A 54730-nucleotide genomic window follows, 5' to 3' on the forward strand; every position below is an offset into this window, starting at 1 on the left:
CTGCACGGGCGTGGAAATGTTCCGCAAGCTGCTCGATCAGGGCCAGGCTGGCGACAACATCGGCGCGCTGCTGCGCGGCGTTGATCGTGAAGGTGTCGAGCGCGGCCAGGTTCTGGCCAAGCCNGGCACGGTGAAGCCGCACAAGAAGTTCGTGGCCGAAGCCTACATCCTGACCAAGGACGAAGGNGGCCGTCACACGCCGTTCTTNACCAACTACCGTCCGCAGTTCTACTTCCGCACGACCGACGTGACCGGCATCGTGTCGCTGCCGGAAGGCACCGAGATGGTGATGCCGGGCGACAACATCACGGTCGATGTCGAGCTGATCGTGCCGATCGCCATGGAAGAGAAGCTGCGCTTCGCTATCCGTGAAGGCGGCCGCACCGTCGGTGCCGGCATCGTCGTCACCATCAAAGAGTAATTTGGACTTAAACCGATCTGTCGCGGGCGCGGGAGTTGCCCGCGCCGCGCCAGAACAAGGAAGTGACGCATGAACGGACAGAATATCCGCATCCGCCTTAAGGCGTTTGACCACCGCGTGCTCGACGCCTCGACGAAGGAAATCGTGTCGACGGCCAAGCGTACCGGTGCAAACGTCCGCGGCCCCATTCCGCTGCCGACGCGGATCGAAAAGTTCACGGTCAACCGGTCGCCTCACGTCGACAAGAAGAGCCGCGAGCAGTTCGAGATGCGCACGCACAAGCGTCTGCTCGACATCGTCGATCCGACCCCGCAGACGGTCGATGCTTTGATGAAGCTCGATCTGGCCGCCGGCGTCGACGTCGAGATCAAGCTCTAAGGGAATGAGAGCGCGGTAAGGGGCGGTGCCCCTGGCCCGGAACTCTAAAGGAATTGAACCGATGCGTTCAGGTGTGATTGCAAAGAAGGTGGGAATGACCCGCATCTATAACGATGCCGGGGAACATGTTCCCGTCACCGTTCTCCTGATGGAGAACTGCCAGGTCGTGGCCCAGCGCACGCAAGAGAAGAATGGCTACACCGCCGTTCAGCTCGGCGTTGGCCTTGCCAAGGTGAAGAACACGTCGAAGGCGATGCGCGGCCATTTCGCGACCGCTTCCGTCGAGCCGAAGGCGAAGGTCGCCGAGTTCCGCGTCTCCGCCGACAACATGATCGATGTCGGCGCCGAGATCACCGTCGAGCACTTCGTCGCCGGCCAGAAGGTCGATGTGACGGGCACGACGATCGGCAAGGGCTTTCAGGGCGTCATCAAGCGCCACCACATGGGCGGTGGCCGTGCAACGCACGGTAACTCGGTTTCGCACCGTACGCACGGTTCGACCGGCCAGCGCCAGGACCCCGGCAAAGTGTTCAAGGGCAAGCATATGGCTGGCCACATGGGCGACACCCGCGTCACCACGCAGAATGTCGAGATCGTATCGACCGACGCCGACCGCGGCCTGATCCTGATCCGCGGTGCGGTTCCCGGATCGAAGGGCGCCTGGATCCTGGTCCGCGATGCGGCCAAGGTGGCACTGCCGGCCAATGCGCCGAAGCCTGCCGCGATCCGCGCCGTTGCTGCCGAAAGTGGCGCCAAGAACGAGGCTCCGGCCACAGAGGGAGCGGAATAATGGATCTCAAGATCACAACGCTGGGCGGCAAGGACGCCGGCAAGGTGGAACTCTCCGACGAGATTTTCGGCCTTGATCCGCGCGAAGACATCCTGCAGCGCGTCGTGCGCTGGCAGCTTGCCAAGAAGCAGCAGGGCACGCACAAGACCAAGGGTCGCGCCGAGATCGCGCGCACCGGCGCCAAGATGTACAAGCAGAAGGGTACGGGCCGCGCCCGTCACCATTCGGCACGCGCTCCGCAGTTCCGCGGCGGCGGCAAGGCCCACGGCCCGGTCGTTCGCAGCCACGAGCACGAACTGCCGAAGAAGGTTCGCGCTCTCGGCCTCAAGCATGCTCTCTCGGCCAAGGCCAAGAGCGCGTCGATCATCATCATCGACGAGCTGAAGCTGACCGAGGCCAAGACGAAGGCGCTGATCGCGAATTTCGCGACGCTGGGCCTGACCAATGCTTTGCTGATCGGCGGCGCCGAGCTTGACAAGAACTTCAAGCTGGCGGCGACGAACATCCCCAACATCGACGTGCTGCCCATCCAGGGCATCAACGTCTACGACATTCTGCGCCGCGGCACGCTGGTCCTTTCGAAGGCCGCCGTCGAGGCTCTCGAGGAGCGTTTTAAATGACCGACCTTCGTCATTACGACGTGATCGTCTCGCCGGCGATCACCGAAAAGTCGACCATGGCCTCCGAGCAGAACAAGGTCGTCTTCAACGTCGCCAAGAAGGCGTCGAAGCCGGAAATCAAGGCCGCCGTCGAAGCGCTGTTCGGCGTCAAGGTGATGGCCGTGAACACGCTTGTCCGCAAGGGCAAGATCAAGCGCTTCCGTGGCACGGTTGGCCGCCAGAGCGACGTCAAGAAGGCGGTTGTGACGCTGGCCGATGGCCAGTCGATCGACGTCGCGACGGGTCTCTGAGCAAGGCCGCGAGGACAGAACAATGGCACTGAAAAAATTCAACCCGGTAACGCCCAGCACCCGTCAGCTGGTCATCGTCGACCGCTCGGGCCTCTACAAGGGCAAGCCCGTCAAGGGTCTGACCGAAGGCCTGACCAAGTCGGGCGGCCGCAACAATCACGGTCGCATCACCGCCCGCTTCATCGGCGGTGGTCACAAGCGTTCGTACCGCATCATCGACTTCAAGCGCCGCAAGTTCGACGTCGTCGGCACGGTCGAGCGCATTGAGTACGATCCGAACCGCACCGCCTTCATCGCGCTGATCAAGTATGACGATGGCGAGCTGTCCTACATCATCGCTCCGCAGCGTCTGGCTCCCGGCGACAAGATCGTGTCCGGTGAATCGGTCGACGTGAAGCCGGGCAATGCGATGCCGCTGGCTTCGATGCCGGTTGGCACCATCGTCCACAACATCGAGCTGAAGCCGGGCAAGGGCGCTCAGGTCGCCCGTTCGGCAGGTGGTTACGGTCAGCTGGTCGGTCGTGACCAGGGCATGGCGATCCTGCGCCTCAATTCGGGCGAGCAGCGTGTCGTTCACGGCTCCTGCATGGCCACTGTTGGCGCCGTGTCCAATCCGGACCACGGCAACATCAATGACGGCAAGGCCGGTCGCACGGTCTGGCGTGGCAAGCGCCCGCACAATCGCGGCGTGACCATGAACCCGGTCGACCATCCGCACGGCGGCGGCGAAGGCCGCACGTCGGGTGGCCGCCATCCGGTTTCGCCCTGGGGCAAGCCGACCAAGGGCAAGAAGACGCGGTCCAACAAGGCGACCGACAAGTTCATCCTGCGCTCGCGCCATCAGCGCAAGAGCTAAGAAGAGGTAACGCCAAGTGACTCGTTCGATTTGGAAAGGCCCCTTCATTGACGGCTACCTTCTCAAGAAGGTGGACAAGGTTCGTGAAGGTGGTCGCAATGAGGTGATCAAGATGTGGAGCCGTCGCTCCACCATCCTGCCGCAGTTCGTCGGCTTCACCTTCGGTGTCTACAACGGCCAGAAGCATGTTCCCGTCTCGGTGAACGAGGACATGGTCGGTCACAAGTTCGGTGAATTCGCTCCGACCCGGACCTATTACGGTCACGGCGCGGATAAGAAGGCGAAGAGGAAATAATCATGGGCAAGGCCAAAGCTCCGCGCAGGCTTGCTGATAACGAAGCGCGCGCCGTATTGCGCACGATCCGTATCAGCCCGCAGAAGCTGAACCTCGTTGCCGCGCTGATCCGCGGCAAAAAGGTCGCGACAGCGCTTTCCGATCTCGAATTCTCGGCCAAGCGGATTTCCGGCACGGTCAAGAAGACGCTGGAATCGGCAATCGCCAACGCGGAAAACAACCACGACCTGGATGTCGATGCACTGATCGTGGCGGAAGCCTATGTCGGCAAGTCGATCGTCATGAAGCGGTTCCATGCCCGTGGCCGCGGTCGCGCCAGCCGTATCGAGAAGCCGTTCTCGCACCTCACGATCGTCGTTCGTGAAGTCGAAGAAAAAGGGGAGGCCGCATAATGGGCCAGAAAGTCAATCCGATCGGTCTTCGCCTCGGCATCAACCGCACCTGGGATTCGCGCTGGTTCGCGAACACCGGCGAGTACGGCAAGCTGCTGCATGAGGACATCAAGATCCGCAAGTATCTCGAGAAGGAGCTCAAGCAGGCTGCCATCTCGAAGGTCGTGATCGAGCGTCCGCACAAGAAGTGCCGCGTCACCATCCATGCCGCGCGCCCGGGTCTGATCATCGGCAAGAAGGGCGCCGACATCGAGAAGCTTCGCAAGAAGCTGATGGAGATGACGAAGTCCGAGACGCACCTCAACATCGTTGAAGTGCGCAAGCCGGAGATCGACGCGACCCTGGTCGCCCAGTCGATCGCCCAGCAGCTCGAGCGTCGTATCGCGTTCCGCCGCGCCATGAAGCGTGCCGTTCAGTCGGCGATGCGCCTCGGTGCCGAAGGCATCCGTATCAACTGCGCCGGCCGCCTCGGCGGCGCCGAGATCGCGCGCATGGAATGGTATCGCGAAGGCCGCGTGCCGCTGCATACGCTGCGTGCGGACGTCGACTACGGTACGGCCGAAGCGCACACGGCTTATGGCATCTGCGGCGTCAAGGTCTGGGTGTTCAAGGGCGAGATCCTTGAGCATGACCCGATGGCTTCGGAGCGTCGGGCCAGCGAAAGCGATGCAGCGCATGGCGGTGGTGGTGATCGCGAACGCGGTCGTCGTCGCGAAAACGCCTGAGACATTTAGGAATTTGGAGTTAGAACGATGCTGCAGCCAAAGCGCACAAAGTTCCGCAAGCAGTTCAAGGGCCGTATCCATGGTACCGCAAAGGGCGGCACCAACCTGGATTTCGGTGGTTTCGGGCTGAAGGCGCTTGAGCCGAACCGCGTCACCGCACGTGAGATCGAGGCGGCCCGCCGCGCGATCACCCGTGAAATGAAGCGCGCTGGTCGCGTCTGGATCCGTATTTTCCCGGACGTGCCGGTCACTTCGAAGCCGACCGAAGTCCGCATGGGTAAGGGCAAGGGCGCGGTCGATTACTGGGCGGCGCGCGTCAAGCCAGGCCGCATCATGTTCGAGATCGACGGCGTCAATGAAGAAACCGCCCGTGAGGCACTGCGTCTCGGCGCGGCCAAGCTCTCGGTCAAGACGCGCTTCGTGCAGCGCATCGCAGAATAAGGACGGGCTGATCATGAAAGCCGAAGACATCCGGACCAAGACCCAGGACCAGCTGACCGACGACCTGGCCAGCCTGAAGAAGGAGCAGTTCAACCTGCGCTTCCAGAAGGCCACCGGCCAGCTCGAGAAGACCGCGCGCGTGAGACAGGTTCGTAAGGACATTGCGCGTATCAAGACCATCGCTGCGGAAAAGTCCGCGGCTAAGAAGGCTTAAGGACGAAAACCATGCCAAAGCGCATTCTGCAGGGCACCGTCGTCAGCGACAAGAACGAGAAGACGGTTGTCGTCAAGGTCGAACGGCGCTTCACGCATCCCGTGATGAAGAAGACCGTGCGCATGACCAAGAAGTACAAGGCGCACGACGAGAACAACGCCCACAAGGTTGGCGATCAGGTGTTCATCCAGGAATCGAAGCCGATTTCCAAGGACAAGCGCTGGATCGTCGTGTCTTCGGACCAAGCCTGACCTCGGGCGTAAACAACGAATTTTGGACAGACCGGGGAGGGGCTTTGAGCCCATCCCGTTAGAAGAGAAGAAGGCGGCCAGTCATGATTCAGATGCAAACAAACCTCGACGTCGCGGATAATTCCGGCGCCCGTCGTGTCATGTGCATCAAGGTGCTGGGCGGCTCGAAGCGGAAATACGCTTCCGTGGGCGACATCATCGTGGTGTCGATCAAGGAAGCCATTCCGCGCGGCCGCGTGAAGAAGGGCGATGTGATGAAGGCGGTCGTGGTTCGCACGGCCAAGGACATCCGCCGCCCGGACGGCAGCGTGATCCGTTTCGACAAGAACGCGGCCGTTCTCGTCGACAACAAGAAAGAGCCGATCGGCACGCGTATCTTCGGACCGGTTCCGCGCGAACTCCGCGCCAAGAACCACATGAAGATCATCTCGCTCGCGCCTGAAGTGCTGTAAGGAGCCGGACCAATGCAAAAAATTAGAAAAGGCGACAAGGTCGTCGTGCTGGCCGGCAAGGACAAGGGCCGTTCGGGCGAAGTCCTTTCGGTACAGCCGAAGGAAGACACCGCGCTGGTGCGCGGCGTCAACATGATCCGCCGTCACCAGAAGCAGTCCCAGTCCCAAGAGGGCGGGATCATCACCAAGGAAGCGCCGATCCAGCTGTCGAACATCGCGCTGGCCGACCCCAAGGATGGCAAGCCGACCCGCGTCGGCTTCATCTTCCAGAAGGACGGCAAGAAGGTGCGCGTCGCCAAGCGCTCGGGAGAAGTCATCAATGGCTAAGGCTCAAACCACGAAGCCCAAGGCTGAAAGCAAACAGTCCAAGGCTCAGAACACGCCGCGCCTCAAGCAGGTCTACAACGAGACCATCCGCAAGGCGCTGCAGGAACAGTTCGGCTACGACAACGAGATGCAGGTTCCGCGCATCGACAAGATCGTGCTGAACATGGGCGTTGGCGAAGCGACCGCCGATTCGAAGAAGCCTTCGATCGCGGCCGAAGACCTGGCGATGATTGCCGGCCAGAAGGCCGTCGTCACCCGCGCCCGCAACTCGATCGCCGGCTTCAAGGTCCGCGAGAAGATGCCGATCGGCGCCAAGGTCACGCTGCGCAAGGAACGCATGTATGAGTTCCTCGACCGCCTCGTGAACATCGCACTGCCGCGCGTCCGCGACTTTCGCGGACTGAATCCGAAGAGCTTCGATGGCCGTGGCAACTACGCCATGGGCATCAAGGAACACATCGTGTTCCCGGAGATCAACTACGACAAGGTTGATCAGATCTGGGGCATGGACGTCATCGTTTGTACGACTGCGAAGACGGACGACGAAGCCAGGGCATTGCTCAAGGCCTTCAACTTCCCCTTCCGCCAGTAACGGCAGCGAGAAAAGGAAAAATCTGAAATGGCAAAGACCAGCTCAGTCGAGAAGAACAACAGGCGCCGCAAGCTTGCCGACCAGTACGGTCCCAAGCGGGCTGCGCTCAAGGCGATCATCATGGATCAGTCCAAGCCGATGGAAGAGCGTTTCCGCGCTCAGCTCAAGCTTGCCGCCATGCCGCGCAACTCGGCCAAGATCCGCATCCGCAACCGCTGCGAAGTCACCGGCCGTCCGCGCGCCTACTATCGCAAGCTCAAAGTATCGCGCATCGCGCTTCGTGATCTCGGCAATAACGGCCAGATCCCGGGCCTGGTCAAGTCGAGCTGGTAAGGAGGACATAACATGTCATTGAGCGATCCTCTCGGCGATATGCTGACCCGCATCCGCAACGCGTATGGCCGCAAGAAGTCGAGCGTTTCGACGCCGGCTTCGCGTCTGCGCACCCGCGTCCTCGACGTGCTGAAGGCTGAAGGCTATATCCGCGATTACAGCCAGACCGACTTCGACAACGGCAAGTCCGAAATCGAGATCGAGCTGAAGTATTTCGACGGCGCGCCGGTCGTGCGCGAAATCGCCCGCGTTTCGAAGCCAGGCCGCCGCGTCTATGTTTCGGCCAAGTCGATCCCGCAGGTCGCAAACGGCCTCGGCATCGCCATCCTTTCGACACCGAAGGGCGTGATGGCCGACCATGAAGCACGTGAACAGAACGTCGGCGGTGAGATCCTCTGCCAGATCTTCTGATCTGGCAGTTGACCGCAAAGTGGAATCCGGTCTTCGGATCGTTCCCGAAGACAGAGACCTGAAACAAGAGAAGTGACGAGGACAACAAAATGTCTCGTATTGGAAAGAAACCCGTTTCGCTGCCGCAGGGCGTGACCGCGACCGTCAACGGCCAGACCGTGACGGCGAAGGGCCCCAAGGGTGAGCTGAAGTTCGTGGTGAACGACGAAGTGCTGGTCAAGATGGAAGGCAGCGAGATCGCTGTCCAGCCGCGCGACCAGACCAAGACCGCCCGCTCCAAGTGGGGCATGTCGCGCACGCAGATCGTCAACATCCTGCAGGGCGTCAAGGACGGTTTCGAGAAGAAGCTCGAGATCACCGGCGTCGGCTATCGCGCGGCACTTCAGGGCAAGAACCTGCAGCTGGCGCTTGGCTTCAGCCATGACGTCGTCTATGAGACGCCGCAGGGCATCACCATCACCGTGCCGAAGCCGACTGAAATCACCGTGGCCGGCATCGACAAGCAGCAGGTCGGCCAGGTTGCGGCCGAGATCCGCGAGTATCGTGGTCCCGAGCCTTACAAGGGCAAGGGCGTCCGCTACGCCGGCGAGAAGATCGTCCGCAAGGAAGGCAAGAAGAAGTAGTAGGCCTGGCCTCGAGAAGTTGAAGACTTTTCGGAAAGGGCCAAGCCAAGAGTGTAACGCCGCGGGGAGCGGTCGCGGGAGGCGCTTTCGCCTACCGCATATGGCGGCCCCCGTTTTTTGAAGGCAAGGAAGACCATCATGGGTACCAAGGAATCCACGCAGCGCCGTGCGCAGCGCGTCCGTCGTCAGATCAAGAAGGTCGCCGGCGAGCGTCCGCGTCTGTCGGTCCACCGCACGTCGAAGAACATCTATGTGCAGGTCATCGACGACGCCAAGGGCCACACCATCGCCGCCGCTTCGACGCTCGAGAAGGACTTCAAGGGTTCGCTCAAGACCGGCGCCGACACCGCTGCCGCCACCGCGATCGGCAAGCTGATCGCCGAGCGCGCCACCAAGGCCGGCGTCAAGGAAGTCGTCTTCGACCGCGGCGCTTACATCTATCACGGCCGCGTCAAGGCGCTCGCCGAGGCTGCCCGCGAAGGTGGCTTGAGCTTCTAAGCATGATCCCGAAAAGTTGCAGACTTTTCGGATAAAGATTATGCGAAGGAAATGATTTCGCCCCCGGTGACCGTTTCCCGATTTATTCGGGGCGAGGCACCGGATCTTATCAGCAACCGTGCTTCCGGAAAAAAACAAGGAACAGGATATGGCACAGGAACGTAGGGATGGCGGCCGCGGCCGCGATCGTGAAGAACGCGATGACGGCATGGTGGACAAGCTCGTCCACATCAACCGCGTCGCCAAGGTCGTCAAGGGCGGCCGTCGCTTCGGTTTTGCAGCACTCGTCGTCGTCGGCGACCAGAAGGGCCGCGTCGGCTTTGGTCACGGCAAGGCGCGCGAAGTGCCGGAAGCTATCCGCAAGGCAACTGAATCGGCCAAGCGCGACATGATTTTCGTGCCGCTGCGCTCGGGCCGTACGCTGCATCACGACGTCGAAGGACGCTGGGGTGCTGGACGCGTGCTGCTGCGCGCCGCCAAGCAAGGTACCGGCATCATCGCCGGTGGCCCGATGCGCGCTGTCTTCGAGACGCTCGGCATGCATGACGTGGTCGCCAAGTCGATGGGTTCGTCGAACCCCTACAACATGGTTCGCGCCACCTTCGACGCGCTGAAGAGCCAGATGCATCCCAAGGATGTGGCTGCTGCTCGCGGCATCAAGTATTCGACCCTTCAGGCCCGCCGCGGCACCGCCGTTGCGGCTGAAGAATAGTCGATCTGACCAGGGATTTTGACCATGGCCAAGAAAGCAACCAAGACCATCACCGTTGAGCAGATCGGTTCGCCGATCCGCCGTCCGAAGGAACAGCGCGCGACGCTGGTCGGCCTCGGCCTCAACAAGATGCACAAGCAGCGCACGCTGGAAGATACGCCCTCCGTGCGCGGCATGATCGCTGCCGTCCAGCATCTCGTCCGCGTCGTGGACGAGGGCTGAGCCAGAGCGCAGGAGAAGTCAGATGAAACTCAACGATCTGCGTGACAAGGACGGCGCGACGCACTCCAAGAAGCGTCTCGGCCGTGGTATCGGCTCTGGCTCCGGCAAGACCGGCGGCCGCGGCGTCAAGGGCCAGAAGGCGCGCTCCGGCGTCGCCATCAACGGCTTCGAGGGTGGCCAGATGCCGCTCTACCGACGCCTGCCGAAGCGTGGCTTCAACAACATCTTCGCCAAGAGCTTCACCGTCGTGTCGCTGGCCCGCATCCAGGTGGCCATCGACGCCAAGAAGCTCGACGTCAAGGCAACCGTGACGGCTGAATCGCTGGTTGCCGCCGGCGTCATCCGCCGCGTCAAGGACGGCGTGCGCATCCTCTCGGATGGCGAGATCAAGGCGAAGCTCGCCTTTGACGTCGCCGGCGCCTCCAAGGCCGCGATCGAGAAGATCGAAAAGGCCGGCGGTTCGGTCAAGCTGCCGCAGGAAAAGGCAGCTGCCGAGTAACGGCAATTTGAAGCGCGATCGGCAGGAGTGGGATCCGTTTTTGCTCACGATTTCGCTTTGATCTGCTCAACGAGGCGGCCGCGTCAACGCGGCCGCTTGCATGTTTAGAGCCCGGAGCTTATCTCGTGAGCTTCGGTGAAACGCGCCGCCTGACCTCAGGGCCATCAAGCGTTACCAAGCGGAGAATCAGGCATGGCTTCGGCTGCTGAACAATTAGCCTCGAATCTGAATTTCTCGGCCTTCGCCAAGGCGGAGGATTTGAAGAAGCGCATCTGGTTCACGATCGGCGCGCTGCTGGTTTATCGCCTCGGCACCTACATCCCGCTTCCCGGTATCAATCCCGACGCCTTCGCCCAGGCCTTCTCTTCGCAGAGCAAGGGCGTGCTCGGCATGTTCAACATGTTCGCCGGCGGCGCCGTGCAGCGCATGGCGATCTTTGCGCTCGGCATCATGCCTTACATCTCCGCCTCCATCATCATGCAGCTGATGACCTCGGTCATCCCGTCACTGGAAGCGCTGAAGAAGGAAGGCGAACAGGGCCGCAAGGTGATCAACCAGTACACGCGCTACGGCACCGTGCTGCTTGCGCTGGTCCAGGCCTATGGCATTTCGGTCGGTCTGGAAGGCGGCAACGGCATCGTCAGCGACCCCGGCATGTTCTTCCGCATCTCGACCGTCGTCACGCTGGTCGGCGGCACCATGTTCCTGATGTGGCTGGGCGAGCAGATCACCGCCCGCGGCATCGGCAACGGTATTTCGCTGATCATCTTCTCCGGCATCGTCGCCGGCCTGCCGCACGCCATCTCCGGCACGCTGGAGCTTGGCCGCACCGGCGCGCTGTCGACCGGCCTGATCCTGGCGATCATCGTGCTGGCTATCGTCGTCATTGCGCTCATCGTGTTCTTCGAGCGCGCCCAGCGCCGCTTGCTGATCCAGTATCCGAAGCGCCAGGTCGGCAACCGGATGTTCCAGGGCGATACCTCGCACCTGCCGCTGAAGCTCAACACGTCGGGCGTCATTCCGCCGATCTTTGCCTCGTCGCTGCTTTTGCTGCCGGCCACCGTCGCCGGCTTCTCGCAGACGACGAACCTGCCGGCGTGGGCAAGCACCGTGCTCGCCTCGCTCGGCCACGGCCAGCCGCTCTACATGCTGTTTTATGCGGCGATGATCGTGTTCTTCGCCTTCTTCTACACCGCGATTGTCTTCAACCCGAAGGACACCGCCGACCAGCTCAAGAAGCATTCGGGCTTCATCCCGGGCTATCGTCCGGGCGAGCGCACCGCCGATTATATCGATTACGTTCTCACCCGCATCACCGTCGTCGGCGCCATCTATCTGGTGCTGGTGTGCCTGCTGCCGGAGTTCCTGATCTCGGCGACTGGCGTACCATTCTACCTTGGTGGCACATCGCTTCTGATCGTGGTCAGTGTCACGCTCGATACGGTTGCGCAGATTCAGGGTCACCTGATCGCGCACCAGTATGAAGGCCTGATCAAGAAGTCGAAGCTGCGCGGGGGGAAGAAAGCCAGATGAGGTTGATATTGCTTGGGCCGCCAGGAGCGGGCAAGGGGACGCAAGCACAAAGACTGGTAGAAAAACACGGCATACCCCAGCTCTCGACGGGCGACATGCTGCGTGCTGCCGTCCAGGCAGGCACCGAGGTTGGCAAGCGCGCCAAGGCGGTGATGGATGCCGGTGAACTGGTGTCCGACGCGATCGTCAACGCGATCGTCGCTGAGCGTATCGATCAGCCCGACTGCGCCAAGGGGTTCATCCTCGACGGCTATCCGCGGACCCTGGTGCAGGCGGATGCGGTCGAGCAGATGCTGTCGGATCGCTCCCAGGGGCTCGACGCCGTCATTGAACTCGTGGTCGACGACAAGGCCCTGGTTGGCCGGATCGTCAAACGCGCCGACGAGGCGCAGGCCGCCGGCCTTCCCGTTCGCAAGGACGACAATCCGACCGTGTTCGAAGAGCGCTTGAGGGAATACTACAAGAAGACGTCGCCGCTGATTGGCTACTACTATGCCAAGGGCAAGCTCCGCAGTGTCGACGGCATGGCCGATATCGACGCCGTGACGGAACAGATCGAAGCGGTGCTCAAGGACGCGGTGCGGGGAAATTAACGATTGCACTTGACGGAGGCGGTTCGCTGCGGTATGGCGGCCCGTCTTCCTATCAGGCATGAGCTTTGCTTGTCCGCAAGGGCAAGGCAGCCGCATTGAACTGGAAACTCCCGCATGGGCCGGCCTCCACCGGACGCGGGGCAACTTAAGACAGCGCCGAGCCTACCTTGTTTTTGAGGATTGGCCGGCCCACATGGAGAAGGGAAGAACATGGCTCGTATAGCCGGCGTCAACATTCCGACCAACAAGCGCGTTGTCATTGCGCTTCAGTACATTCACGGCATTGGCAAGCGGTTCGCCCAGGAGATCGTCGACAAGGTCGGCATCCCGGCCGAGCGCCGCGTCAACCAGCTGACCGACGCGGAAGTGCTGCAGATCCGCGAGACCATCGACCGCGATTACCAGGTTGAAGGCGACCTGCGCCGCGAAGTCTCGATGAACATCAAGCGGCTCATGGACCTCGGCTGCTACCGCGGCCTGCGTCACCGCCGCTCGCTGCCGGTCCGCGGCCAGCGCACGCATACCAATGCGCGCACCCGCAAGGGCCCGGCCAAGTCGATCGCCGGCAAGAAGAAGTAATTTTTTTAGGGGAATAAGGGAGTAGGGGAGTAAGGCAGTAGGGAATGCCCGCCAGTCGGGTCGCATTTTTCCCTACTCCCTTACTGCCCTATTCCCCTACTCCCTTACGAAGGTGGAGCCGCTGGCATTACGGCGGTGTAGAGATCAACTGAAAGGACTATCATGGCCAAGGAAGCCGCTCGTGTTCGCCGTCGCGAACGCAAGAATATCTCGTCGGGCGTTGCCCACGTCAATTCGACCTTCAACAACACGATGATCACCATCACCGATGCACAGGGCAATTCGATTGCCTGGTCGTCGGCCGGTGCCCAGGGCTTCAAGGGTTCGCGCAAGTCGACCCCGTTCGCTGCCCAGATGGCTGCCGAGGATGTTGCCAAGAAGGCCCAGGAACACGGCATGCGCATGCTCGAAGTCGAGGTCTGCGGACCCGGCTCCGGTCGTGAATCGGCACTGCGCGCCCTGCAGGCGGCCGGCTTCACCATCACCTCGATCCGTGATGTGACGCCGATCCCGCACAATGGCTGCCGCCCGCGCAAGAAGCGTCGCGTCTAAGCATTTACCGAACGCCGCGCGAGCGCCCTTGGGCGCTCCTCCGTGGCATTCCAGGTCGCCCGCCACGATTGGATGGTGGCGGGTCAACGGAAGGAAAGCATCATGATCCAGAAAAATTGGCAGGAACTGATCAAGCCGAACAAGATCGAGTTCTCGTCGAAGAAGAAGACGCTGACCACACTGGTCGCCGAGCCTCTCGAGCGTGGCTTTGGCCTGACGCTGGGCAACGCGCTGCGCCGCGTGCTTCTGTCTTCGCTGCGCGGTGCGGCTGTTACCGCCGTGCAGATCGACGGCGTTCTACATGAATTCTCGTCCATCGCCGGTGTGCGCGAGGACGTGACCGACATCGTCTTGAATATCAAGGAAATCGCCATCCGCATGGAAGGCGATGGTCCCAAGCGCATGGTCGTTCGCAAGCAGGGACCGGGTGCGGTTCTTGCCGGCGACATCCAGACGGTTGGCGACGTCGAGATCCTCAACCCCGACCACGTCATCTGCACGCTGGACGAAGGCGCTGAAATCCGCATGGAATTCACCGTCGACACCGGCAAGGGTTACGTGCCGGCCGACCGCAACCGCGCCGAAGACGCGCCGATCGGCCTCATCCCGGTCGACAGCCTTTATTCGCCGGTCAAGAAGGTCTCCTACAAGGTCGAGAACACCCGCGAGGGCCAGGTTCTCGACTATGACAAGCTGACCATGACGATCGAGACCGACGGTTCGATCACCGGCGAGGACGCAGTGGCTTTCGCCGCCCGCATCCTGCAGGACCAGCTCGGCCTGTTCGTCAACTTCGACGAGCCGCAGAAGGAAGTCGCCGCCGAGGCCGTCACCGAGCTCGCCTTCAACCCGGCGCTGCTCAAGAAGGTCGACGAACTCGAGCTTTCGGTGCGTTCGGCCAACTGCCTGAAGAACGACAACATCGTCTATATCGGCGACCTGATCCAGAAGACCGAGGCCGAGATGCTGCGCACCCCGAACTTCGGCCGCAAGTCGCTGAACGAGATCAAGGAAGTCCTGGCGGCGATGGGCCTGCACCTCGGCATGGAAGTGCCGGACTGGCCGCCGGAAAACATCGAAGACCTCGCTAAGCGTTACGAAGACCAATATTGAGCATGAATTCCAAGGATCGGCGGCGTGGGCCGCTCGATCCGACGGTCATGCGGAAAACCATCAGAGGCCGCGGCCTCTTGAACAACTGAAGAAGGAAAAGAGCCATGCGCCACGGTTTCAAAGGCCGCCGCTTCGCCCGAAGCATTAGCCATCGCAAGTCGATGTTCGCCAACCTCGCCGTGTCGCTGCTCGAGCACGAGCAGATCGTCACAACCTTGCCGAAGGCGAAGGACCTGCGTCCGATCGTCGAGAAGCTGGTGACGCTCGGCAAGCGTGGCGACCTGCACGCCCGCCGCCAGGTCATTGCCCAGATCGGCAATGAAGGCGTCGTCAAGCGTCTGTTCGACACCATCGCGCCGCGCTACGCCAACCGCAATGGCGGCTATCTGCGCATCATGAAGGCGGGCTTCCGTCACGGTGACAACGCCGCGATGGCTGTCATCGAGTTCGTCGATCGCGACGTCTCGGCCAAGGGCGCCGGCGACCGCGCTCGCATCGAGGCCGAAAGCGCTGACGCGGACGCCGCAGCCGCATAAGGCTCGGTTTTCCCAAATGAGTTCAAAGGGGCCTGCGGGCCCCTTTTTGTTTTCTGAAAGCAGCAAACCGCGCCGGAATCCGATTTCCGGGCATGCCCCTGGGGTTTTGGCCCAAAATAGTCGGATTTCAGCGGCTTAGCCTTTCATTTTGCACAATCGTCGGGACAATGCCCCCGAACTTGCCTTGGAGGATTCGCGAATGCGCGCCAGAAGACTGCCCTTTGTTCTGCTTTTCGCCATCATGGCGTTTGCGGCCGCACCGGTGGTCAGGCAGGCATTGGCCGAGGAGACCAAGACCGATCCTGGCCTGTCCGATGTGCTGACCGACCTGCTGCATGGCGTCGAGGGCGAGAACGCGACGTCCGGTCCCGACAAGCGCGTGCCGTTCGGTCGCGAGGAGGTGCAGCTGTCGTTTGCGCCGCTGGTCAAGCAGACGGCGCCGGCGGTGGTCAACGTCTATGCCTCGCAGACCGCCAAGGTGACATCGCCTTTCGACGGTGATCCGTTCTTCGAAGAATTCTTCGGCCGCTCGCAGCCGCGCGCGCAGTCTTCGCTGGGCTCCGGCGTGGTGGTCGATCCGACCGGCGTCGTGGTCACCAATTACCACGTCATCAAGGATGCCGACCGGGTCAAGGTGGCGACCGCTGATGGGCGTGAGTTCGACAGCAAGGTGCTGCTCAAGGACGAGACTCTCGACCTTGCCGTGCTCAAGATCACCTCGGACAAGCCGTTTCCGGTCATTGCCATCGGCGATTCCGACGCGCTCGAGGTCGGCGATCTGCTGCTGGCCATCGGCAACCCCTTCGGCGTCGGCCAGACCACCACCAGCGGCATCGTCTCGGCACTGGCCCGCAGCCATATCGGCGTCTCCGATTCCAGCTTCTTCATCCAGACCGACGCCGCCATCAATCCCGGCAATTCCGGCGGTGCGCTGATCAACATGGGCGGCCAGCTGGTCGGCATCAATACGGCCATCTACAGCCGCAGCGGCGGTTCGATCGGCATCGGCTTCGCCATTCCCTCGAACATGGTTCGCGCCTTTGCCGACGCGGCCAAGGCCGGGCTCGACTTCTTCGAACGGCCCTATATCGGCGCCGAGTTCGAAGCGGTGACGCCGCAGATCGCAGAATCGCTCGGCATGGAGAAGCCGACCGGTGCGCTGGTTTCGTCGGTCGAGGCGACCGGACCGGCCGCCAAGGCAGGGCTCAAGCCCGGCGACGTGGTGCTGCAGCTCAACGGCAAGCCGGTCGAGAGCATCGAAGCGCTGGACTACCGGATGGCGACGCTGTCGATCGGCACCACCGCCAATTTCGCGGTCCTGACCAAGGGCCAGCAGGCGGCGATGGATATCGCGCTGGAGCGTGCTCCGGAAGGCATGAAGGCTGCCGAGGTGACGCTGCATGGCCGCAGCCCGTTCTCGGGCGCCAAGGTCGCGGAGCTTTCGCCCCGGCTCGCGCAGCGGCTTGGCCTGCGCACGGACATCAAGGGCGTCACCGTGGTCGACATCAACCGCGATTCACCGGCCGCCGATTTCGGCTTCCAGCCGGGCGACATCGTGCGCGAGGTGAACGGCACCACCATCGATACCGCAGCGACCCTGGAGCTGGCGGCCAAGACGGATACGCGCTGGTGGCGCTTTACGGTCGAGCGCGGCGGGCAGATACTGCGTCAGGTGTTGCGTTATTAGGGCTGGGTTCCGTGCATTCGGGCTCATGCTCCAACGAAAAAGAAGTGCATGGCCGATCTGTTCAGCGTCGATGAACCGGAAAAGACGCCGCCTGGGCGGCCGCTGGCCGACAGGCTGCGGCCGAGGAACCTTGGCGAGGTCGTCGGCCAGGAGCATCTGACCGGGCCTGACGGCGCGCTGACCCGGTTGATCGGTTCCGGCTCGCTCGGCTCGATGATTTTCTGGGGGCCGCCCGGCACCGGCAAGACCACCGTGGCGCGGTTGCTCGCCGGTGAAACGAGTCTCGCCTTCGAGCAGATATCGGCTGTCTTTTCCGGCGTCGCCGACCTGAAAAAGGTGTTCGAATCAGCCAAATTGCGCCGTGCCAATGGCCGCCAGACCTTGCTGTTCGTCGACGAGATCCATCGCTTCAACCGCGCGCAGCAGGACAGTTTCCTCCCGGTCATGGAGGACGGGACAGTCGTGCTGGTTGGCGCCACGACCGAAAACCCGTCCTTCGAACTGAATGCCGCTTTGTTGTCACGCGCGCGCGTTCTGGTCTTCCATTCGCTTGGCGAGGAGAGCATCTCCAAGCTGATGGCGCGGGCGGAGGAGACCGAGGGCAGGGCGCTGCCGCTCGACGACGAGGCGCGGGCCATGCTCATCCGCATGAGCGATGGCGACGGCCGCGCCTCTCTTACCCTGGCAGAGGAAGTCTGGCGAGCAGCCAAGCCCGGCGAGGTCTTCGATCCCGAGGGTCTGCAGCGCATCGTCCAGCGCCGCGCGCCAATCTACGACAAGGGCCAGGACGGCCATTACAATCTGATCTCGGCGCTGCACAAATCGGTACGCGGTTCAGATCCTGACGCGGCCCTCTACTATCTCGCACGCATGTTCGATGCCGGCGAGGATCCGCTCTATCTAGGCCGCCGGCTGGTGCGCATGGCCATGGAAGACATCGGCCTTGCCGACCCGCAGGCGCTTGTCGTCGCCAATGCGGCCAAGGATGCCTACGACTATCTCGGCTCGCCCGAAGGCGAACTCGCCTTTGCCGAGGCCACCGTCTATCTCGCCACCGCGCCCAAATCCAACGCCGTCTACAACGCTTTCAAGGCCGCCACGCGGGCCGCCAAGGAACACGGCTCGCTGCTGCCACCCAAGCACATCCTCAATGCGCCGACCAAGCTGATGAAAGAGGAGGATTACGGCGCCGGCTACCGCTACGACCATGACGAGCCGGATGCCTTTTCGGGGCAGGATTATTTTCCGGAGAAGATGGGTCGCCAGACCTTCTATGATCCGCCCGAGCGCGGCTTCGAGCGCGATATCAGGAAGCGGCTCGATTATTGGGCAAAGCTGCGCAAAGAGCGGGAATAGCCGGCTTGCGTGAGGCTATTGACCGGATCCGCCAGGCAGCCAGCCGGCCGCGGTAGCAGGGCCGTTGTGTGGTAACCCAAAAAACCTTATCAAGGCGCACGGCCGGGCGGTGGCCGTTGCCTTGATTTGGGCACCTCATTCGCAACAGGATCGCGCTTCGCGCGTGGAAAAATGACAAAAACCCTTCGCAAGTCCCTTCGCAAGTTCGCCATTGCCATCCCGCTTCTCGCCCTTGGCTTCTATTTCATTCCCATCCTGACGACGATCTTCATCATCTGCGGCCTGATCGACGTGCTGCGCAATGACCGCAAGGATCTGTCGCTGTTCTCAGGCTACTTTCTCGGCAACGGCCTGTTCACCTGGCTGCTTTCGCCGTTCAATCTGCTGGTCGACCTCTTGTGCTACAGAAATCCGGGTGTCTGGAAGCTGGAGCAGTTTCCCGCCGACTATCAGCGCGAGGTCAACGAGGTCCTGGACATCTTCAAGGCGCGCAAGGATGAGATCATCGCCGATATCGATGCCAATTTCGGCGCCGGCCGGCGCGGCATGTATGTCTACCAGTGGTACGGCAAGCACAAGATCGACAACGTCGCCGAGTTCAACAAGGATTTCAAATACATCAAGACCATCGCCGTTTCCGTGTTCAGCAAGCGCGAATCGACGTCCTGGCATTTCGGCCCGTTGCGGCTCAGCCTGCGCATTCTCTACAATCTGATCCCGGTGAAGTCGGAGATTTTCGTCGAGTGCGGCAGTGTCAAGAATTACTGGTACGACAATCCGCTGTTCATCTTCGACGACACGCTGCTGCATCGCTCGGTCAACGAGTATGACGGCCGCCGCTACTGCGTGTTCATGGACATTATCAGGCCATCCCCGGTTCCCCGCCTCATCGCGGGCATGCTCGCCGTCGTCTCGGTGAGCGTCGAGCGCATCAATTCCATGTTCTACAAGAACTGGAAGATGATCGGTTCGACCAAGCCGAAGAATGCCGGGACGACCTGAGCAGGCAATCGCTCAATGCAGCTGGCGGCATCGGCTGAATTTGAATAGCCCGGGGAAGTACCGAAGATGTTCAACCTGCTTCTCGTCGTCGTCGGTGGTGGAGTCGGCGCCGGTATTCGACACCTGACCAACATCGGCGCGCTGCGTTTTGTCGGCCCCAACTATCCCTGGGGCACGATGGCCATCAACGTCATCGGCTCCTTCGCCATGGGGCTGTTCATCGCCTCCATGATGCGCCGTGGCGGATCGAACGAGGTCAGGCTGTTCGTTGCCACCGGCATTCTTGGCGGCTTCACCACCTTCTCAGCCTTTTCGCTCGATTTCGCGACGCTGTGGGAGCGGGGAGCCACGCTGCCTGCGCTGGGTTATGCCCTTGCCAGCGTCATTGGCGCCATTATCGCCCTGTTTCTGGGACTTTGGCTCGCAAGAAGCCTGCCTTAGTGCTATTGCCGCGCCAAGAACAGGCCGAGCTTGGCTCGGGAAACGGATAAGCGACAAAAAACATGGCAGGCGTTGAACAGATCACGGTGGAAGCCGGCGAGGCGGGCATGCGGCTCGACCGCTGGTTCAAGACCCATTTCCCGGGCCTTGGTTTCGGCCATTTGCAGAAGCTTCTGCGCTCCGGCCAGATCCGTGTCGACGGCGGCCGGGTCAAGGCCGACACCCGTGTCGAGCCCGGCCAGATGGTTCGCGTCCCACCGCTCGAGGTTGACAAGAAGGGCGAGAGTGCGCTGACCGGCCACTCGATCCGCAACCAGGGCGATGCCGATGTCCTGTCGAAAATGCTGATCCATGAAGACCCTAAGGTTTTCGTCTTCAACAAGCCGGCGGGCCTTGCGGTGCAGGGCGGCTCGGGCGTCACCCGCAATGTCGACGACATGCTGGAGGCCTGGCGCAACCAGAAGGGCGAGAAGCCCAGACTGGTTCACAGGCTCGACCGCGACACTTCGGGCGTGCTGGTCGTCGCCCGCACCCGACTGGCCGCCATGAAGCTCTCGGAAGCATTTCGCGCCCGCGAGACCAAGAAGACCTATTGGGCGCTGGTCAAGGGCGTGCCGCCCAAGCGCGAGGACAAGATCTCGACCTGGCTGATCAAGGAGCCGACGCCGGACGGTGACCGCGTGCGGGTCGCCGCGCATGGCGAAAAGGGCGCCGATCACGCTGTGTCCTACTACCGCGTCATCGAGCAGGCGGCGCAGACGATGACCTGGCTTGAAATGGAGCCCTATACGGGCCGCACCCACCAGCTTCGCGTCCATGCCGCCTACATCGGCTGCCCGATCCTGGGCGATCCGAAATATTTCGAGGCCGACACCAACTGGGACTTTCCCGGGGGCATTCAAAACCGCCTGCATCTGCACGCCCGCCGCATCATCATTCCGCATCCGGACAAGGGCGTCATCGATGTCACGGCGCCAATGCCACCGCATATGCGCCAGAGCTGGAACCTGATCGGCTTCGACGACGCCAGCGCGGAGGACTGATCGTGAGCGGCGCCACCGACGCGCTCGACCGGCGCGACACGGTCGACCTGGCCGCCGCCGCGATCATGGTCGGGCTGACCTTTTCCTGGGGGCTGAATTACGTCGCCGCCAAGATCTCCTACGCTGGCTATGATCCGGTTTTCCTGTCGATCGCGCGCTCGATCATCGGCGGCATGTGTGTCTTTGCCCGGTGCCGGTGGCGCGGCATCGCGCTTTTCACGCGCGACGGGACCTTGCTCGCCGGCATCGTGGTTGGCGCGCTTTTCGGCATCGAGTTCCTTTGCCTCTATGTCGGCCTGGAGCATACGACCGTTGCCCGCAACACGCTGCTGGTCAACACCATGCCGTTCTGGATGCTGCTCGGCGGCCATTTCCTGCTCGGCGAGCAGATCACGTTGAGAAAATTCCTTGGCCTGCTGCTGGCCTTTGCCGGCCTTGCCGCGGTGTTTTCCGACAAGCTTGGCGGCGGCGGAGACATGCTGTTCGGCGATCTGCTGAGCCTTGGCTCCGGATTCTTCTGGGCTTTGACCAACATCCTCATCAAGCGCTCGAAGCTGGTCGAGGCGAGCGCCGAGAAGCTGCTGCTTTACCAGCTCGCCGGGGCAGCGATCGTAGGCGTATTGGTGCTGCCTCTCGCCGGCCCGCCCGTTCGCGACCCGACCGTGCTGCCGACCTTGGCGCTGCTTTTCCAGGCGGTCTACATCGTCGCCTTCACCTATGTGCTGTGGTTCTGGCTGCTGCGGCGCTATCCGGCGTCAGGCCTGTCCAGTTTCACCTTCCTGTCGCCGGTTTTCGGCGTGCTGTGCGGAGCCATGTTCTTGAATGAGCCGCTGACCATGCGCATTTTCCTGGCACTTGGCCTGATTGCCGCCGGCCTGATCATCGTCAACCGGCCGGCGCGCAAGCTGACGCCGGTGTAAGAGAGACCTTCATGCGTGACATCCTCAACGACCTCGAAGCGGGCAAGTATCTCTCCGACCCGGATCCTGTGCGCCGCGCCCAGATCCAGATGAAGACGCCTCTGCCCAAACGCTTCTACAAGGCCGCCTCTGTGGCACCTGTCGACAATGGCTTTGCCGTGCATCTCGACGGCAAGCCGGTGCGGACGCCGGGCAAGGCGCTGCTGGTGCTGCCGACCGAGGCAGCAGCCGCGCTCGTCGCCGACGAGTTCGCCGCCCAAAGCGAGACCATCGATCCGGTGAAGATGCCGGTGATGCGCCTCGTCAACACGGCCATCGATGGCGTCGCCAGCGACCCGCAGGCGGTGCTGGAGGATATCCTGCGCTTTGCCTCATCCGATCTCACCTGCTATCGCGCCGACGCACCGCAAGGGCTGGTGGAGCGGCAGAATCAGCATTGGGATCCGGTGATCGACTGGGCGAGGACGCTCGGAGCACGTTTCAATCTGGCCGAGGGCATCATCCATGTCGAACAGCCGCGCGAGACCATCGCCGTGCTGGGCAGCCATCTTGCCCAGCGCGCCGAGCCGCTGCGGCTCGCCGCCATTCATGTGATGACGTCGCTGACCGGTTCGGCGCTGCTGGCGCTGGCTGTCGATTTCGGCGAGATCGACGCTGAGGCTGCCTGGGCCGCTGCTCATGTCGACGAGGACTGGCAGATCGAGCATTGGGGGCAGGATGCGGAGGCCGTTGCCCGCCGCGCGGCTCGCAAGCGCGACATGATGGCTGCCGCCGGCCTGCTGCAAGCGCTCAAGGGCTAGGGGTTTCCCAACTCGCCCGGTTTCATCCCGCAGCGCACCTAATACCAAAGTCATAATCCCAAAGACGCGCTGCCTTTGGCGGGCGCTTTCTGTCATTTTTCCCCGATGGCTGTCGTTGAGTCCGTGCTCGGAGGAGAACGCGGACAGTGTCGCGCAGCATTGAGAACGGGTCTCACGGGAGGATAACGCAATGGCAATAGCATCGACCGCCGGCGGAACAAGCCGCGGCATGACGCGGGAAGAGAAGAAAGTCATCTTCGCTTCCTCGCTCGGCACCGTTTTCGAATGGTATGATTTCTATCTCTATGGCTCGCTGGCGGTGTTCATCGGTTCGACCTTTTTCAGCCCAGCCATTCCGGAAGCGACCCGCAACATTTTCGCGCTGTTGGCTTTCGCCGCAGGCTTCCTTGTGCGCCCGTTCGGCGCACTGCTGTTCGGCCGCATCGGTGACCTTGTCGGCCGTAAATATACTTTTCTTGTCACCATGACGATCATGGGCCTGTCGACCTTCCTGGTCGGCTTGCTGCCCGGCTATGCCACTTTGGGCATCGCCGCTCCCGTGATCCTGATCATCCTGCGCATGCTGCAGGGCCTGGCTCTGGGTGGCGAATATGGCGGCGCGGCCACTTACGTCGCCGAACATGCGCCGGACAACCGGCGCGGCTACTACACCTCGTGGATCCAGACCACGGCGACGCTCGGCCTGTTCCTATCGCTGGTTGTGATCCTGATCGTACAGGCTTCATTGAGCAAGGAAAACTATGCTGCCTGGGGCTGGCGTATTCCGTTCATCGTGTCTTTCCTGCTGCTCGGCATCTCGATCTGGATCCGGCTTTCGCTTTCCGAATCCCCGACCTTCCAGCGCATGAAGGATGAGGGCAAGGGCTCCAAGGCGCCGCTGACGGAAGCCTTCGGCCAATGGAAGAACGCCAAGATTGCACTGCTGGCGCTGCTCGGCCTCACAGCCGGTCAGGCCGTGGTCTGGTACAATGGCCAGTTCTACGCGCTGTTCTTCTTGACCAACGTGCTCAAGGTCGACGCGCAGTCGGTCAACATCATGATCGCGGTCGCCCTGGCGGTCGGTTCGATCTTCTTCGTCGTCTTCGGCTGGCTCTCCGACAAGATCGGCCGCAAGCCGATCATCATGGCGGGCCTTGCGCTGGCGATTGTCTGCACCTTCCCGCTGTTCAAGGCACTGACGTGGGCTGCCAATCCGGCACTCGCCACGGCGCAGCAGAACACCAGGGCGACGGTGACCGCGGCGCCGGGCGACTGCAAGTTCCAGTTCAATCCGGTTGGCACGGCGAAGTTCACGACATCCTGCGATATCGCGACTTCGTTCCTGACCAAGAACTCGGTTCCCTATGACGTGGTGTCGACGGCTGCCGCCGGCACACCCGCATCTGTCAAAATCGGCAACGAGACGGTCGAGTCCTATGACGCCATCGCCGCCGGTGATCAGGCCAAGACCAAGGAAGCGGCCTTCATCAAGGCCGTCAATATGTCGCTGCAGGACGGCGGCTATCCGCTGAAGCGCTCGGCAGCCAAGGTTGCGGACCAGAAGCTCGATGCGTTTGTTGCCGCCAACCCGGAACTGAAGCTGGACGCCGCTGCCATCCGTGCCGGTGAAAAGGCGACGGTGCCGATCGACCAGGCGGTCAAGGACAAGCTGCTGACCACCGATGAGGCAGCGGGCGCACCCGAAGTCACCGTCTACAACATTCCAGGCGGCGGCGCGTTCGCCATGTTCGCCGATCCTGCAGCAGTGAACTGGCCAATGACGATCGGCATCCTGTTCATCCTGGTGCTGTTCGTGACCATGGTCTACGGGCCGATCGCGGCGATCCTGGTCGAGATGTTCCCGACCCGCATTCGCTACACCGGCATGTCGCTGCCCTATCACATCGGCAATGGCTGGTTCGGTGGACTGCTGCCGGCAACCGTATTCGCGCTCAGCGCCTACAAAGGCGACATCTACTATGGCCTTTGGTACCCGGTGGTGATCGCGGCTATAACGCTGGTCATCGGCATGATCTTCGTCAAGGATACGCTCGGCACCGACCTGCACGCCAAGGAGTAGGCAGCCCCAGCGTTCAAAAGAAAGCCCGGCGCGAACGATCGCGCCGGGCTTTTTCTTTTCAGGCCAATTCGTTGGCGAGGGCTGCTGCCCTTTGTGTCAGCTCTTGCGGCCCCGGGCCTCTTCCTCGATGGCTGCCTCATGGTACCAGCCGTCGCCGAAATCCGCGCGGGCACCACGCAGCGAGGCAAGCTCTGCCGCAAACTTAGCCTTTCCGCTCAAATTTGAGGCAGAGAGGCGTGCTGCCGCCGAGAACATCAAAATTTTGGCCGACGGTCGTGTGGAAATGACTTCCATTGCCGGGTTCCTTTCTTCCGCCGAACCTTTTCGATTCAACTTGGCCCGAAGATAAGGTCTGCAATCAAGTTAGGCAATATGCCTATGAAAAGATCAGCCTTTGCACACTATTTGTGCAAATAAGGACCGTGATGGATCCGGGCGCATTGCTTAGGCGGCTCACCGACTTCCGGTGGATGCCGCGTCAATTTTGTCGCACCCTCCGGACCAAGAATGGCACACGAATTGCATTTTAAGTGTGCGGCAGGCCAGCTGCTGACGGCAGACGCATGTCGACGCCGTTCAGTGTTCGGTGATCAAGCAACGAGAGGCTAGAATGACGAAATACAAGCTCGAGTATATCTGGCTCGATGGATATACCCCGGTCCCCAACCTTCGCGGCAAGACGCAGATCAAGGAATTCGCCGAATTCCCTGAACTCGAGCAGCTGCCGCTGTGGGGCTTCGATGGTTCCTCGACCCAGCAGGCCGAAGGGCACAGCTCCGATTGCGTGCTGAAGCCGGTTGCGGTCTATCCGGATCCCGCCCGCACCAACGGCGTGCTGGTCATGTGCGAAGTCATGATGCCCGATGGTGTCACGCCGCATGCCTCAAACAAGCGCGCCACCATCCTCGATGACGAGGGCGCCTGGTTCGGCTTCGAGCAGGAATATTTCTTCTACAAGGACGGTCGCCCGCTCGGCTTCCCCGAGAGCGGCTATCCCGCACCCCAGGGCCCGTACTACACCGGCGTCGGCTATTCCAATGTCGGCTCCGTCGCGCGTCAGATCGTCGAGGAGCATCTCGACCTCTGCCTCGCCGCCGGCATCAACCACGAAGGCATCAACGCCGAAGTGGCCAAAGGCCAATGGGAATTCCAGATTTTCGGCAAGGGCTCCAAGAAGGCCGCCGACCAGATGTGGATGGCCCGCTACCTCCTGCAGCGCCTGACCGAGAAATACGGCATCGACATCGAATACCACTGCAAGCCGCTCGGAGACACCGACTGGAACGGCTCTGGCATGCACGCCAACTTCTCGACCGCCTATATGCGCGAAGTCGGCGGCAAAGCCTATTTCGAAGCGCTGATGGCGGCCTTCGACAAGAACCTGATGGATCACATCGCCGTCTACGGCCCGGACAACGACAAGCGTTTGACCGGCAAGCACGAGACCGCGCCGTGGAACCGGTTCAGCTATGGCATTGCCGACCGTGGCGCCTCGATCCGCGTGCCGCATTCCTTCATCAAGAGCGACTATAAGGGTTATCTGGAAGACCGCCGTCCGAACTCGCAGGGCGACCCCTACCAGATCGCCTCGCAAATCCTGAAGACGATCGCCTCGGTTCCGGCAAGCGCTCAGGTTTCAGCCGCCGCGTAAGTGTTTCGGACTGTATGACAAGAGGACCCCGGCGTTTCGCGCCGGGGTTCTTTTTTGGCCGTTACCCGGCGGACTGCATTCCCGGTAAAACATACCCAGAAAAAGTCAGGCAGTTCCGGCGATCGCTAATCGCCCGTGAGTTCCGGCCGCAGCCGTGCGAGTCTGCGGCGATCACTCGCCAGAAAGCCCGGAAAACCGCCTTTTCCAGCCCTTGTCCGGGGCGATGGATCTTCCATAAGCATCTGTTCATACAACGGAATCGGTCATTCGCCACCCGGCTGGTGGCGTTGACAGATCACGCTACGGCATGCGTATTCGCGGGCCTTGGGGTTACGTCACGCAATGCCGTTCGGACGGGCGGGGTTTTCTTGAACGGCGGCATTGGCGTGGGCGCCGGACGAGCGGTCACTGTAGCCTGAGACAGTGCTCCGCTCGCTCCTGGCTCCGACGTTGGCGGCCGAACCGCCTCCCTTGATCATTTACTGAACACCGCCGAGTTGTGATTGAAGCGACGCGCTCAAAAGCCGGCCGCTCCGATGGACCGTAGGTCCAAGAATCCGGGCATCCTATGATCGTCGAAGACGAAAGGCGGATACGGCTGTCCATGCGCGGCTGCCGTGCAGGCGAGGCATGCCGGTCGGCTGGCAATCCTATTGGAGCGCAGCAAAAAGCCCTTGAAAGAGGGACGTCTTTCAAGGGCTTGAGCATTATAGCTAATCTTGGACCGAGATTGAATCTCAGACGGAGTAGTACATGTCGTACTCGACCGGATGCGGGGTCATTTCGAAGCGCATCACTTCGGCCATCTTCAGCTCGATATAGCTGTCGATCTGGTCGTCGTCGAAGACGCCGCCGGCTTTCAGGAAGCCGCGGTCCTTGTCGAGGCTCTGCAGGGCTTCACGCAGCGAGCCGCAGACGGTCGGGATCTTCTTCAGCTCCTTCGGCGGCAGGTCGTAGAGATCCTTGTCCATCGGCTGGCCGGGATGGATCTTGTTCTTGATGCCGTCGAGGCCGGCCATCAGCAGCGCTGAGAAGGCGAGGTAGGGGTTCGCGCCCGGATCGGGGAAGCGGACCTCGACGCGCTTGGCCTTCGGCGACGAGCCGAACGGGATACGGCAGGAAGCCGAGCGGTTGCGCGCCGAATAGGCGAGCAGAACCGGCGCTTCGTAACCCGGCACCAGGCGCTTGTAGGAATTGGTCAGCGGGTTGGTGAAGGCGTTGATCGCCTTGGCATGCTTGATGACGCCGCCGATGAAGAACAGGCAGCTTTCCGACAGACCGGCGTATTCATTGCCGGCGAAGGTCGGCTTGCCGTTCTTCCAGATCGACATGTGGACGTGCATGCCCGAGCCGTTGTCGCCGAAGATCGGCTTCGGCATGAAGGTTGCCGTCTTGCCGTAGGCGTTGGCGACCTGGTGGACGACATACTTGTAGATCAGCATCTTGTCGGCGTTGCGCACCAGCGCGTCGAACTTGATGCCGAGTTCGTGCTGAGCCGCCGCCACCTCGTGGTGATGCTTTTCGACGCGCACGCCCATCTCGGCGAGCACGGTCAGCATTTCCGAGCGCATGTCCTGCGCGCTGTCGATCGGCGGCACCGGGAAGTAGCCGCCCTTGATGCGCGGACGGTGGCCGAGATTGCCGGTCTCATAATCGGTGTCGTCGTTCGACGGCAGTTCCGTGGAGTCGAGCTTGAATCCGGTGTTGTAGGGATCGGCCTTGTACTTCACGTCGTCGAACACGAAGAACTCGGCTTCCGGGCCGACAAAGATGGTGTCGCCGATGCCTTCGGCCTTCATGTAGGCCTCGGCCTTCTTGGCCGTACCGCGCGGATCGCGGTTGTAGGATTCACCCGAAACCGGATCGAGGATGTCGCACAGGATGACCATGGTCGACTGCGCGAAAAACGGGTCCATGTGGACCGTTTCCGGATCGGGCATCAGCACCATGTCGGACTCGTTGATGGCCTTCCAGCCGGCAATCGACGAGCCGTCGAACATCACGCCATCGGCGAACATGTCTTCCTCGACCTCGATGACATCCATCGTCACGTGCTGCAGCTTGCCCTTCGGGTCCGTGAAGCGCAGGTCGACGAATTTCACGTCGTTGTCCTTGATCTGCTTCATGATGTCTTTGGCTGTCGTCATGTCATGTATCCCTGTGTGATGACTTTTTTTGATGATGACGTTTTTCGGGAGGATGGCGCGGTCGGTCAGACCGCGTCCATGCCCGTTTCGCCGGTGCGTATACGCACGACTTCCTCGATATTGGAAACGAAGATCTTGCCGTCGCCGATACGACCGGTCTGGGCCGCCTTGCGGATGGCCTCGATCGCACCTTCGACCGCGTCGTCGCCAAGCACGACCTCGATCTTCACCTTGGGCAGGAAATCGACGACATATTCGGCGCCGCGGTAGAGTTCGGTGTGGCCCTTCTGACGACCGAAGCCTTTTGCTTCGGTGACGGTGATGCCTTGCAGTCCGGCCTCCTGAAGCGCTTCCTTCACTTCGTCGAGCTTGAATGGCTTGATGATCGCTTCGATCTTTTTCATGTAAAAAGTGGCCTCCACTGCCAAAAAAACGGGTTGTGACCCCCCGCTTGCGCCTCCATCAAGCACGAACTGTGCCAATTCAGCGGATTCTAAGCGGTCTCATAAGATTTCAAAGCCGCGCCGCACCGGGATGCAAATTCGCGTCATTCACTGCACCGGAAGCGGCATGGACTGCCAGAGCCTACACAGCGCCAGCACCTCCGTCCGCACAAAAATCAGGCATATTGCCTATCCCTCAGGCAACTTTCTGCCCGCGAGGCCTTCGTGCCAACGTTATGGCTGCAGATCTCGGCAACTCCCCCTTGTTTGCTTAGGATCGAAATCGGACAATGCTTGATCGCATGCGGATCGGCAATCCATGAGCAACGAACTTCTTTCCCCGGCCGAAATGAGCGAGGCCGATCGGCTGACGATTGCCGCCGGCCCAGCCGACGGCATCGGCCTGATGCGGCGCGCTGGTGGAGCGGTCGCGGCCGAGGTTCTCAAGCGCTACCCCTCGGCAAAGCACATCCATGTGCTGTGCGGGCCCGGCAACAATGGCGGCGATGGCTATGTCGTTGCCCGCATCCTGGCCGGCAGCGGCGTCGGCACATCGGTCTGGGCATCCGGAGCACCGAGGCCGAAAAGCGATGCGGCGCTCGCCGCCGCGGAATGCCCGATCAAGCCCCGGCCGCTGTCTGACTTTGACGCCAAGCCTGGCTCGATCGTGGTCGACGCGCTCTATGGGGCGGGGCTGTCGAAGCCGCTGTCCGGCGACGCCGCGAAAGCCATCGATACAGTGACAGCCCTGAGCCTGCCCGTGGTCGCGGTCGACCTGCCGTCCGGCGTCTCTGGAAGGAGCGGTGACATATTGGGCAGGGCGTTTCGTGCCGAGGTCACCATCACCTTCGCGCGGAAAAAGCCTGGCCACCTGCTGCTGCCGGGGCGCGGGCAATGCGGTGAGATCGTGCTCGCCGATATCGGCATCGGCGACGGCATCATCGCCCAGCTCGCCGTCTCGACCTTCGAGAATGTGCCGGACCTGTGGTTGCAGGAATTTCCCGTGCCGGCGGTGGATGCGCACAAATACAAGCGCGGCCATGTCGGCGTCTTTTCCGGCGGCCCAAGTGCTACGGGCGCGGCGCGGCTGTCGGCGCTGGCCGCCGCCAGAAGCGGGGCAGGGGCGGTCACCGTGCTGTCGCCTGGCAATGCCATGCAGGTGAACGCGATGCACCTGACCTCGATCATGCTGCGCGAGGCGGGCTCGCTCGAGGAGGTGCAGGAATTTCTAATGGCGCGCCATCCCGGAGCGCTGGTGTTCGGACCGGGGCTTGGGCCAAAGCCCAAGGTCGGCGATTTCGCCCTGCAGCTGATCAAAGCTTTGGAGGAGGAAGCACGCGACGAGGCGACCGCGAACCACGCCAGTGCGATGGTTCTTGATGCCGACGCCATCACGTCGCTGGCCCATCAGCCTCAGGCGCTGTTCGAAGCTGCCCGTCAGCCGAATGCGCCTGCCTTGATAGTCACGCCGCATGAGGGCGAATTCGGCCGCCTGTTCCCTGATATCGCCGGGGACAAAACCATGTCGAAATTGGACAAGGCGCGAACGGCCGCCGCGCGGGCTAACGCCGTCATCGTCTACAAGGGCGCCGACACGGTCATAGCAGCGCCCGATGGCAAAGCGGCGATCAACTCCAACGGTGCACCGTGGCTGGCCACAGCCGGGTCAGGCGACGTGCTGTCGGGCATCATTGCCGGTTTGCTGGCGCAAGGCATGCCGCCCTTCGAGGGCACCTGCGCGGCGGTGTGGTTGCATGCCGAAGCCGGCAGCCGGTTCGGACCCGGTCTGATCGCCGAGGACCTGCCGCTGGCGCTGGTGCCGGTGTTGCGCGAACTCTTCGACGCGCGCATGGCTGTTCCATGAACCGCGCCCTGGCTCTGCTGCTCACCACTCTCTTTGGCGCCTTCGTGGCGTCGACGGCGCGCGCCGAAGGCCCTGTGACCGTGGTCGACAACCCCGCGGTGCTCGCCGCGCTCGATGCCAGGGGTTTCGGTTTCGCCGATGTTTTGGGGGTTGACGGCGAGGACGGTCTGAAGACGCTTTACGACGAGGCGCCGGCCTTTCACGCCATCGTCGAAACGGTTGCCTCCGATGTTGCAGCACTTCGTGCCGATATGAAAGCCGGCGGCCGGACGCTCTACGAAGTCACCGACGGCAATGTCGGCCGCATCATGGACATGCGCTGGCTGAAGACCGACGCCGCGCGCTTCCGGCTGGTCGGCGTCATCAACCGGCTCGATCGTCGCGACTTCGCGGTGCTGCAAGGCGACAGGAGCTGCGGCGAGGTGCGCTTCATCTACCGCCTGGCCTACAGCTTTCGCAAAAACGGCAAGCTGCTGGCGTCGCGCCTGCCATTCAATGTCAATGCCGTCTACAGCGCCGCCCCCGACGCCGATGGCGGCTGCGTCGGTGTTGCCGGGCGCTGGACGCCCCAGCTTGACGAGAGCGTCGATGCCGGCTGGCTGACCGGCGGGCCGCTGGAGAGAGCTGGGCTCACCTTCAAGCAGCTGGAGCTCAACGCACAGGTGGTGCGCTTCCCCTCCGGCCAGGAAACCGAGTTCGGTGGCCAAGCGGCCTATCTCATGCGGATATTCGGCATCGATGGCGCCGATATCAGCGAAAAACCGCTGGAGAACACGCCCGACACCGCACGGCTTTCGCAGGATGCGGCGCTGAAGGCACGGCTCGCCGTCTATGTCGGCGCCAATTTGCCGGCGGTTGACGAAGGCGTCTATGAAATTCCCGACGAGTTCCTGGCCAGAAAGATCATCTCATGGTCGACCTTCGGCAGTGCGCGGCAGGCCAATCATCCGTTTACGCAATTGTTCCAGCCTAAGGAATTCGCATCGCTCGATTATTCCACGCTGAAACTGGTGCGCACGCCGGAAGCGCTGGTCGAGCGGCTGGACAATGGCGCCTGCCAGGGTTGCCACCAGGCCGGTTCCACTGCCGGCTTCCATTTCATCGGCCTTGACGACAAGACGACATCGCCGCTCAACCGCATCGAGGTCGGGATTTCGCCGCATCTTCACGCCGAGATTCCGCGCCGCCAGGCGTGGCTCGCCGCCACGGCCGAAGGCAAGCAGCCGAACCGCTTCCGTCCGCTCTCCTTTGCGCCGCCTGCGGCCTGGGCGGACGCCGGTGCGGTCGACTACGCGCCGGCCGAGATGGCAATGCCGTGCCTGATGCCGGAAGATGCGGCGCGGTTCGGCGCAAACTGGCAATGCGGCGGCGGCACCGTCTGCACGCCGCTGGCCACTGCTTCGGGCGTGCGCACCAAACTGGCGCAGTGCCTGCTGCCAAAGGACAGCGCTGACATGTTTTCCGGGCATCCTTGTCTGACCGGCTCGATCGCCAGCAATGCGGAGCAGCCTTTCAACGACCGCTACAGCATATCAGGCCAGTTCGCGGCCTTCGCTCCTGACGTTTCGCGCACCGCCTATACCTGCCGGCCACCGAAGATCGGCGTGCCTGGCGGGATCGCTTATCGCGGTTGCAACGACAAGGACCGCTCCTTCGCGGCTTTCAAGGCCGGCAAGCCGATGCCGAACGAGATCTGCGGGCTGGTCGGCGGCAAGAAATTCGACATCTGCGTGGCCACCAACAATTTCGACCAATGTCTTGGCGGCGCCGTCAATCGCGGCAACCGGCCGGCCTGTTCGGCCGATCATTTCTGCCGCGAGGACTATATGTGCCAGTCGCTGCCGCCGGACACGCCGGGCATCGGCAAAGTGAAAGGCATCGGCTTCTGCTCGCCGACCTATTTCATCTTCCAGATGCGCATCGACAACCACGCAACGCCATGGGGCAGCCCTGTCCGTGCCACGATGGGAGCGGGGTTCGGGGCGGCGGAAGAGGAGTGAGTTGCCGGCGCCTCACAGCGGGATGTTGTCGTGCTTCTTCCAGGGGTTCTGCATGTCCTTGTTGCGCAGCATGCGCAGCGCCCGGGCGATGCGGCGGCGAGTCGAGTGCGGCATGATCACCTCGTCGACATAGCCGCGCTCGGCGGCGACGAAGGGCGACAGGAAGCGATCCTCGTAAGCCTTTGTATGGGCTGCGATCTTTTCGGCATCACCGATGTCCTTGCGGTAAATGATCTCGACCGCGCCTCTGGCGCCCATCACCGCGATCTGCGCCGTTGGCCAGGCATAATTCATGTCGCCGCGCAGATGTTTTGAGGCCATCACGTCATAGGCGCCGCCATAGGCTTTGCGGGTGATGACGGTGATCTTCGGCACGGTCGCCTCGGCATAGGCGAACAGCAGTTTCGCGCCATGCTTGATCAGGCCGCCATACTCCTGCGCCGTGCCGGGCAGGAAGCCGGGGACATCGACGAAGGTGACGATCGGGATCGAAAAACAGTCGCAGAAGCGCACGAAGCGCGCCGCCTTGCGGCTGGCATCGGAATCGAGCACGCCGGCCAGCACCATCGGCTGGTTGGCGACGAAGCCCACCGTGCGGCCCTCGACGCGTCCAAAGCCGGTGACGATGTTCTTGGCAAAACTCTGCTGGATCTCGAAGAAATCGCCTTCGTCGGCGACCTTCAGGATCAGCTCCTTGATGTCGTAGGGCTTGTTGGCGTTGTCGGGAATCAGCCGGTCGAGCGACAAATCATGGTCGGTGACCGACTGGTAGCATTCGATCTCGGGAAGCTCCGATGTGTTGGAAGCCGGCAGCAGGTCGACCAGCCGGCGCATCTGCAGCAGCGCCTCGACGTCATTGTCATAGGCGCCGTCGGCGATCGACGATTTCGTCGTGTGGACGGAGGCGCCGCCGAGACTCTCGGCGGTCACCGTCTCGTTGGTCACGGTCTTCACCACATCCGGCCCGGTGACGAACATGTAGGAGGTGTCGCGCACCATGAAGATGAAGTCGGTCATGGCAGGCGAATAGACGTCGCCGCCGGCGCAAGGCCCCATGATCACGGAAATCTGCGGAATGACGCCTGAGGCCAGCACGTTGCGCTGAAAGATCTCGGCATAGCCGCCGAGTGCTGCCACGCCTTCCTGGATGCGCGCGCCGCCGGCATCGTAGAGGCCGATGATCGGCGCCCGGTTGCGCAGCGCCATCTCCTGCACCTTGATGACCTTCTCGGCATGCGCTTCCGACAGCGAGCCGCCGAACACGGTGAAATCCTTGGCGAAGAGGTAGACCGGGCGGCCGTTGACGGTGCCCCAGCCGGTGACGACGCCGTCGCCCGCGATCTTGGTCTTTTCCATGCCGAAATCGGTCGAGCGGTGCTCGACATACATGTCGAACTCCTCGAACGAGCCCTCGTCGAGAAACACCTCGATGCGTTCGCGCGCGGTGAGCTTGCCCTTCTTGTGCTGGGCGTCGATGCGCGCTTGGCCGCCGCCCATGCGGGCGATCTCGCGGCGGCGCTCGAGTTCCTTGAGAACGTCTTTCATGGTTGATCCCCGCGACGCGCGAAATTTCTTGGCAGGCATTCGCCTGATATGGCAGACTAACCCCATGAAGAACAACATAGAAATATCCGAGGATTTGAACCGCCGGATCGAAATGTTGACCTCGCGCTCGACCCTGACCCGCGATCAAATCATTGAGGATGCGCTGTCTCATGGCCGTTCTCTGGCCTGGCAGGAAAAGTGGGTCGCAGGCGTTCAGGCGGGGATCGAGGCCGCCGATCGTGGCGACTTCGCGAACGAGGAAGAGATCGCGGCCGTTCTCAACAAATACAGTCAGGCATAACGCCCTGTGCGAATTGTCTGGACCCGACACTATCTGATCGAGCTTGCATCAATCAGCGACTACATCGGCCAACACAATCCGCGGGCCGCTGCCCGAGTCGTCAATGACATTCATTCCAAGACCGCTCGGCTGTTGTCCGCCAATCCGTTCATCGGACGCATTGGTGAGATCAAAGGCACTCGGGAGCTGGTGATTTCCGGTACGCCGTACATTGTCGCATATAGGGTGAAGGACACTCAAATAGAAATTCTGTTCGTCCAACACGGTGCAAGGAAATGGCCGGATGAAGTTTGAGCGGACACTCACGAAAGCCTTGCAATAGAGGCATCAAAATTGCCACAGAACATTCCGCGTGATCATCACTACGTGCCGCAATTTTATCTGCGGAATTTTGCCACCGATCCCGAAAAGCAAAAATTAACGACAGTTGCCAAGCATGGCCATGTCGCCGTTTGGGCAAAGCGCTCCATTAAGAGTCTCGGATTCGAGCGCGACCTATATGTTTCCATGCGCGATGGTGTGCCTGTTTCCGTCGAAAACATCATCAACGAACGGATTGAAACACCGATCTCGGAGAGCGACACGTGGACCAAGCTCGTTAACGGCAGAGCAGATGCGCTAGACAAGACGGACAAGCCAATCCTGTATGCATTGATCCGGCATCTCAATGTCCGGACACCACATTATATGGCCGTCACGATGGAATTGGCGCGGCTGGCTGAGCATCAGGATAGCGCTATCCCGTTTACGAACGAAGAGCGCGAGCACTATGCCTACCTTCGCGCGAACCCGAACGAAGCGAAGGCGATGTTCAATCTGATGTCTATGTCGATAGGGTGGGCGGAGGCGGACTATCGCAAGGCCGCGCTCTCGATCTTCAGATCGCCCATCCCGCTCCGGACGCTGAGCTCGCCTGTGATGTCTATTCGGGCACCGACACATCCGGCCTTGTATCTGCCCATGCCCGGTCTCACTCCCTATCAATTGGTTCTGGCGCTCAATCCAACCACTATCGCTTGCCTTGTGCTGGGGGATTTCGATGATGCTTTTGGTAACATTGAAATGCCGATGGATTCAGCTTTAGGGTTCAATCGGCAATTCGTCGCCCAGTTCGCACTCTATGATGGCATCCGTCATTTGGTGACGAGCCGCGATGACCTTTCTGTCTACATGACGTGGGCTCCTTACTCCCTGATCGAGGATACCGAGCAGAAAATTACATACCGCCGGAAGGCGTAGCGCCAGAATTCCAGCGCTTCGAAAGTGAACCTGAAGTCATAGGGTTCGAGGAGCGCCTTCATGCTTAGAAGACCAGTTTTGCTGCGCTGCAACATGACGCCCCTTGCATTTGGCAGCGAACTGGGCCATATGCGGCGGCATAGGCGCTTGGGCCGGAACTTATCCGGCCTTCTCGACGAATGAGACTGGTTGCGTCTGTTTTCCCTCTTTCCGGTATATCGGCCCTTTTTCCGGTAAATCACAAAGCGGCGAAAAAGCCCCGTGGCATGATGCCTGCGGGCACGACAGCGCAGCCGAGTGGACGTTACTGTCCGCCCGCCTTGTCGTTCCATATCAATTTTTTCGACGGTAGGTTGCGCCCTGCCGCCATCGATGTTTGCGGCCAGAAGCCGCGTGAAAGAAGATTATTTTGACCAACGAAAACACTTTGCCCGGTAGCAACACAGCGGAACTCACCGGTTTCGCGGCACTGGGTATTACGGGTGCGCTGCTCAAGGCCACCCACAACGCCGGCTTCACCGAGCCGAAGCCAATCCAGGCCCAGGCGATCCCGCCGCAGATGGAAGGCCGTGACATTTTCGGCATCGCCCAGACCGGCTCCGGTAAGACCGCGGCCTTCGCGCTGCCGATCCTGTCGAAGATCATTGCACTCGGCACCAAGCGCCGGCCGAAAACGGCGCGTGCGCTTATCCTGGCGCCGACGCGCGAACTCGCCGTGCAGATCGAAGACACCATCAAGATCCTCGCCAAGGGCGCGCATGTCTCGACTGCGCTCGTTCTTGGCGGTGTCTCGCGCTTCAGCCAGGTGAAGAAGGTTGCGCCCGGCGTCGACATCCTGATCGCAACGCCCGGCCGGTTGACCGACCTGGTGCGTGAGGGCGACCTCGTGCTTGCCGACACCAAATGGCTGGTGCTTGACGAGGGCGACCGTATGCTCGACATGGGCTTCATCAACGACGTCAAGCGCATCGCGAAGGCAACCGCGCCCGACCGTCAGACGGTGCTGTTCTCGGCGACCATGCCCAATGAAATCGCCGAACTGGCCAAGGGTCTGCTGAAGAACCCGATCCGCGTCGAAGTCGCGCCGCAAAGCACGGCAGCGGCCGAGATCGTGCAGGGCGTCGTCTTTGCCCGCACCAAGCAGAAGCGCCAGGTGCTGTCGACGATGCTCGCCGATGAAGCGATGAAGTCCGTCATCATCTTCTCGCGCACCAAGCATGGTGCCGACAGGGTGACCAAGGACCTCGAGCGCGACGGCTTCAAGGCCGCCGTCATCCACGGCAACAAGTCGCAGAACGCCCGCCAGAAGGCGCTCAACGATTTCCGCGACGGTTCGGTGCGCATTCTGGTGGCGACCGACATCGCGGCGCGCGGCATCGACGTGCCCGGCATCAGCCATGTCGTGAATTTCGATCTGCCTGATGAAGCCGAGAGCTACGTGCACCGCATCGGCCGTACCGGCCGCAACGGCATGGACGGCATCGCGATCACGCTTTGCGATCCTTCCGAAAACAGCAAGCTGCGCCAGGTCGAGCGCATCATCCGCACCAAGCTGCCGATCGTTGCCGACCATCTCGGCAGCCCGGATCCGGTGCGCAATCCGGCTGAAAAGAACGAGCGTTTCGAGCCGGCCAATGATCGCAACGACCGCAATGGTCGTCGCGACGGCAGGCGGCCCGGTGGCGAGAACAAAGGCAACGGCTTTGGCAAGAAGCGCTTCGGCGACAAGCCTGCCTTCGCCGGCGAGCGCAAGCCTGATGGCGCCAAGTCGGCCTTCAAAGGCAACAACAAGCGCCGCTTCGGCGGCAAGCGTCCGGCGGCGCGGGCTGCGTAAGCCAGATCGCGTTGTAATCAGTCAGGCTTAGAGCCTGGCTGATTGCCGGGACAGACTAAGGAAAGGGCGGCTGAAGCGATGCTTCGGTCGCCTTTTTCGCGTCGGCTTACTTCACCACCGCTTCGATCCAGACAGCGATCCTTTGCGCCAGAAACGCCGTGGTCGATGGCGACAGCGCGTCGCCGGCAATGACGTGATTGTCCGGGTCGCCGGTGTCGTCGACCGGAACCAGTTCATGCGGCGCACCCCAGAGCCCGGCAATCTCGCGGGTGCGGTCGGCCCGCACCACTTTGTCCGAATCAGAAAAGATGAACAAAGCAGGGATGGTCGCCTTCTCCACCGGCGCGCCATAGGCAAGCTCGGTCAGCGCCTGCATCGGCAAGGTTGCTTCGATCGGATAGCGGGTGGTCCAGAATTTTTCATGCAGCGCGTTGCGCGGCACGAAGCTATGTTCCTTGCCGGCGACCAGCCTGGCGATCTGTTTGCCCCACGGCATGGTCAGGATCTCGGCGCCCGAAGCCTTGACGCCGAAGTTCGGGGAGATGAACGCAATCGCCGCCACTCCGTCCGATGCACCGGGCTGCGTTGCCGCCCAGACGGCCAGCGAGCCGCCGGTCGAAGTCGAGATGACGATCACCTTGTCGCCGATCGCCCGGCCGATGGCGAGCGCCTCCTCATAGTCGTTGATCCAGGCGTTGATGCTGCCTTGCGTCATCGCCGCGCCATCCTGCCCATGACCGGTAAGCCGTGTGTAGAAGAGATTGGCGTCAAGCTGTTCCGCCACTTCGTCAGGCAGCGGGCGGACCTCGCCCTTCGATGCGGAAAAGCCGTGGATGTAGACGATCGATAGCGGGGTCCTGGCATGCACCAACGGATCGGCCCAGACGATCTCCTTCTCCAGCCCGTCTCGGATTCCGGGGATGGCGGCTTCCGCCTTTGCCACATAGGCCTGCGGATCGTCGCCGATGAGCGAGGGATCGAAACGGATCGTGGTGTCGACGCGAACGCGCGGGCCGAACACGAAGGCCAGTGCGAGAACGGCAATAAGGCCCAGCACAGCAAGCACGATCCGTCGCCCCATCGCAGACTCCACGCAGCACTTGTCTCAACCATGGCGACGGCGGCCCGAAACGAGGAGCCCGCCAATTTCTCAGGCGTCCTATTCGATCGGCGGCTTGCGGTCGTAATGCAGAGGCCGCGCCTTCCAACTGGTCATCAGGCTGATAAACCCTCTGCACAACGGCCTCGGCAGCAGGGCGAGCAGTTTCAGCGGCCAGCTTGTCCGGCGCGGGAAATGGACTTCGAAACCGCCCGACTTGATGCCCCGCGCCATGCGGCGCGACGCACGGCTGACCGGCATCAGTCCCGGCATCGGCAGCATGTTCTTCTCGGTCAGCGGGGTGTCGATGAAGCCAGGATTGAACACCTGGATACGCACGTTCATCTTGTCGAAATCATACTTCAGCGACTCGGCCAGGATGTTGATGGCCGCCTTGGTGCCGCCATAGGCGGCCGTTGTCGGCCAGCCGAAATAGGACGTCACGGAGCCGACCAGCACGACATGGCCGCGCGCCCGCACACGCATGCGTTCGACCGCAGGCACGAGGCCGTTGATGATGCCGAAATAATTGACCTCGAAGGACCGGCGAAAGTCGTTGACGACAAGATTCTCCCCCGGCGTCGAAATGTAATTCCCAGCATTGAAGATGGCGAGCACGATGGGACCGAGCTCCTTCTCGATGGCAGCGACGGTCCTTGCCATGCGCGGCTCGTCGGTGACGTCGCAGGGAAAGGCCGTGACGCTGCCCGGCATCTGCGCGGTCTCGACGACAAGCGTGTCGATCGGATCGTCGTCGAGCGCCGTCACCGCGACGGCATAGCCCTGGGAAGCAAGATCCCTGGCCAGGGCACGGCCGATGCCGCTCGATCCGCCCGTGATCCAGGCGACGCCGTGCTTCGGGTTGGCCCGGTAGAGTGTCATGCTGCGCCCTGTCGACTTGTTGGTGCTTTGCTCTAGCGATGAAGAAATCGAATGAAAAGCTGCTTTTCAACGTCAGCCGGAAAATGAGCTGTGGCGCAAGAGGTCGGTTTCGGGAAGCGCTGACGCAACTACAGTACCGCAAATGCGACTGGACCAGACAAATTCTTGCCTTGAAACTGCAGCTTCGGGTTTCTAGGGTTTCGGCGCACCTACACAAGGAATCCTGAATGCCCCGTTCTGTGATCGACGCGATCGGCAACACGCCTTTGATCCGCCTCAACAAAGCTTCGGAACAAACCGGTTGCGAGATCCTGGGCAAGGCCGAATTCATGAATCCGGGCCAGTCGGTCAAGGATCGCGCCGGCCTGTTCATCATCCGCGACGCCGAGCAGCGTGGGCTGCTGAGGCCCGGCGGCGTCGTCGTCGAGGGAACGGCGGGCAACACCGGCATCGGGTTGACGCTGGTCGCCAAGGCGCTCGGCTATGGCACCGTCATCGTCATTCCCGACACACAGAGCCAGGAGAAGAAGGACACGATCAAGCTGCTCGGCGCCGAACTGATCGAAGTGCCTGCCGTGCCCTACAAGAACCCTAACAATTATGTGAAACTGTCGGGGCGGCTGGCCGAGCAACTGGCGCGGACCGAGCCGAACGGCGCCATCTGGGCCAACCAGTTCGACAATGTTGCCAACCGTGACGGCCATATCCGCACCACAGCGGAGGAAATCTGGAGCCAGACCGGGGGCAAGGTCGATGGCTTTGTCTCGGCGGTCGGTTCCGGCGGCACGCTGGCCGGCGTCGCCTTTGGGCTGAAGGCGAAAAGCAAGGATGTGAAGATCGCGCTGGCCGACCCTCTGGGGGCCGCGCTCTACTCCTTCTACACCAGCGGCGAGCTGAAGTCCGAAGGCAGCTCGATCACCGAAGGCATCGGGCAGGGGCGCATCACCGCCAATCTCGAAGGGTTCACGCCGGACTTTTCCTTCCAGATCCCCGATGAGGATGCGCTGCCGATCGTCTTCGACCTGATCCAAGAAGAGGGGCTTTGCGTCGGTGGCTCGACCGGTATCAACATTGCCGGCGCGATCCGCCTGGCCAGGGAATTGGGTCCCGGCCACACCATCGTGACCATTCTTTGTGACTACGGCACGCGCTATCAGTCAAAACTGTTCAACCCGGAATTCCTGCGCGAGAAGCAACTGCCGGTGCCAGGCTGGATGGAGCTGAAGAGCACAATTTCGGTGCCGTTCGAAAAGGTCGCGTGATGGCAAACAGGACGGATGCCCTGTTTCGCGACGACGCCTATCTGCGCACGGCGGATGCGAAGATCGTTGCCGTCAACGACCGCGGCGGCATCATCCTCGACCGGACGATCTTCTACGCCACTTCGGGCGGCCAACCGGGCGATACCGGTTATCTCGAACGCGCGGACGGCAGCCGCATCGCCATTGCCGCTACCCTCACCGGCGAGACCAAGGACGAGATCATCCATGTGCCGGCGCCGGAGCAAGCAGTGCCACAGGTCGGCGAGACGGTGAGGCTGGCCATCGACTGGGAACGCCGGCATCTCCTGATGCGCATGCATGCGGCTTGCCATTTGCTCACCGTCGTCTGTCCGTTTCCAATCACCGGTGCCGCCGTTTCCGAGGACGACAGCCGTGTCGACTTCGACGCTCCGGATGCCGGCTTCACCAAGGAGGACATCACCGCCGGGCTGATGGAGCTGGTGCGGGCCGATCATCCGATCTTTGTCAGGCTGATCAGTGACGAGGAACTGGCCGCCAATCCCGGCCTGGTGAAATCCAAGAACGTTCGGCCGCCGGCCGGCACCGGCAAGATCCGCCTGGTCTGTATCGGTGACAACGCCTCGGTGGACAGCCAGCCCTGCGGCGGCACCCATGTGAAGAGCACTGGCGAAGTCGGCGAAATCCACATCGGCAAGATCGAGAAGAAGGGCCGTGAAAACCGGCGCTTCCGCATCCGCTTTGGGCCGATGCCGGCAAACTGAACAGACAGTGATCGCCAAAAGGCGAGCAGGAGCACAAAATGGCCGAGGACAGCCCCTTCACCGTCGACGCAGACTGGCTGCAGCAACGTCTCGGCGAGCCGGGCCTGACGATCATCGACGCATCCTGGTATCTCCCGGCGCAGAAGCGCGATGCGCGCGGCGAGTATGATTCGGCCCACATCCCGGGCGCACGATTTCTGGATCAGGATGCGGTTTCGGGTCCGGATTCGCCCTTGCCGCATACGCTGCCGTCACCGCAGCATTTTGCCCAGTATGTCGGCGCCATGGGCGTTTCGGCCGATGACACCATCGTCGTCTACGATGGTCCGGGTTTCTTCTCGGCGCCCCGGGCGTGGTGGATGTTCAGGGTGATGGGCGTCTTCCAGACCTATATTCTGGATGGCGGCTTCGATGGCTGGAAAGCCGCCGGCAGACCGGTGACGGCTGAGCCGACGAAGATCGCGCCAAGCGTGTTTCATGCCGATTTCGACTCCGGGCGCGTCGCCAGCCTCGCCGACATGCGCCGGATCGTCGACACCAGGGCAAGCCAGATCGCCGACGCCCGTGGGCCGGGCCGCTTCACCGGCACTGAACCTGAGCCGCGCGCGGGTATCCGCTCCGGCCATATGCCTGGCGCGCGCAATCTGCCCTATTCGGCGCTGTCGGAAAATGGCGAGCTGCTGTCGAAGGACCGCCTGCGCAAGGCGATCGAGGAGGCCGGCATCGATCTGTCGAAACCTGTCGTCACCTCATGCGGCTCCGGCATTACCGCAGCGGTGGTGACGCTGGCGCTGGAAACACTTGGCCATACCAACAACAGGCTTTACGACGGCTCCTGGACGGAGTGGGGCGGGCTTTCCGACACGCCTGTCGTGACCGGCCCCGTTGTGATCGGCAAGGAATGAAGACGATGGAAAACGGCGCGCTGGAAGATATTGACGTCACGGTGACGTTTCTCGAGATGCATGTGCCGCCGGCCTATTCGCCGCCGGTGCCCTACAACCGTCAGATCGCGCTGCTGAAGACCAAGGACATTCCGCTGCATTTCTACCGCTATCTGATGGACCGGGTGGGGCGCAAATGGCACTGGGTCAATGTGCTGAGGCTGGATGACGACGAGCTTGCCGCCGGCATTCATCGCGAGGATCGCGACATCAGGGTCCTTTATCTCGACGGCGCACCCGCCGGCTTCTTCGATCTCAAGCCGCATCTGCCGGAAGAAGTCGAGCTCGCCTATTTCGGCATGATGGAACATGCGACGGGACAAGGCATCGGCCGCTGGTTCCTGGGTTCCGCGATCGCAGCCGCCTGGTCGCATGGTCCGAAGCGCGTGACGGTGCAGACCTGCACGCTCGATCATCCGGCGGCTCTGCCGCTTTACCAGAAGCTCGGCTTTGCACCGGTGGCGCAAAAGAAGGAAATCGTGCATCCGCTGCCTTTCGCCGAGCGCGCGGCCAGCGTCATGCGGCCCTAGCCGGAAGCTGACACCAGCTCGAATCTGAACCTGTCGTTCATCAGCCCTTCAGGCTGCTTTTGGCATGTTGCCCGCACCATCAATGCGGCAAAGGCCGAAGGAGACGAAGACATGCTGACCCGCCGTACACTTGCCGCCGCGCTGATCGCGGCGATTGCCATGCCAAGCCTGGCCGCAGCCCAGGCGACAACGCCTTCGGCCGCGACGATCGAGCGGAAGCTCGAGGCGGCACCGCGTGTGAAATTGCGGCCGAACGAGCGCGTCACCATCCGGGAATTCAAGCGGCGCCCGGATTTGCGCCGCATGGCCCGCTCGATCGATATCCAGTCGATCAACTTCGCCTTCGGTTCGGCGGCTATTGCCAACTCGCAATACGACAAGATCGAGACTATTGCCGACGCGCTGCGGCGAATCCTGCGCCGCGATCCCGGCGCCCGCGTGCTGATCGAGGGCCATACCGACGCCGTCGGCTCCTTCCAGTCGAACCAGGCCCTGTCCGAACAACGCGCCGCTTCGCTCAAGCGCACATTGGTGCGCGAATTTAGGGTGCCCGGCCATGCACTGGAAACCGTTGGTTACGGTGAGGAGTTTTTGCTGGTGCAGACGCAGAACGAAAACTGGCAGAATCGCCGGGTGACGCTGCGCCGCTTCGACGATTTCATCCGTTGAGTCGCAGCTCCGAATTTTAATTAGCCGGCGCCTTTGACAGGAATCTGATGAGAGCCGATCGCCGAGGGGCGATCGGCTTTTCGACATTTGGCAGGAATCGGGTGGGCGGCGAGGGTTCAAGGACATAATTTCCAATCACGACACCGGAGATTTTTCCATGACCATCCAGTTCAAAGCTTTGCCGACCGAAGCTGTCAGGACGCTGCAGCGTGGTGGCGTCGATGCTTATGGCCAAACGCCCGAGCGAAAGGTCTCAGATGGTGACGGCATGCCTTGCCGGCATTGTTTGAAGAACATAGGAGCCGGCGATGCCTATCTTGTTCTGGCATACAGGCCATTCCCGGAGCTTCAGCCCTATGCCGAAACCGGGCCGATCTTCCTGCATGCCGAGGCATGCGACCGCGCTGCCGAGAGCGAGGCGCTGCCCGAGATTCTCGAAAGCCCCGACTACATCGTGCGCGGCTATGGCAGGGATGACCGTATCGTCTATGGCAGCGGCGGCGTGGTCCCGACCGGAGACATCACCGGGCGGGCCAAGACCTTGTTGGAACGCGACGAGATCGCCTACGTCCATGTCCGCTCGGCGCGCAACAATTGCTACCAGTGCCGCATCGAGCGCGCTTGAGGCTGAGATTAGCCGCTGGGAACAGTTGTCGTACTCCCGTCGCATAATCGCGATAGAAAGCCATTGTCGATCGATTTGCCGACCGCGGATGAACCGGCGGCAAATCTCGACATCGAGGAAGCGGGGCTTTGGCTCCGCTTTTTTGTTGCCTGCGTTTGGCGCGGGGGTATTCCGCGCAACAAAAAAGCCCGCCGGCATGGCCGACGGGCTGCAACTGTTTGGCTGGAGGGCCTTTTAGTTGAACTTGTACTTCGCGCCGAGACGCACGGTCTGGAAGGACGGGGTGTCCTCGAGGATGCCGCCCAAGCCGAAGTCTTCCTTCTGATACTGCGAATAACGGTATTCCAAACCGACGGTCATATTGCTGGAAACGGCAGTTTCCAGGCCGCCACCGATCGAGAAGCCGCTTGAGCCCCAGTCGTAGATGTCTGCGCTACCGCCCGGCGCTTCCGCATGCAGATCGAAGTGCTGCCAGCTGTAACCGCCGAGCACATAGGCCAGCGTTGATTCGTTGACCTTGGCACCGATTCGAGCAAGGGCATCGAAGCCGTAATCGGCATCGCCCTTGATGGAAACGGGGCCGAGATCAAGCTTGGTCTGGATGCCGGAATAACGGGCATCCAACTGAACGCCAGCGACCCAGCTACCGAAATCATGATCATAGCCGACGCTCGCCTCACCGAACACGCCTTCCCCGCCAATGCCGTTGAGTTCGCCGCTACCGCCCAGCCCAAGATTGAGGTTTAGATCATGCACCATCGTGCCGGCACCGAGCGCACCGCCGATATAGAAGCCGGTCCAATCATAGGCCGGGGCGGCAAAGGACGTGCCGCCACCATTTTGCGCGCCGAAGCGATAGTTTGCCGCGACATGGAAGGTGTGGGTGGAAGGCTCGACATCAAGAGAGGCACCGCCAAGATCGAGTACCGACTTGTCACCGTAGTCCGCGTAACGATATTCGGTCTTCAACGTCCAGTTGCCACGCAGCACGGTTTCCATGCCAACGCCGAGCACATAGCCGCTGCGGTTCTGCGAAAATTCCAAGCCTTCCGCAGCGCCCGATCCGTCAAGTTTGAAATGCTGCCAGGTATACCCGCCGAGCACATAGCCCAACGTATTCGGATTGAGCAGGTAGCCGGCACGCAGGCCAACATCGAAGCCATAAGAGTTTGTCAGATCGACATCGCCGCCTGCAATGCTCAATGAGGGACCAATGTTGCTCAGATTTGCGTCAATGAAACCACCGAGCAGGAAACGCTCCGAAACCACGTAGTCGTAGCCTGCCGTCAATTCACCAAACACGCCATTTCCACCAAGGCCATTGAAGCCAAGGCCCGGCACGCTGAACTTGTGTACGCTGGCGCCAAAGCCGCCGCCGATGCCGACATAAGCACCGCTCCAGTTAAAGCCGGCAGCTTCTTCTACCGGCTGCACGACGTCTGCTGCGTGAGCAGCAGATATCAAAGCCACAGCAGAAACAGCACCAAGAAGAAAAGATTTCGCGGATGTGCGAATGAACATATGCCCGTACCCCATGAGTAAACCCAGAATGTCTCTAGCAGGGAACCGGCCGGCACGGGAATGACAAATATGCAACAATGATGAGCAAAGTGCCGTTGCGTCACATCTTTCCACGCCATGCTTTGCCTGAAAAACAGGCTCGCAAGAAAAAACCCGCCGGCATGGAACCGGCGGGCTGGATTGAAAGGAGCTGTTTTCGCGAAAATCAGGCGGCGAGTACCGCTTTCGGCTCGACCAGTTCGTAGCCGAGCGCCTCGGCGACTGCGCGGTTGGTGATCTTGCCCTTGTGGACATTGAGGCCGTTGCGCAGGTGATGATCGTCGACCAGCGCCTTCAGGCCCTTGTCGGCGAGCTGCAGGCCGTAGTGAAGCGTCGCGTTGTTGAGCGCGTGGGCCGACGTGACGGGCACGGCACCCGGCATGTTGGCGACGCAATAGTGGATGACGCCGTCGACCTCATAGGTCGGGTCGGCATGGGTGGTGGCGTGCGAGGTCTCGAAGCAGCCGCCCTGGTCGATGGCGACATCGACCAGCACCGAGCCTTTCTTCATGCCCGACAGCATTTCGCGCGAAACCAGTTTTGGCGCCGCGGCACCCGGGATCAGCACCGCGCCGACGACGATGTCGGCTGAAAAACACTCTTCTTCCAGCGCCTCGACAGTCGAGTAACGGGTGTGGACGCGGCCGGCGAAGAGATCGTCGAGCTGGCGCAATCTCGGGATCGAGCGGTCGATGATGGTGACGTCGGCGCCAAGGCCGGCCGCCATCCTGGCCGCGTGCAGGCCGACGACGCCACCGCCGAGCACGGTGACCTTGCCGGGCAGCACGCCGGGCACGCCGCCCAGCAGCACGCCGCGGCCGCCATTGGCCTTCTGCAGCGCCGTGGCGCCGGCCTGGATCGACAGGCGTCCGGCAACTTCCGACATCGGCGCCAGCAGCGGCAGGCCGCCACGGTCGTCGGTCACGGTCTCGTAGGCGATTGCGGTCACGCCGGACGCAAGCAGGCCCTTGGTCTGCTCCGGATCCGGAGCAAGGTGGAGGTAGGTATACAGGATCTGGCCTTCGCGAAGCTGCGCCCATTCGCTGGGCTGCGGCTCCTTGACCTTGACGATCATGTCCGACCTGGCGAACACCTCGGCGGCCGTCTTGGCAATCGTGGCGCCGGCGGCGCGATAGGCGTTGTCATCGGCGCCGATGCCGGCACCGGCCCCGGTCTCGACCAGCACTTCGTGGCCATGGGCGACATATTCGCGGACCGAGCCGGGGGTGAGGCCGACGCGGTATTCGTGGTTCTTGATTTCCTTGGGGCAGCCGATGCGCATTTTCTTCTCCTGATCCGGCCCTTTTGGGCTCGTTCCCTGTATGGCTGGAGTGAACCACGAATCGTTGCGCAGGTGTTTGCGAATGCGCTTGCGCCCACCGGCCGGTTTCGATAATTGTTGCGCGAAACAGCAAGATATTCGCAGGATTCACGAATAATGCCGCTCGACAGGATCGATATCGCCATTCTCGAGGCTTTGCAGAAGGATGGCAGGATACCCAATGCGGCGCTGGCCGAGAAGGTCGGCCTGTCGCAGTCGGCCTGTTCGCGCCGGCTCGACAATCTGGAGAAATCCGGAACCATTCGCGGCTACCACGCCCGGCTTTCCAATGTGGCACTTGGCCACCAGATGACGGCGATCGTGCACATATCGCTGTCGGGGCAGTTCGAGAAGACGCTGTCGGATTTCGAGGCGGCGATCAAGCGCTGCCCGAACGTGCTGTCCTGTCACCTGATGTCGGGCGAATACGACTACATCCTGCGGATCGCGGCGAAGGATCTCGTCGACTATGAGCGCATCCACAAGGAATGGCTGTCGGCGATGCCGCATGTGACCAAGATCAATTCGTCCTTTGCGCTACGCGAAATCGTCGACAGGACCGCCATGGGCATGAAGCCGGAAATGGCCTAGGCCTCCGTTACCACCCGATCCATCGGAATGTCGTGCGGCTGCGGGTAGATGGTCGCGATGCGCTGCAGCTCGTAGCCGACGCCGATGACCAGTGGCTTGAACGGCATCGCTGCCAGCGTACGGTCGAAGAAACCGCCGCCATAACCCAGGCGGTAGTTCAGGGGATCGATGCCGACGATCGGCGAGATGACGATGTCCGGCAGCACCGGATCGCCCTCGGCCGGGATCGGGATATTCCAGACACCTTTCTCCAGCCGGTCGCCTGCTTTGTAGGCGCGGAAGATCAGCGGCTGCCCCTTCTCGATGACGATGGGCAGGGCGGTGCGGCCGCCGCGTTCGTTTACGGACGCCAGCCAAGGCCGCAAATCCGGCTCGCCGCGAAACGGCCAGTAGAGACTGACCATGCGGCCGGCGATCTCGCCGATTACCGCGTCGAGGCCATCGGCGATGCGTTGCGACATTACCGTTCGCGCGTCGGCCGAAACAGCAAGACGCGCGGCGATCAGGCGTTCGCGCTCAGCCTTGCGCCAGCGTCTCACATCGGTCCAGTCGCTCGAAGGCGCACGGAATTCCGGATCGAGTTCGTGCATGAAACAGGGCGGCGAAGAATACTGCGCCGGAGCATCGTCGTCACGATCGTTGGCCATGCCTCACCTCATCGCGTGTTCGATGACGCTATACCTCGCGATACGATACAACATGTGCATTCACGACATGCAACGACGAGTCTCGGGCACTGGCCATCTGTTGTTGCATTGCACAAAAATACCTACATGCAGGACAGGCAATCTTGCTATCAAGGTGAACGAAATGAACGAAGCCAGGCATCATGTCGTCGTTGTCGGCGCGGGTTTCGGCGGCCTCGAGTTCACCCGTGCGCTTGCCGGCGCTCCCGTGCGCATCACCATGATCGACAAGCGCAACCATCACCTCTTCCAGCCGCTGCTCTACCAGGTGGCGACGACGGCGCTGGCCACCTCCGAGGTTGCCTGGCCGATCCGCCACCTCCTGCGCAAGCGCAAGGATGTGACGACGCTGCTCGCCAATGTCACCGGTGTCGACCGCGCCGGCAAGCGCGTGCTGCTCGATGACGGCAGCGCGGTCGCCTACGACACGCTGCTGCTCGCCACCGGTGCCCGCCACGCCTATTTCGGCCATGACGAATGGGAGCCGTTCGCGCCTGGCCTGAAGACGCTGGAGGACGCCACCACCATTCGGCGGCGAATTCTCCTGGCCTTCGAACAGGCCGAGCGGGAGGCTGATCCCGCCAAGCGCCAGGCGCTGCTGACCATTGCGATCGTCGGTGGCGGGCCGACCGGCGTCGAGCTTGCCGGCACCATCGTCGAGCTGGCGCATGACACGCTGCGCGGCGAGTTCCGCAACATCGACACGCGGCAGACGCGCGTGGTGCTGATCGAGGCCGGCGACCGCATTCTGGCCAATTTCGCGCCGAAACTTTCCGACTATGCCAGCAAAGCGCTCGAGCGGCTCGGCGTGACGGTCGAGCTCGGCCGGGCCGTCACGCGCTGCGACGCCGAAGGTGTCGTGTTTGGCGATAAGCAACTGGCCGTCCGAACGATCCTGTGGGCAGCCGGCGTTGCCGCTTCGCCAGCCGCTGAATGGCTGGGAGCGAAGGCGGACCGCGCGGGCAGGGTGCTGGTCGAGCCCGATCTAAGTGTGCGTGGCAGCCCGGAGATCTTCGTCATCGGCGACGCCGCTCATGTGCTGCGGCCAGACGGGCGGCCGGTTCCCGGCGTGGCGCCTTCCGCCAAGCAGGAGGGCCGACATGTTGCGGCTACCATCAAGGCCAGGCTCGGCGGCGACACGACCGCGCGTCCTTTCCACTACAGGCATGCCGGCGATCTGGCGACGATCGGCAAACGCGCCGCCGCCATCGATTTCGGCTGGATCAAGCTCACCGGCTGGCTCGCCTGGTGGCTGTGGGGAGTGGCCCACATCTATTTCCTGATCGGCTTTCGCAACCGGCTTGCTGTTTCGCTGAGCTGGCTATGGATTTACGCGACGGGGCAACGCAGCGCGCGGCTGATCACCCAGGGCGACGACGACAAGGGCTGATTTCTTCACCGGCACCGTTCATCCGCACGTCATCTGTTGCTGGTCGACTGACCTTCCGATGCACGCAACTTCTTGAATGGACTTGAGCCGATTTCGGCGCGAAGTTCGCTTCGGGGCAGGGCGTGTCACGTTGTCGATGAGGAGAAAACATGTCGCAACTGCTCCATCCCGTCTCCCGCCGCGATTTCCTCGCTGGCACCGCAGCTACAGGGGCGCTGATCGTGCTTCATCCCTTCTCCGCTCGCGCACAGGCCAACCAGGCGCATCTCCGGATCATGGAGACCACCGACATCCATGTGAACGTGCTGCCTTACGATTATTACGCCGACAAAGCGAACGACACGCTGGGCTTGTCGCGCACGGCCTCCCTGATCGACGCCGTGCGCAAGGAAGCGGTGAATTCGATGCTGATCGACAATGGCGACCTGCTGCAGGGCAATCCGATGGGCGACTACATCGCCTATGAGAAGGGCCTGAAGGACGGCGACCTGCATCCGATCATGAAGGGTATGAACCTGCTCGGCTACGAGTGCTCGACGCTGGGCAACCACGAGTTCAACTATGGCCTGTCGTTCCTGGACAAGGTGCTGGCCGGCGCCAATTTTCCCTTCGTCTGCGCCAATCTGATCCGCGGCACGGAGCTTGCCGCGAACCCGCGCGACGACAAGCTCTATCTCAAGCCCTATGTCATCCTCGACAAGAAGATCAAGGACGGTTCGGGCGCCGAGCAGCCGATCAGGATCGGCATCATCGGCTTCGTGCCGCCGCAGATCATGGTCTGGGATCTCAAGAACCTCGAAGGCAACGTCAAGACGCGCGACATCGTCGAGGCGGCCAAGGCCTGGGTGCCGCAGATGAAGGAGGCGGGCGCCGACATCGTCATTGCGCTGTCGCATTCCGGCATCGACGTGAAGCACGGCGACATGATGGAGAACGCTTCGTTCTTCGTCGCCGGCGTCGACGGCATCGACGCGGTGTTCACCGGGCACCAGCATCTGGTGTTCCCCGGCAAGAAGGATTTCCAATCGCTCGATGGTGTCGACACGCAAAAGGGCACGCTGCAGGGCAAACCCGCCGTCATGGGCGGTTTCTGGGGCTCGCATATGGGGCTGATCGACCTGATGCTGGAACGCGATGGGTCGAAATGGAAGGTCGTTTCCGCCACCTCCGAGGCGCGGCCGATCTTCGAACGCGTCGACAATAAGAACAAACCGACTGTCCCGGACGACAAGCGGATCATCGCGGCCCTTGAGCAGGACCACCAGGCAACACTGGCCTATGTGCGCCGCCCCGTTGGCAAGACCTCCGCGCCGCTCTATTCCTATTTCGCGCTGGTCGCCGACGATCCGTCGGTGCAGGTCGTCAGCCAGGCGCAGACCTGGTACCTCAGGGATATTCTGAAGAACACGCAATGGAAGGATGTGCCGCTGCTGTCGGCGGCCGCTCCGTTCAAGGCCGGCGGACGCAACGGCGCCGACTACTATACCGACGTGCCCGCCGGCGATATCGCTATCAAGAACGTCGCCGACCTCTATCTCTATCCCAACACCGTGCGTGCGGTCGAAATCACCGGTGGGCAGGTCAAGGAATGGCTGGAAATGTCGGCCGGGATCTTCAACCGGATCGAGCCAGGGAAGGCCGACCAGGCCCTCATCAACACCGATTTTCCGTCCTACAATTTCGACGTCATCGACGGCGTCACCTATAAAATAGACCTGTCGCAGCCGCCGAAATACGATGCCAAGGGCGGGCTGGCTAACGCTGGCGCCAATCGCATCGTCGACCTGAGTTTCGACGGAAAACCGATTGATCCCAAACAGAAATTCGTCGTCGCGACCAACAACTACCGGGCCGGCGGCGGCGGCAATTTCCCTGATATCAATGCCTCGAAGATCATTTACGAAGCGCCGGACACCAATCGCGACGTCATCGTCCGCTACATCGTCAGCGAAGGTACAATCAACCCGTCCGCGGACGACAACTGGTCGTTCGCGCCGCTGCCTGGAACCAGCGCCGTGTTCGAAACCGGCGCCAAGGCGAAGGATTTTATTGCGCAGGTGAAATCGCTGAAGATCGAGCCGGCAGGCGAGGGCGAGGCAGGTTTCGCGAAATACCGCATCCTGCTTTGAAGGGTGGTTTGGGTCGGCTTGAGTCCCGGCCTTATGGCGTGGATTGAGCCGGCTGGGTGAAACGTTCCTTGATGTCAGGCATGACGAGATCCAGCGCATCGGTGGAAATGCCGCCGGAATAACCGTTCGGCAGCTGCTTGATCAGTTCGGGATCGTCCAGCCCTTGCGAAAAGTCGCCGCCGGTGTACGGGCCGAGCAGATAGACGCGGCTGTCGACGCCTTGCATGCGATCGAGAAACCGGTTCGGCCAACCCCACATCCATTTCGCGATGTTGACGGGAATGAGCAAGGTACCTTTTCGGCAGGCATCTGGAACATAGCCGCTCCAGCCAAGCGCGGCATAGCGCAGAATGCATTGCGTCAGCGACGCGCGGCTCAGCGTATGCATGTCCGGCAGTGCTGCCTTGACTGCGGCAATCGGCTTGTCGCCGCCATAGACCGAGAGATAGAAGCGCTCGTTCGGCGATAGCATGGCAAGCCGTGCGGCCAGCTTTTCGCCTTCGCCCGGATCGTTGCTCTTGACGTTGATGTTGAAGCGGCGGGCCGGGAAGTGCGCCAGAACCTCATCCAGCGACGGCATCATGCCGATACCCTTGCCGCGAAACGGAAAGGTCTTGCCGCCATCCGCCGTATAGCCATAGCCGACATCGAGGGTCTTCAACTCGGCCATGGAATGGTTGCGTGTTTCTCCCTTGCCTTCCGTGCGGCAATCCAGCGTCCAGTCGTGGAAGACGGCGAAATTGCCGTCTGTCGTCGGGTGAACATCCAGTTCGAGCGCGTCAGCGTCCAGCGCGAAGGCTGCTTCCATCGAGGGGATCGTGTTTTCGAGGTAGGCATGGCGCGGCGGCAACATGCGACTGGCCGTGCACGTCTCACCCGTCATGCCTTCCCGTGCGTAGTCCTGGGCAAGGCCGCGATGGGCAAGCACTTCCGGCTTGCCGGCGGGGCGGCTCGACAACAGCGAGGTGTTGTTGAGCCAGATGCCCGCCGCGGCGACAACGATGATGCCGAAGAAGATCGTCCGTTTGCGCATCAAGTGATTTCCGATTCGTCCGTCCTGCGCGGCATCCTGCTTTGCGATCGGACTTTTTGACGGCGAGCGGGCGGCGATATCGAGATCATCCTCGATATCGCCTGGTCGGCGGCAATGAAATCGAAGAACGCGTCGACTTACGCCTTGTAGACCACCTGGCGCACGTCGATGTAGCTGGCGCGGAATCCGGCCTCGCAATAGTGCAGGTAGAACTCCCAGAGCTTCTTGAAGCGGTCGTCGAAGCCGAGCGGGACGATCTTCTCCCATGACGCCCAGAACCGGTGGCGCCATTCGGCAAGCGTGCGCGCATAGTCATCCGGAAACACGCGCTCGCGCAGATGGGCAAGGCCATGATCCTTGCCCAGTGTCTTCAGGATCGACGGTGTCGGCAGCATGCCACCCGGGAAAACATAGCGCTGGATGAAATCCGGCCTTGCGCGATATGTGTCGTAGGCGGCTTCGTTGATGGTGATGATCTGCAGGCCGGCGGTGCCGCCGGGTCTCAGGCAAGCCTTCATCTTGCCGAAAAACACCGGCCAGTATTTCTCGCCGACCGCCTCGAACATCTCGATCGAGGCGATGCGGTCATAGGTGCCGGTTTCGTCGCGATAGTCCTGCAGCTTGATGTCGACCTTGTCGGCAAGGCCAGCCTTGGCGATGCGAGCCGTTGCAAAATCGTGCTGCTCGCGGCTGATCGTCAACCCGGTGACGCGGCAGCCGATCTCGCGCGCGGCGAATTCGGCGAAGCCACCCCAGCCACAGCCGATTTCCAGCACATGGTCCTTCGGGCCGATCCCTGTGTCTTTCGCCAGCGCGCGATATTTGGCGGCCTGGGCGCTTTCCAGGTCGTTGGCGCCGGTCGTGTAGAGCGCCGAGGAATAGGTCATGCTCGGATCGAGCCATTGCTTGTAAAAGGCGTTGCCGAGGTCGTAATGCGCCGAGATATTGCGCTTCGAACCGGTGCGGGTGTTCTGGTTGAACCAGTGGCGGATGCGCTGGACGGTGTTGATCAGCCAACTGGTGCCGCCCGCGATACGCTCGCCAATGACCGAATTGACCACGAATAGCTCCAGGAAGCTGGTCACATCAGGGCTTTCCCAATCGCCGTCCATGTAGGATTCGGCTACGCCGATCGTGCCGCCGGAAAAGGCGCGGCCGGGCAAGCGCCAATTCTTCAGCACCAGTTCGGCATCTGGGCCAGGTCCCTTGCCGCCGACGAGGACGGCGCGGCCGTCCGGCAGCCTCACCTTGAGCGAACCGCGCGGCAGGTTCATCGCCGCCGACAGCACCATGCGCGCTTTCGCCGGCAGACCTTTGACGATCTCGGCGAAATTGAACTCATCGAGCCTGACCGCGTCGCTCAATGCTGCGCCAAATAGTTCCTTTTGTGCCATCTCGTGCCCCCTGGATTTCCGCGGTGTCGGGGCAGATTGCCGAGCCACGGTTCTCTTGGATCATTCGCCAGCTTCGAACGCCGTTGCCGGTCCCGGGCGCTGACCGGCTCAGTGACGGGCGGGCTCGAATGAAACACGCGCTCTTTTACCAGAGCTTTAGCGCTTCCCAGTGAATCCCTGCGGCGATCTTCCACGTCATGCGGCGAAACTTCAAGAGGCAGGCCGCAAGCGGGGCTGTGCCACGCGGAATGCTTGCGCCAGCGAGAATCCG

General features: G+C 61.8%; 62 protein-coding genes and 1 pseudogene. 52 read left to right on the plus strand and 11 right to left on the minus strand.

The window, feature by feature from the left end; genetic code table 11:
- From tuf to M729_RS0126495, 36 genes and pseudogenes are all read left to right on the plus strand, one after another.
- Positions 1-421, plus strand: a pseudogene (gene tuf / locus M729_RS0126320) (elongation factor Tu); the annotation flags it as partial.
- Between the two features lie 69 nt (positions 422-490).
- Positions 491-799: a 30S ribosomal protein S10 gene (gene rpsJ / locus M729_RS0126325; protein ID WP_010909272.1), complete on the plus strand. Its 309-nt coding sequence runs from the start codon at positions 491-493 to the stop codon at positions 797-799.
- A gap of 61 nt (positions 800-860) precedes the next feature.
- Positions 861-1589: a 50S ribosomal protein L3 gene (gene rplC, locus M729_RS0126330; RefSeq protein ID WP_013531422.1), complete on the plus strand. Its 729-nt coding sequence runs from the start codon at positions 861-863 to the stop codon at positions 1587-1589.
- Positions 1589-2209: a 50S ribosomal protein L4 gene (rplD, locus tag M729_RS0126335; protein WP_013531423.1), complete on the plus strand. Its 621-nt coding sequence runs from the start codon at positions 1589-1591 to the stop codon at positions 2207-2209. Before rplC ends, rplD begins: the two co-directional genes overlap by 1 nt.
- Complete coding sequence (locus tag M729_RS0126340; protein WP_013531424.1) at positions 2206-2499, plus strand: 50S ribosomal protein L23; 294 nt, start codon at positions 2206-2208, stop codon at positions 2497-2499. Before rplD ends, M729_RS0126340 begins: the two co-directional genes overlap by 4 nt.
- 22 nt (positions 2500-2521) lie before the next feature.
- Complete coding sequence (rplB, locus tag M729_RS0126345) at positions 2522-3355, plus strand: 50S ribosomal protein L2 (RefSeq protein ID WP_024505067.1); 834 nt, start codon at positions 2522-2524, stop codon at positions 3353-3355.
- A gap of 16 nt (positions 3356-3371) precedes the next feature.
- Positions 3372-3650, plus strand: coding sequence for a 30S ribosomal protein S19 (gene rpsS / locus M729_RS0126350; protein WP_006205463.1), 279 nt, complete (start codon positions 3372-3374; stop codon positions 3648-3650).
- Between the two features lie 2 nt (positions 3651-3652).
- Complete coding sequence (rplV, locus tag M729_RS0126355) at positions 3653-4042, plus strand: 50S ribosomal protein L22 (protein WP_006205462.1); 390 nt, start codon at positions 3653-3655, stop codon at positions 4040-4042.
- On the plus strand, positions 4042-4767 hold the full coding sequence (gene rpsC / locus M729_RS0126360; RefSeq protein ID WP_013531426.1) for a 30S ribosomal protein S3: 726 nt from the start codon (positions 4042-4044) through the stop codon (positions 4765-4767). Before rplV ends, rpsC begins: the two co-directional genes overlap by 1 nt.
- A 27-nt stretch (positions 4768-4794) precedes the next feature.
- Positions 4795-5208, plus strand: coding sequence for a 50S ribosomal protein L16 (gene rplP / locus M729_RS0126365; protein WP_013531427.1), 414 nt, complete (start codon positions 4795-4797; stop codon positions 5206-5208).
- Positions 5209-5221: 13 nt separating this feature from the next.
- Entirely contained in the window at positions 5222-5422 is a 201-nt protein-coding gene (rpmC, locus tag M729_RS0126370) for a 50S ribosomal protein L29 (RefSeq protein ID WP_006205459.1), read from the plus strand.
- 11 nt (positions 5423-5433) lie between these two features.
- Positions 5434-5673 carry a 30S ribosomal protein S17 gene (gene rpsQ, locus M729_RS0126375; protein WP_010909280.1) on the plus strand — a complete coding sequence of 80 codons (240 nt, stop codon included), beginning with the start codon at positions 5434-5436 and terminating at the stop codon, positions 5671-5673.
- An 83-nt stretch (positions 5674-5756) separates the two neighbouring features.
- Positions 5757-6125, plus strand: coding sequence for a 50S ribosomal protein L14 (gene rplN, locus M729_RS0126380; RefSeq protein ID WP_006205457.1), 369 nt, complete (start codon positions 5757-5759; stop codon positions 6123-6125).
- A 12-nt stretch (positions 6126-6137) separates the two neighbouring features.
- Positions 6138-6452, plus strand: a complete 315-nt coding sequence (gene rplX, locus M729_RS0126385; protein WP_013531428.1) for a 50S ribosomal protein L24 — start codon at positions 6138-6140, stop codon at positions 6450-6452.
- On the plus strand, positions 6445-7044 hold the full coding sequence (gene rplE, locus M729_RS0126390; protein WP_013531429.1) for a 50S ribosomal protein L5: 600 nt from the start codon (positions 6445-6447) through the stop codon (positions 7042-7044). The genes rplX and rplE overlap by 8 nt, the downstream gene beginning before the upstream one ends.
- A 27-nt stretch (positions 7045-7071) precedes the next feature.
- Complete coding sequence (gene rpsN, locus M729_RS0126395) at positions 7072-7377, plus strand: 30S ribosomal protein S14 (protein WP_013895695.1); 306 nt, start codon at positions 7072-7074, stop codon at positions 7375-7377.
- Positions 7378-7389: 12 nt separating this feature from the next.
- Positions 7390-7788, plus strand: coding sequence for a 30S ribosomal protein S8 (gene rpsH / locus M729_RS0126400; RefSeq protein WP_013531431.1), 399 nt, complete (start codon positions 7390-7392; stop codon positions 7786-7788).
- 89 nt (positions 7789-7877) lie between these two features.
- Positions 7878-8411 (plus strand): 50S ribosomal protein L6, encoded by a 534-nt coding sequence (gene rplF, locus M729_RS0126405; protein WP_013531432.1) that lies wholly within the window; start codon positions 7878-7880, stop codon positions 8409-8411.
- 138 nt (positions 8412-8549) lie between these two features.
- Positions 8550-8909, plus strand: a complete 360-nt coding sequence (gene rplR / locus M729_RS0126410; RefSeq protein WP_013531433.1) for a 50S ribosomal protein L18 — start codon at positions 8550-8552, stop codon at positions 8907-8909.
- Between the two features lie 148 nt (positions 8910-9057).
- Positions 9058-9621, plus strand: a complete 564-nt coding sequence (gene rpsE, locus M729_RS0126415) for a 30S ribosomal protein S5 (RefSeq protein WP_006333394.1) — start codon at positions 9058-9060, stop codon at positions 9619-9621.
- A 24-nt stretch (positions 9622-9645) separates the two neighbouring features.
- A complete protein-coding gene (rpmD, locus tag M729_RS0126420; RefSeq protein ID WP_006205449.1) occupies positions 9646-9843 on the plus strand; it encodes a 50S ribosomal protein L30 in 198 nt (65 codons plus the stop codon).
- 22 nt (positions 9844-9865) lie between these two features.
- Positions 9866-10342, plus strand: coding sequence for a 50S ribosomal protein L15 (rplO, locus tag M729_RS0126425; protein ID WP_024505068.1), 477 nt, complete (start codon positions 9866-9868; stop codon positions 10340-10342).
- A gap of 192 nt (positions 10343-10534) precedes the next feature.
- A complete protein-coding gene (gene secY, locus M729_RS0126430) occupies positions 10535-11875 on the plus strand; it encodes a preprotein translocase subunit SecY (RefSeq protein ID WP_013531435.1) in 1341 nt (446 codons plus the stop codon).
- A complete protein-coding gene (locus M729_RS0126435; RefSeq protein ID WP_013531436.1) occupies positions 11872-12468 on the plus strand; it encodes an adenylate kinase in 597 nt (198 codons plus the stop codon). The genes secY and M729_RS0126435 overlap by 4 nt, the downstream gene beginning before the upstream one ends.
- 210 nt (positions 12469-12678) lie before the next feature.
- Positions 12679-13047 (plus strand): 30S ribosomal protein S13, encoded by a 369-nt coding sequence (gene rpsM, locus M729_RS0126440; RefSeq protein WP_013531437.1) that lies wholly within the window; start codon positions 12679-12681, stop codon positions 13045-13047.
- A gap of 162 nt (positions 13048-13209) precedes the next feature.
- Positions 13210-13599 carry a 30S ribosomal protein S11 gene (gene rpsK / locus M729_RS0126445; protein ID WP_006205444.1) on the plus strand — a complete coding sequence of 130 codons (390 nt, stop codon included), beginning with the start codon at positions 13210-13212 and terminating at the stop codon, positions 13597-13599.
- 102 nt (positions 13600-13701) lie between these two features.
- Entirely contained in the window at positions 13702-14712 is a 1011-nt protein-coding gene (locus tag M729_RS0126450) for a DNA-directed RNA polymerase subunit alpha (protein WP_013531438.1), read from the plus strand.
- 104 nt (positions 14713-14816) lie between these two features.
- Complete coding sequence (gene rplQ, locus M729_RS0126455; RefSeq protein ID WP_013531439.1) at positions 14817-15248, plus strand: 50S ribosomal protein L17; 432 nt, start codon at positions 14817-14819, stop codon at positions 15246-15248.
- Positions 15249-15447: 199 nt separating this feature from the next.
- Positions 15448-16935 (plus strand): DegQ family serine endoprotease, encoded by a 1488-nt coding sequence (locus tag M729_RS0126460; protein ID WP_027163354.1) that lies wholly within the window; start codon positions 15448-15450, stop codon positions 16933-16935.
- A gap of 48 nt (positions 16936-16983) precedes the next feature.
- Positions 16984-18291 carry a replication-associated recombination protein A gene (locus M729_RS0126465; protein WP_024505069.1) on the plus strand — a complete coding sequence of 436 codons (1308 nt, stop codon included), beginning with the start codon at positions 16984-16986 and terminating at the stop codon, positions 18289-18291.
- Between the two features lie 171 nt (positions 18292-18462).
- Entirely contained in the window at positions 18463-19293 is an 831-nt protein-coding gene (locus tag M729_RS0126470; RefSeq protein WP_027163355.1) for an aspartyl/asparaginyl beta-hydroxylase domain-containing protein, read from the plus strand.
- A gap of 66 nt (positions 19294-19359) precedes the next feature.
- Positions 19360-19734, plus strand: a complete 375-nt coding sequence (gene crcB / locus M729_RS0126475) for a fluoride efflux transporter CrcB (protein ID WP_027163356.1) — start codon at positions 19360-19362, stop codon at positions 19732-19734.
- 62 nt (positions 19735-19796) lie between these two features.
- Positions 19797-20777: an RluA family pseudouridine synthase gene (locus tag M729_RS0126480; protein ID WP_027163357.1), complete on the plus strand. Its 981-nt coding sequence runs from the start codon at positions 19797-19799 to the stop codon at positions 20775-20777.
- 2 nt (positions 20778-20779) lie between these two features.
- Positions 20780-21697: a DMT family transporter gene (locus M729_RS0126485; protein WP_027163358.1), complete on the plus strand. Its 918-nt coding sequence runs from the start codon at positions 20780-20782 to the stop codon at positions 21695-21697.
- A gap of 11 nt (positions 21698-21708) precedes the next feature.
- Complete coding sequence (locus M729_RS0126490; protein ID WP_027163359.1) at positions 21709-22497, plus strand: ATP12 family chaperone protein; 789 nt, start codon at positions 21709-21711, stop codon at positions 22495-22497.
- A 190-nt stretch (positions 22498-22687) separates the two neighbouring features.
- The gene (locus M729_RS0126495; protein ID WP_027163360.1) at positions 22688-24577 is read left to right on the plus strand and encodes an MFS transporter; all 1890 of its coding nucleotides are present in this window, start codon (positions 22688-22690) and stop codon (positions 24575-24577) included.
- A 96-nt stretch (positions 24578-24673) separates the two neighbouring features.
- Here the strand turns inward: M729_RS0126495 and M729_RS0126500 are convergent, their stop codons facing one another.
- A complete protein-coding gene (locus M729_RS0126500; RefSeq protein WP_027163361.1) occupies positions 24674-24871 on the minus strand; it encodes a DUF2735 domain-containing protein in 198 nt (65 codons plus the stop codon).
- Between the two features lie 316 nt (positions 24872-25187).
- On the opposite strand from M729_RS0126500, the gene M729_RS0126505 reads away from it, so the two are divergent.
- Positions 25188-26228 carry a glutamine synthetase beta-grasp domain-containing protein gene (locus M729_RS0126505; RefSeq protein WP_013531450.1) on the plus strand — a complete coding sequence of 347 codons (1041 nt, stop codon included), beginning with the start codon at positions 25188-25190 and terminating at the stop codon, positions 26226-26228.
- 737 nt (positions 26229-26965) lie between these two features.
- Here M729_RS0126505 and glnA read toward each other — a convergent pair.
- Both glnA and M729_RS0126515 read right to left on the minus strand, forming a co-directional pair.
- A complete protein-coding gene (glnA, locus tag M729_RS0126510) occupies positions 26966-28375 on the minus strand; it encodes a type I glutamate--ammonia ligase (RefSeq protein WP_013531452.1) in 1410 nt (469 codons plus the stop codon).
- Between the two features lie 65 nt (positions 28376-28440).
- Positions 28441-28779, minus strand: coding sequence for a P-II family nitrogen regulator (locus M729_RS0126515; protein ID WP_006205430.1), 339 nt, complete (start codon positions 28777-28779; stop codon positions 28441-28443).
- Positions 28780-29137: 358 nt separating this feature from the next.
- Here M729_RS0126515 and M729_RS0126520 point away from each other — a divergent pair, with 358 nt between their 5' ends.
- Both M729_RS0126520 and M729_RS0126525 read left to right on the plus strand, forming a co-directional pair.
- Complete coding sequence (locus M729_RS0126520; RefSeq protein WP_027163362.1) at positions 29138-30682, plus strand: NAD(P)H-hydrate dehydratase; 1545 nt, start codon at positions 29138-29140, stop codon at positions 30680-30682.
- Positions 30679-32682, plus strand: a complete 2004-nt coding sequence (locus M729_RS0126525; RefSeq protein WP_027163363.1) for a hypothetical protein — start codon at positions 30679-30681, stop codon at positions 32680-32682. Before M729_RS0126520 ends, M729_RS0126525 begins: the two co-directional genes overlap by 4 nt.
- Before the next feature lie 12 nt (positions 32683-32694).
- Here M729_RS0126525 and M729_RS0126530 read toward each other — a convergent pair whose 3' ends face one another.
- Positions 32695-34227 (minus strand): acyl-CoA carboxylase subunit beta, encoded by a 1533-nt coding sequence (locus M729_RS0126530; protein ID WP_027028871.1) that lies wholly within the window; start codon positions 34225-34227, stop codon positions 32695-32697.
- A 64-nt stretch (positions 34228-34291) separates the two neighbouring features.
- On the opposite strand from M729_RS0126530, the gene M729_RS0126535 reads away from it, so the two are divergent.
- The 4 genes from M729_RS0126535 (at position 34292) to M729_RS0126550 (ending at position 37601) form a co-directional block, all read left to right on the plus strand.
- Positions 34292-34528: a transcriptional regulator gene (locus tag M729_RS0126535; RefSeq protein WP_027163364.1), complete on the plus strand. Its 237-nt coding sequence runs from the start codon at positions 34292-34294 to the stop codon at positions 34526-34528.
- Between the two features lie 6 nt (positions 34529-34534).
- The gene (locus M729_RS0126540) at positions 34535-34822 is read left to right on the plus strand and encodes a type II toxin-antitoxin system mRNA interferase toxin, RelE/StbE family (RefSeq protein ID WP_027163365.1); all 288 of its coding nucleotides are present in this window, start codon (positions 34535-34537) and stop codon (positions 34820-34822) included.
- 39 nt (positions 34823-34861) lie between these two features.
- Entirely contained in the window at positions 34862-35767 is a 906-nt protein-coding gene (locus M729_RS0126545) for a DUF4238 domain-containing protein (RefSeq protein WP_198032141.1), read from the plus strand.
- A 409-nt stretch (positions 35768-36176) separates the two neighbouring features.
- The gene (locus tag M729_RS0126550; protein WP_027163367.1) at positions 36177-37601 is read left to right on the plus strand and encodes a DEAD/DEAH box helicase; all 1425 of its coding nucleotides are present in this window, start codon (positions 36177-36179) and stop codon (positions 37599-37601) included.
- Between the two features lie 106 nt (positions 37602-37707).
- Here the strand turns inward: M729_RS0126550 and M729_RS0126555 are convergent, their stop codons facing one another.
- Both M729_RS0126555 and M729_RS0126560 read right to left on the minus strand, forming a co-directional pair.
- On the minus strand, positions 37708-38682 hold the full coding sequence (locus M729_RS0126555) for an alpha/beta fold hydrolase (protein WP_027163368.1): 975 nt from the start codon (positions 38680-38682) through the stop codon (positions 37708-37710).
- A 78-nt stretch (positions 38683-38760) separates the two neighbouring features.
- Positions 38761-39582, minus strand: coding sequence for an SDR family oxidoreductase (locus M729_RS0126560; RefSeq protein ID WP_024505081.1), 822 nt, complete (start codon positions 39580-39582; stop codon positions 38761-38763).
- Positions 39583-39809: 227 nt separating this feature from the next.
- Between M729_RS0126560 and M729_RS0126565 the strand changes: the two genes are divergently transcribed.
- The 6 genes from M729_RS0126565 (at position 39810) to M729_RS0126590 (ending at position 44355) form a co-directional block, all read left to right on the plus strand.
- Positions 39810-40844, plus strand: coding sequence for a cysteine synthase A (locus M729_RS0126565; protein ID WP_027163369.1), 1035 nt, complete (start codon positions 39810-39812; stop codon positions 40842-40844).
- Positions 40844-41587 (plus strand): alanyl-tRNA editing protein, encoded by a 744-nt coding sequence (locus tag M729_RS0126570; RefSeq protein WP_027163370.1) that lies wholly within the window; start codon positions 40844-40846, stop codon positions 41585-41587. Before M729_RS0126565 ends, M729_RS0126570 begins: the two co-directional genes overlap by 1 nt.
- Positions 41588-41625: 38 nt before the next feature.
- Positions 41626-42492, plus strand: a complete 867-nt coding sequence (gene sseA / locus M729_RS0126575) for a 3-mercaptopyruvate sulfurtransferase (protein ID WP_027163371.1) — start codon at positions 41626-41628, stop codon at positions 42490-42492.
- Positions 42493-42497: 5 nt separating this feature from the next.
- Positions 42498-43061: a GNAT family N-acetyltransferase gene (locus tag M729_RS0126580; protein ID WP_013531462.1), complete on the plus strand. Its 564-nt coding sequence runs from the start codon at positions 42498-42500 to the stop codon at positions 43059-43061.
- 111 nt (positions 43062-43172) lie between these two features.
- Positions 43173-43730, plus strand: coding sequence for an OmpA family protein (locus tag M729_RS0126585; RefSeq protein ID WP_013531463.1), 558 nt, complete (start codon positions 43173-43175; stop codon positions 43728-43730).
- A gap of 157 nt (positions 43731-43887) precedes the next feature.
- Positions 43888-44355 carry a DUF1203 domain-containing protein gene (locus tag M729_RS0126590; RefSeq protein ID WP_027163372.1) on the plus strand — a complete coding sequence of 156 codons (468 nt, stop codon included), beginning with the start codon at positions 43888-43890 and terminating at the stop codon, positions 44353-44355.
- A 234-nt stretch (positions 44356-44589) separates the two neighbouring features.
- Here the strand turns inward: M729_RS0126590 and M729_RS0126595 are convergent, their stop codons facing one another.
- Both M729_RS0126595 and ald read right to left on the minus strand, forming a co-directional pair.
- Positions 44590-45876, minus strand: a complete 1287-nt coding sequence (locus tag M729_RS0126595; protein WP_027163373.1) for an outer membrane beta-barrel protein — start codon at positions 45874-45876, stop codon at positions 44590-44592.
- A 205-nt stretch (positions 45877-46081) separates the two neighbouring features.
- Positions 46082-47197 carry an alanine dehydrogenase gene (gene ald / locus M729_RS0126600; protein WP_027163374.1) on the minus strand — a complete coding sequence of 372 codons (1116 nt, stop codon included), beginning with the start codon at positions 47195-47197 and terminating at the stop codon, positions 46082-46084.
- 156 nt (positions 47198-47353) lie between these two features.
- Between ald and M729_RS0126605 the strand changes: the two genes are divergently transcribed.
- Positions 47354-47827 carry an Lrp/AsnC family transcriptional regulator gene (locus M729_RS0126605; RefSeq protein WP_024505089.1) on the plus strand — a complete coding sequence of 158 codons (474 nt, stop codon included), beginning with the start codon at positions 47354-47356 and terminating at the stop codon, positions 47825-47827.
- On the opposite strand, the gene M729_RS0126610 is transcribed toward M729_RS0126605, so the two are convergent.
- The gene (locus M729_RS0126610; RefSeq protein WP_027163375.1) at positions 47824-48474 is read right to left on the minus strand and encodes a 5-formyltetrahydrofolate cyclo-ligase; all 651 of its coding nucleotides are present in this window, start codon (positions 48472-48474) and stop codon (positions 47824-47826) included. The two genes, M729_RS0126605 and M729_RS0126610, sit on opposite strands and share 4 nt — an antisense overlap.
- A 163-nt stretch (positions 48475-48637) precedes the next feature.
- Here M729_RS0126610 and M729_RS0126615 point away from each other — a divergent pair, with 163 nt between their 5' ends.
- On the plus strand, positions 48638-49903 hold the full coding sequence (locus M729_RS0126615; RefSeq protein WP_027163376.1) for an NAD(P)/FAD-dependent oxidoreductase: 1266 nt from the start codon (positions 48638-48640) through the stop codon (positions 49901-49903).
- 149 nt (positions 49904-50052) lie between these two features.
- A complete protein-coding gene (locus tag M729_RS0126620; protein ID WP_027163377.1) occupies positions 50053-52032 on the plus strand; it encodes a bifunctional 2',3'-cyclic-nucleotide 2'-phosphodiesterase/3'-nucleotidase in 1980 nt (659 codons plus the stop codon).
- A 31-nt stretch (positions 52033-52063) separates the two neighbouring features.
- On the opposite strand, the gene M729_RS0126625 is transcribed toward M729_RS0126620, so the two are convergent.
- Both M729_RS0126625 and M729_RS0126630 read right to left on the minus strand, forming a co-directional pair.
- Complete coding sequence (locus M729_RS0126625) at positions 52064-53065, minus strand: glycerophosphodiester phosphodiesterase family protein (protein WP_027163378.1); 1002 nt, start codon at positions 53063-53065, stop codon at positions 52064-52066.
- Between the two features lie 137 nt (positions 53066-53202).
- Complete coding sequence (locus M729_RS0126630; RefSeq protein WP_013531472.1) at positions 53203-54459, minus strand: cyclopropane-fatty-acyl-phospholipid synthase family protein; 1257 nt, start codon at positions 54457-54459, stop codon at positions 53203-53205.
- Between the last annotated feature and the right edge of the window lie 271 nt (positions 54460-54730).

Origin of the sequence: Mesorhizobium sp. WSM1293 (assembly GCF_000513875.1) — a bacterium.
Taxonomy (GTDB): Bacteria; Pseudomonadota; Alphaproteobacteria; order Rhizobiales; family Rhizobiaceae; genus Mesorhizobium; species Mesorhizobium ciceri.

Excerpts from the sequence above, each read along its gene's own strand:
- M729_RS0126625 (WP_027163378.1), bottom strand. The coding sequence starts at position 53,065 with ATGCGCAAACGGACGATCTTCTTCGGCATCATCGTTGTCGCCGCGGCG.
- M729_RS0126570 (WP_027163370.1), top strand. The coding sequence starts at position 40,844 with ATGGCAAACAGGACGGATGCCCTGTTTCGCGACGACGCCTATCTGCGC.
- rpsJ (WP_010909272.1), top strand. The coding sequence starts at position 491 with ATGAACGGACAGAATATCCGCATCCGCCTTAAGGCGTTTGACCACCGC.
- M729_RS0126490 (WP_027163359.1), top strand. The coding sequence starts at position 21,709 with ATGCGTGACATCCTCAACGACCTCGAAGCGGGCAAGTATCTCTCCGAC.
- glnA (WP_013531452.1), bottom strand. The coding sequence starts at position 28,375 with ATGACGACAGCCAAAGACATCATGAAGCAGATCAAGGACAACGACGTG.
- rplX (WP_013531428.1), top strand. The coding sequence starts at position 6,138 with ATGCAAAAAATTAGAAAAGGCGACAAGGTCGTCGTGCTGGCCGGCAAG.
- M729_RS0126610 (WP_027163375.1), bottom strand. The coding sequence starts at position 48,474 with ATGGCCAACGATCGTGACGACGATGCTCCGGCGCAGTATTCTTCGCCG.
- rpsN (WP_013895695.1), top strand. The coding sequence starts at position 7,072 with ATGGCAAAGACCAGCTCAGTCGAGAAGAACAACAGGCGCCGCAAGCTT.
- M729_RS0126470 (WP_027163355.1), top strand. The coding sequence starts at position 18,463 with ATGACAAAAACCCTTCGCAAGTCCCTTCGCAAGTTCGCCATTGCCATC.
- rpsC (WP_013531426.1), top strand. The coding sequence starts at position 4,042 with ATGGGCCAGAAAGTCAATCCGATCGGTCTTCGCCTCGGCATCAACCGC.
- M729_RS0126525 (WP_027163363.1), top strand. The coding sequence starts at position 30,679 with ATGAACCGCGCCCTGGCTCTGCTGCTCACCACTCTCTTTGGCGCCTTC.
- rplF (WP_013531432.1), top strand. The coding sequence starts at position 7,878 with ATGTCTCGTATTGGAAAGAAACCCGTTTCGCTGCCGCAGGGCGTGACC.
- M729_RS0126565 (WP_027163369.1), top strand. The coding sequence starts at position 39,810 with ATGCCCCGTTCTGTGATCGACGCGATCGGCAACACGCCTTTGATCCGC.
- M729_RS0126505 (WP_013531450.1), top strand. The coding sequence starts at position 25,188 with ATGACGAAATACAAGCTCGAGTATATCTGGCTCGATGGATATACCCCG.
- M729_RS0126615 (WP_027163376.1), top strand. The coding sequence starts at position 48,638 with ATGAACGAAGCCAGGCATCATGTCGTCGTTGTCGGCGCGGGTTTCGGC.
- M729_RS0126500 (WP_027163361.1), bottom strand. The coding sequence starts at position 24,871 with ATGGAAGTCATTTCCACACGACCGTCGGCCAAAATTTTGATGTTCTCG.
- rplC (WP_013531422.1), top strand. The coding sequence starts at position 861 with ATGCGTTCAGGTGTGATTGCAAAGAAGGTGGGAATGACCCGCATCTAT.
- rpsE (WP_006333394.1), top strand. The coding sequence starts at position 9,058 with ATGGCACAGGAACGTAGGGATGGCGGCCGCGGCCGCGATCGTGAAGAA.
- secY (WP_013531435.1), top strand. The coding sequence starts at position 10,535 with ATGGCTTCGGCTGCTGAACAATTAGCCTCGAATCTGAATTTCTCGGCC.
- M729_RS0126480 (WP_027163357.1), top strand. The coding sequence starts at position 19,797 with ATGGCAGGCGTTGAACAGATCACGGTGGAAGCCGGCGAGGCGGGCATG.
- rplB (WP_024505067.1), top strand. The coding sequence starts at position 2,522 with ATGGCACTGAAAAAATTCAACCCGGTAACGCCCAGCACCCGTCAGCTG.
- M729_RS0126530 (WP_027028871.1), bottom strand. The coding sequence starts at position 34,227 with ATGAAAGACGTTCTCAAGGAACTCGAGCGCCGCCGCGAGATCGCCCGC.
- M729_RS0126435 (WP_013531436.1), top strand. The coding sequence starts at position 11,872 with ATGAGGTTGATATTGCTTGGGCCGCCAGGAGCGGGCAAGGGGACGCAA.
- rplQ (WP_013531439.1), top strand. The coding sequence starts at position 14,817 with ATGCGCCACGGTTTCAAAGGCCGCCGCTTCGCCCGAAGCATTAGCCAT.
- sseA (WP_027163371.1), top strand. The coding sequence starts at position 41,626 with ATGGCCGAGGACAGCCCCTTCACCGTCGACGCAGACTGGCTGCAGCAA.
- M729_RS0126465 (WP_024505069.1), top strand. The coding sequence starts at position 16,984 with ATGGCCGATCTGTTCAGCGTCGATGAACCGGAAAAGACGCCGCCTGGG.
- crcB (WP_027163356.1), top strand. The coding sequence starts at position 19,360 with ATGTTCAACCTGCTTCTCGTCGTCGTCGGTGGTGGAGTCGGCGCCGGT.
- M729_RS0126450 (WP_013531438.1), top strand. The coding sequence starts at position 13,702 with ATGATCCAGAAAAATTGGCAGGAACTGATCAAGCCGAACAAGATCGAG.
- M729_RS0126520 (WP_027163362.1), top strand. The coding sequence starts at position 29,138 with ATGAGCAACGAACTTCTTTCCCCGGCCGAAATGAGCGAGGCCGATCGG.
- M729_RS0126495 (WP_027163360.1), top strand. The coding sequence starts at position 22,688 with ATGGCAATAGCATCGACCGCCGGCGGAACAAGCCGCGGCATGACGCGG.
- rpmC (WP_006205459.1), top strand. The coding sequence starts at position 5,222 with ATGAAAGCCGAAGACATCCGGACCAAGACCCAGGACCAGCTGACCGAC.
- M729_RS0126605 (WP_024505089.1), top strand. The coding sequence starts at position 47,354 with ATGCCGCTCGACAGGATCGATATCGCCATTCTCGAGGCTTTGCAGAAG.
- rpsM (WP_013531437.1), top strand. The coding sequence starts at position 12,679 with ATGGCTCGTATAGCCGGCGTCAACATTCCGACCAACAAGCGCGTTGTC.
- M729_RS0126590 (WP_027163372.1), top strand. The coding sequence starts at position 43,888 with ATGACCATCCAGTTCAAAGCTTTGCCGACCGAAGCTGTCAGGACGCTG.
- M729_RS0126585 (WP_013531463.1), top strand. The coding sequence starts at position 43,173 with ATGCTGACCCGCCGTACACTTGCCGCCGCGCTGATCGCGGCGATTGCC.
- rpmD (WP_006205449.1), top strand. The coding sequence starts at position 9,646 with ATGGCCAAGAAAGCAACCAAGACCATCACCGTTGAGCAGATCGGTTCG.
- rplO (WP_024505068.1), top strand. The coding sequence starts at position 9,866 with ATGAAACTCAACGATCTGCGTGACAAGGACGGCGCGACGCACTCCAAG.
- rplE (WP_013531429.1), top strand. The coding sequence starts at position 6,445 with ATGGCTAAGGCTCAAACCACGAAGCCCAAGGCTGAAAGCAAACAGTCC.
- rplR (WP_013531433.1), top strand. The coding sequence starts at position 8,550 with ATGGGTACCAAGGAATCCACGCAGCGCCGTGCGCAGCGCGTCCGTCGT.
- M729_RS0126580 (WP_013531462.1), top strand. The coding sequence starts at position 42,498 with ATGGAAAACGGCGCGCTGGAAGATATTGACGTCACGGTGACGTTTCTC.
- rplN (WP_006205457.1), top strand. The coding sequence starts at position 5,757 with ATGATTCAGATGCAAACAAACCTCGACGTCGCGGATAATTCCGGCGCC.
- ald (WP_027163374.1), bottom strand. The coding sequence starts at position 47,197 with ATGCGCATCGGCTGCCCCAAGGAAATCAAGAACCACGAATACCGCGTC.
- rpsH (WP_013531431.1), top strand. The coding sequence starts at position 7,390 with ATGTCATTGAGCGATCCTCTCGGCGATATGCTGACCCGCATCCGCAAC.
- M729_RS0126555 (WP_027163368.1), bottom strand. The coding sequence starts at position 38,682 with ATGGGGCGACGGATCGTGCTTGCTGTGCTGGGCCTTATTGCCGTTCTC.
- rpsK (WP_006205444.1), top strand. The coding sequence starts at position 13,210 with ATGGCCAAGGAAGCCGCTCGTGTTCGCCGTCGCGAACGCAAGAATATC.
- rplP (WP_013531427.1), top strand. The coding sequence starts at position 4,795 with ATGCTGCAGCCAAAGCGCACAAAGTTCCGCAAGCAGTTCAAGGGCCGT.
- M729_RS0126340 (WP_013531424.1), top strand. The coding sequence starts at position 2,206 with ATGACCGACCTTCGTCATTACGACGTGATCGTCTCGCCGGCGATCACC.
- M729_RS0126620 (WP_027163377.1), top strand. The coding sequence starts at position 50,053 with ATGTCGCAACTGCTCCATCCCGTCTCCCGCCGCGATTTCCTCGCTGGC.
- M729_RS0126460 (WP_027163354.1), top strand. The coding sequence starts at position 15,448 with ATGCGCGCCAGAAGACTGCCCTTTGTTCTGCTTTTCGCCATCATGGCG.
- rplV (WP_006205462.1), top strand. The coding sequence starts at position 3,653 with ATGGGCAAGGCCAAAGCTCCGCGCAGGCTTGCTGATAACGAAGCGCGC.
- rplD (WP_013531423.1), top strand. The coding sequence starts at position 1,589 with ATGGATCTCAAGATCACAACGCTGGGCGGCAAGGACGCCGGCAAGGTG.
- M729_RS0126515 (WP_006205430.1), bottom strand. The coding sequence starts at position 28,779 with ATGAAAAAGATCGAAGCGATCATCAAGCCATTCAAGCTCGACGAAGTG.
- M729_RS0126630 (WP_013531472.1), bottom strand. The coding sequence starts at position 54,459 with ATGGCACAAAAGGAACTATTTGGCGCAGCATTGAGCGACGCGGTCAGG.
- rpsQ (WP_010909280.1), top strand. The coding sequence starts at position 5,434 with ATGCCAAAGCGCATTCTGCAGGGCACCGTCGTCAGCGACAAGAACGAG.
- M729_RS0126595 (WP_027163373.1), bottom strand. The coding sequence starts at position 45,876 with ATGTTCATTCGCACATCCGCGAAATCTTTTCTTCTTGGTGCTGTTTCT.
- M729_RS0126535 (WP_027163364.1), top strand. The coding sequence starts at position 34,292 with ATGAAGAACAACATAGAAATATCCGAGGATTTGAACCGCCGGATCGAA.
- M729_RS0126560 (WP_024505081.1), bottom strand. The coding sequence starts at position 39,582 with ATGACACTCTACCGGGCCAACCCGAAGCACGGCGTCGCCTGGATCACG.